The organism is Thalassolituus marinus, from assembly GCF_020320395.1.
Classification (GTDB): Bacteria; Pseudomonadota; Gammaproteobacteria; order Pseudomonadales; family Oceanobacteraceae; genus Venatoribacter; species Venatoribacter marinus.
This window is the reverse complement of sequence record NZ_JAEDAH010000096.1, coordinates 3,132-60,802: the sequence shown is the minus strand read 5'-3', so window position 1 is coordinate 60,802 and position 57,671 is coordinate 3,132. Positions and strand designations below refer to the sequence as shown.

The window sequence follows — 57,671 nt, the reverse complement described above, 5'->3', positions numbered from 1 at the left end:
GATTATCATCATGTCCGATATCACTGAACGTAAAGTGATTGAAGAACGTATTCACAAGCTGGCTTACTTCGATCCGCTGACAGGCTTGCCGAATCGCAGCCAGATGCACGAACGTCTGGATGTCATGCTGCAGAGCGCCAGTAAAAACGACGAAAGCGTCGCCCTGCTGTTTATCGACCTTGATCGCTTCAAACCCATCAACGACTCCATGGGGCACCCAACCGGTGACCAGGTGCTGAAACAGGTTGCCCAGCGACTGCGCAACTGCACCAAAAAGCAGGATCTGGTGTGCCGTATGGGCGGTGATGAATTCACCATCGCCATTGGTGATCAGCTGGATAACGACAAAGCCGCCGACACCGCCATTAAAGTTGCTGAACGTATCCTGCACGAACTGAATCGCCCTTACATCGTCGGTCAGAAAGAAATGTTCCTTAGTGGCAGTATCGGTATTGCCATTTATCCGTACGACGGCAGCAGTGTGATCGAACTGCTGAAAAACTCCGATATCGCCATGTATCACGCCAAGAGCCTGGGACGCGATAACGTGCAGTTCTTTAACAAGAAAATGAATGAAAAAGCAGTGGAACTGCTGGAGCTGGAAAACGACCTGCGCCAAGCGCTGAAGCGGGATCAGTTACTTCTCTACTTCCAGCCACAGTATCAGGCCCGCTCCGGCAAAGCCGTGGCCGCTGAAGCCCTGCTGCGCTGGCAACACCCTAAGAAGGGGCTTATTCCACCGGGTCGCTTTATTCCGATTATCGAAGACACCGGCCTGATCGTACCGATTGGCCAGTGGGTGCTGGAACAGTCGTGTGAGCAGTTTGCCCGCTGGCTGGACGAAGGCATCGAATTACAGCGCATCGCCGTTAACGTTTCTGCCCGTCAGTTCAAGCAGGCCGATTTCATCGACATCGTTACCCGAGCGATCACACGTTCAGGTATCCGTGCCGACCAGCTCGAACTGGAGCTGACCGAAAGCATACTGATCGACGATATCGAACACACTCTGGGTGTACTCAACAGCTTGCGTGAGCTGGGCGTTCGCACGGCCATTGATGACTTCGGTACCGGCTATTCATCGCTGAACTACCTCAAGCAGTTCCCGGTGGACACCCTGAAAATTGACCGCAGCTTTATTCAGAATCTGCCGGACAATAAAGACGATGCGCAGATTACCCGCACCATCATTGCCATGGCGCATAACCTGGGCATGGGTATTATCGCTGAGGGGGTTGAAACCGAAGATCAGCTCAACTTCCTGATCACAGCGCAATGCGAAGAAGTTCAGGGATTCCTGTTCAGCCGCCCCGTCCCCGTAGCGGATATTCACGACATTCTGAAAGACGGCTGACAGCCGGCAAAGCCCCGTTACAACCTGTCTCTTCTATCATGAGCAAAGTTCAGGCACTTGATGATCGCTTCTCAAGTGCCAGATCAAGGACTTTAGGGTAGAATGCCCGCCTAAATTTTTAAGCTAAAACTGGACTATTCAGTCAACTTTTTAACGAGGACGCCCTGATGTTTAGCCGTGATATGAACATAGCGGATTTTGACCCGGAACTGTGGTCAGCGATGAAAGCCGAAGATGCCCGTCAGGAGCATCACATCGAGCTGATCGCATCCGAGAACTACACCAGCCCGCGTGTTATGGAAGCTCAGGGTTCCCAGCTGACCAACAAGTACGCCGAAGGCTACCCGGGTAAGCGTTACTACGGTGGTTGTGAGCACGTTGACGTGATCGAGCAACTGGCCATCGACCGTGCTAAAGAACTGTTCGGTGCAGGCTACGCTAACGTACAGCCACACTCCGGTTCCCAGGCGAACGCAGCGGTTTACTTCGCACTGTGTCAGCCAGGCGACACCATTCTGGGCATGAGCCTGGCACACGGTGGTCACCTGACTCACGGTGCAGCAGTATCTTTCTCTGGTCGTGTATACAACGCCGTTCAGTACGGTCTGAACCCGGAAACCGGCGAAATCGACTACGAAGAAGTTGAGCGTCTGGCACGTGAACACAAGCCAAAAATGATCGTTGCTGGTTTCTCTGCCTACAGCCGTGTTGTTGACTGGCAGCGTTTCCGCACCATCGCTGACGAAGTTGGCGCTTACCTGTTAGTTGACATGGCACACGTTGCCGGTCTGATCGCCGCTGGCCAGTACCCGTCTCCGGTTGGTATTGCTGACGTTGTTACCACCACCACTCACAAAACCCTGCGTGGTCCACGTGGTGGTCTGATTCTGGCCAACGAAGACGAAGAGCTGAACAAGAAGCTGAACTTCGCAGTATTCCCTGAATCTCAGGGCGGCCCACTGATGCACGTTATCGCTGCGAAAGCGGTTTGCTTCAAAGAAGCCATGTCTGACGACTACAAAGCGTATCAGGCACAGGTTCTGGCTAACGCTCGCGCTATGGCAGAAACCTTCATCAGCCGTGGTATCAACGTGGTTTCCGGTGGCACCGACGACCACCTGTTCCTGGTTGATCTGATCGGTAAAGAGTACACAGGTAAAGACGCTGACGCTGCTCTGGGCCGCGCCAACATCACTGTGAACAAGAACTCTGTACCAAACGACCCACGTTCTCCTTTCGTAACCTCTGGTCTGCGTATCGGCTCTCCGGCCATCACCAGCCGTGGTTTCAAAGAAGCACAGGCGAAAGAACTGGCTGGCTGGATCTGCGACATCCTGGATGCGCTGGAAGCTGGTAACTCTGAAGCCGTTGAAGCAGAAGTACAGGCTAAAGTGGTTGCTCTGTGTGAACAGTTCCCTGTTTACAAGTAATCCGGTAAGCCACTGCTGCTGATAAAGCAGCGGCAACAGAAAGCCCCGTCATGATTCGTCATTGCGGGGCTTTTTGATTGGCTGCTGACACCGTCATCAATCAGTCATCAAATTGTCATACCCTCAGCTGATAACGTAAGCGTTCAATTCACATGGGGGAATTGATATGAACAACCAATGGTCACCCATCAACGAACCAGAACTGACGGCCATGCTGGCCGACGCCTGTCAGCGTATGGACACCAGCAGCCAGGCACTGTGGCAGCTGATTCAGTTACCCAAACCCGAACTATGGCAACAGCACCCCTGGGGAGATGAAGGCTGCGGTTTCTGGGTACTGGCGGTCATGGGGCGTCAGTGCATTTACTACAACGATATCTGCCAGGGATTCTGCCGCGGGCATTTCAGTCAGTGGGGACTGATTGATGACTATCAGCAGGAACAACTGTCCCTGTCCGAGCGCCTGACACAGTTTCTGAAACAAATGCAGCCCCTTGCGGAAGCCTGATGGCAGATTAGAACCCCCTGAAATCATCATCCGCAGGTATTAACCGGGTGATTTTGTGCCACGGACTGGCGCTATTTTCCCTTTCCAGCCCCACCTTCCCACCTGTCTGAGCCGGTTACGCCGCTTTCGACGTTTTTTTTGCGCAAATCCACCCGCTCAGGTTGTCCGCCTCTTACCTCCCATCACGTCGGAAACGGGGCTTAAATACTCGTCGGATAAATACAATAACGATGCAGGAGACAACGCTATGACTCAGGCAAGCACAGCAGATTCTACCCCTGTCCGTCAGACAGCAGGGGCAAAAGCCAACATTCCACCACGCCGCATGGACTTCGAGTTCGCCGATGACACCAAGCGTTACTGGTACCGTGACAGTCCGTTCCTGACCACCTTCTGGACCACGCTGTCGACTCTGTTCCCGGAAGGTGAAACCTTCTTCGTGGACTCAGTCCGTAACTACCGTAAAGACATTTCCGACCCGCTGCTGAAAGCACAGGTTTCAGGCTTTATCGGCCAGGAAGCGATGCACAGCAAAGAGCACAAAGCCTTCAACGATCTGGCAGAGAAACATGGCTTCCCGGCCGACAATCTCGACCGCGATCTCGGCTACCTGCTGCGCTTTGCCCGTAAAGTACTGCCGAAGAAGCTCCAGCTGGCGGTGACCGTAGCACTGGAACACTACACCGCCATTCTGGCGGAGCAGCTGCTGCGCGATCCATCGCACCAATCCAACATTCAGGACCCTGAAGCGCTGAAGCTGTGGATGTGGCACGCACTGGAAGAGAACGAACACAAAATCGTGGCGTACGATGTATACAACCTGATCGGTGGTGGTTACTTCACCCGCGTTCTGACCATGATTATCGTCACCTTCTTCTTCTTTGCTGTCGTTGGTATTGGCCATACGCGCATGCTGTGGGCAGACCGCAAACTGTTCGATGTATGGGGTAACCTGAAAGGTTTCTGGTACCTGTGGAGCCCGAAAGGCCTGTTCCCGAAACTGCTGCCACAGTATCTGGATTTCTTCCGTCCGGGCTTCCACCCGAACGACCACGACACCGTTCAGCTGCTGGACGACTGGCGTGAAAAGCTGCTCGGTAAGGGCGGCATGCTGGCTGATCAGATCAAAAACCCGCAACGGGCCTGATCATTTGTGCGGGGTACTGTGCCAATGCAGTACCCCTTCAAAGATACATTGTTCACTTAGCGAGCCAGATTCATACTCTCTTGCTATAACTCATAGACTCGTCACATCTCCCTCCTATACTTGACCAGATACGTCGCTACCGTCCATGGAGGACAATATGTCCAAGTCACGCTTTACCCTTGCAACCCTTCCTCTGGCACTCACCCTGGCAGCCTGTAGTGGCGGCGGTGGTGGCGGTGGCGGCTCTGATGACGAAGACGATGGCAGTGTCGTCAGCGGCGAACCAGCAGCAACGGTTGAAGTAGAGCGGGTCAGCCTGACGGGGCTTGCCATTAAAGGCCTGGCCCGTGGTGCAAAAATTGAACTGTTTGCCCTGGATACCACCAGCGGTACCTTCCAGACCACCGCTCTGGCCAGCGGCAGTACAGACGCTAACGGCCAGTACACGTTCGACTTTGAAGACCGCACACCGCCCTCCGGCGTGGTAAAAGTCGTCCTCAGTTATCAGGATGGTGCCGAACTGCAGTGCGATAACACCAACAGCGGCGATGATGCCACCGCCTGCTACAGCCCCGCAGGCTACGTTCCGCTGGGCGATTACTACTCAATGCCAACAGGCTTCCGTCTGGTATCCATTGCTGACTTCGACAGCAGCGCCGTCGATATCAATGGGGCACGTATTATTAACCTGACGTCACTGAGCAGCCTGGCCAGCAGCCTGCTGGATGAAGACAGTGACAGCAGTCTGACCTATGCCGAAAAAGTACTGAAAGCGAGTGCCCAGATCAAAGCGATTCTGGGTATGAATGCCGACACCGACCTGACCAGCGACACACCCGAAAATCTGGCGGAAGAAGATGATGTCGGCGACCAGGAATACGGTGCGCTGAATGCCGCCTTTATCCGCATCGCAAAAGATACCAATGTCTCAGTAGACACAGTGATCGGCAACTTTATCGACGCCATCACCTCCACCGGTCAAGTTGGTCAGATTGTGTGGAAATCGTCGGATACCAATGATAAGAACACGCTGGCAGTATTGATTGACGCCGCGCGTAACCTGGACACAGGTGCCGACTTCTCTGGCATTCAGACCGAGATTGATGCTGCAACACCGGGCGACTACACAGATAAAGTACCGCCGGTAGTCACACTGGGCAGCAACCAGACTGTTGCCCCCGGCACCAGCGTCACGCTGACCGCCAGCGAAGTGCAGGGCATTACCGGTAAAACCACCATTACCTACAACTGGCTGACCAATGCACCGGGAGCCAGCCTGACCTCCACCACCAACACCCAGACCTTTACCGCCCCACCAACCGAAGGCAACTACCGCGTTGGCGTAAAAGTCACCGATTCAGACACAGGTCTGGAAAGCTCCACCGCGATTACCCTGACGGTCAAAGCACCAGCCGTCATCGGTTCGGCTCTGGATGGTGACTATCACCTTGTTTACAGCGCTCGTCGTCTGGAAAAACAAACCGACGGCTCAACCGCTTACCTGCTGCGCGGTGAAATGGAAGACGGTGGCACCTTTAAAATCGGCACCGGCAGCGAGGGTACGATTCTTTATGAAGCTCCCGGTTTCAGTGCCCTGAACCACTTGTTCGAAAATAATATTTCTGACAGTAACAGCGGTATTTATAGTGAGCTGGAAACCTACACCGGCGAAGGGTTCCAGAGCAAAATCGCCCTCAAGTCCGACGGCACCGCCAGCGTAGACATTCCTAAAGACACCGAGTTAGACAGCGCCGAAGGCATCTACAGCGTCAGTGAAGGGTTCACCCTGCGTCTGGTTCCGGTAGCAAAAGACAACAGTCTTTACCTCGGTTTCGGCGTTGACGACGGTCGTGAATATGGCCTGCTAAACGGTCAGCCGGACACCACCAACCTGCTCTTCGACGACCGTGAAATTATGAATATCATGCTGGCCCGCAAAAACGGCCTGTCGGGCACTGACATCGTGAAAAATGCCGAGTACGTTGGCTTTGAGCTGGAGTTTGGCACCGGTGGCACCAGCAATATCGAAACCTCGGTCTACGATGTTCGCCTGTCCTTCGACGCTAGCGGCGCATTATCATCGTTTGAACCCTACTCGGTGGAATTCAACGGTCAGGTACCGTCATCCATGAATCTGTTACCGCAGCCGGGCGATACCAACGCAGAACCCGGTGACTACAACTTCATTGATGGCCGCTTCACCTACGACGATGTTCCGACCATCGACAGTGCGGGTTCTCATGGCTCGGTATTACTGGCTACTGACCAATCAGCGCTGATGGTGCAGAGTGTTTACTGGAACAACAACCTCAGCAACAATGCCACCAATACCGCCTTTGACTCAACCATTGACCCCTTCTGGCGCTCAACCAGCTTAGGCGTGTTTGTCAAAACACCGGGCTCTGCCATTAACCTGGATGGCAAAACCTTCGCCATTGGCGCGCAGGGCTTCTACAGCGTGCTTGATTCCCAGAGCGCGTCCTCGTTTGGGATGCGTGGGGAATACGGCACGGCTACCTTCTCAGGCTCGACCCTGACCCTCACCCTGACCGGTAAGCAGGTCGCACTGACGCCAGACAGCAGCGGCACCCTGACCTTTGCCAAACCGGCAACCGCCAGTACCCGTACGGTGACCATTGCCGTGGAGCAGATGACCACAGGCTCAGACGGCTGTGCCACCATCGTTACTTCCTCACTGGAGAGCGATACCCCACCGTATAACGGCACATATGCCTGTACCGATGGCAAAACGCTGGTGATGCGTCATTTCAGCACCACCACGGATGGCGGCAACACCCGTAAATATCTGGGCATGATGGTCGGCACCAACGTCGCACAATAAGCCCCCTCTTGCACCAGCGCGTTCAGCGCTGGTGCTTCCCTCCCGAATCCCTTAAAATGTGCGACCTTATTCTCTTACCAGAGTCGCTCTTTACCAGTTATGCATTGCCCTTTCTGCGCCCACCCGGAAACCAAAGTTATTGATTCACGCCTGGTAGCCGATGGCGAGCAGATCCGACGTCGACGGGAATGCATCAGCTGTGGAGAACGCTTTACCACCTTCGAAACTGCCGAACTGGTGATGCCACGCATCATCAAAACCGACGGCACCCGCGAACCCTTCAACGAAGACAAACTGCGCTCAGGCATTCAGCGTGCACTGGAAAAACGCCCGGTCAGTGTTGAAGACATAGAAGCCGCCCTTACCCGCATCAAGCAACAACTGCGTGCCGCTGGCGAACGCGAGATCCCAAGCCGTATGCTGGGCGAATGCGTGATGTCGGAACTGCGTCAGCTCGATCAGGTGGCCTATGTGCGTTTTGCGTCTGTGTATCGCAGTTTCCAGGATCTGGATGAATTCCGCGCCGAGATTGAGCGCATCTCCACCCCCCTGAAGTCTGCTGCAGTGGCCGATGGCACGGGAGAAGAAGGGTGAACCACGAATACTACATGGCCCGGGCACTGCAGTTAGCAGCGCTGGGGCTGTATTCCACCAGCCCGAACCCACGGGTAGGCTGTGTGATTGTGCGCGACGGCGAAATCGTTGGCGAAGGCTGGCACCAGAAAGCCGGTGAGCCCCACGCCGAAGTACACGCGCTGCGCATGGCCGGCGACAAAGCCCGCAGTGCCACGGCTTACGTCACGCTGGAACCCTGCAGCCACCATGGCCGTACCCCGCCGTGCGCCGAAGGCTTAATCAACGCCGGCGTTGCCCGGGTTGTTGGTGCCTGCTCCGACCCCAACCCTCTGGTTGCCGGTCGTGGCTACAACATGCTGCGCGATGCGGGTATCGAAGTGATTACCCCATGCCTCGAAGCTCAGGCGATTGAGATCAACCGCGGCTTTATGCAGCGTATGAGCAGCGGTCTGCCGCTGGTGCGCATTAAGCTGGCGCAGAGTCTGGATGGCCGCACCGCCATGGCCAGCGGTGAAAGCCAGTGGATTACCGGCCCTCAGGCACGGGCCGATGTGCAGCGTTTGCGCGCTCGCAGTTGCGCGATTATTACCGGTGCCGATTCGGTACTGATCGATAACCCATCAATGACCGTACGCCCGGCAGAAACCGGCATCGAGCAGGAACAGCGCCTGTGGCGTCAGCCATTGCGGGTGATCATTGACGGGCAGCAACGGCTGAGCGGCAACGAAGCGATATTCTCTCAGGCCGGCGATATTCTGCTGGCACAGCTGGGTGACGAACGCCCGCTGCAACGCGCCGTAGAACTGGGCAGCCTGAGCCAATGGAGCAGTCCACAGGCAGAAGACACAGGACGTCATATCGATTTAACCGCCCTGCTGCAGCATCTGGCGCAGCTGGGTTGCAATGAAGTACTGGTTGAAAGCGGTGCACAACTGGCAGGCGCCTTTGTCGCCGCCGGACTGGCCGATGAACTGGTACTGTACTGCGCGCCGACATTGCTCGGGAGCAACGCCCGACCACTGCTATCCTTAGGTCTGGACAGCATGAACGAACAGATCCGCTGGCAGTGGAACGATGTGCGAATGGTTGGTAATGATTTGAAGATGGTATTGAGTCGGACGTCGGAGACTTAATGTCGGACGTCCGACGTCAGACGTCAGACGCAAAACAACGCTGAACAGAAACGCGGCTGCGGACGTTATCAGAGCCGTTGCAAAGCGAAAGAGAACGACATGTTTACAGGAATCATTGAAGCGGTGGGTACCGTCGCTTCAGTTAAAAATCAACAGGGCGATCTGGCACTGACCATTAACACGGGCAGCCTCGACCTGAGCGATGTGAAGCTGGGTGACAGTATCGCCACCAATGGCGTTTGTCTGACTGTGGTGGCGTTAACCGGTCAGGGCTTTGTCGCCGATGTATCGCGCGAATCGCTGGCGCACACGCGTATTGAACAGTGGAACAGCGGCACCCGGGTGAACCTGGAAAAAGCCATGCTGCCGACTACCCGTATGGGCGGTCATATTGTTACCGGCCATGTCGATGGCGTCGGTCGTGTAGCGCAACGCAGTGCCGATGCGCGCTCGGTGCGTTTTACCATCAGCGCACCGGAAACACTGCGTAAATACATCGCCGCCAAAGGCTCGGTTACGGTGGATGGCGTCAGCCTCACCGCCAATGCCCTGAGCGATGGTGGTTTTGAACTGAATATCGTGCCGCACACGGCACAGGAAACGACCCTGAATGCACTGAAAGTCGGTGACGAAGTGCATCTGGAAGTCGATATTATCGCCCGCTATCTCGAGCAATTACTGCGCGGTAGCGACGACAAACAAGCAACCTCTGGCAGCAGCATCAGCCAGGCGTTTTTAATGCAAAACGGATTCTGGAAATAAGCAGGCTTAGTTATGGCGCTGAATAAAATCGAAGACATTATTGCTGACATCCGTGACGGCAAAATGGTCATCCTGATGGATGATGAAGATCGTGAAAATGAAGGCGATATCATTGTTGCTGCCGAAAAAGTAACACCAGAAATCATTAACTTTATGGCGACTGAAGCGCGCGGACTGATTTGTCTGACGCTGACCGGCGAACGCTGCGATTACCTCGGCCTGCCAGCCATGGTGGCCGGTAATGGCGCCAAGTTCTCCACGCCGTTTACCGTGTCGATTGAAGCTGCCGAAGGTGTGACCACCGGTATTTCTGCCGCTGACCGCGCCACCACGATTCGTGCTGCGGTTAACCCGATGGGTAAACCAGAAGACATCGTACAGCCGGGGCATATTTTCCCGCTGCGTGCGCGTCCAGGTGGCGTACTGAGCCGTGCCGGTCATACCGAAGCCGGTTGTGATCTGGCGCGTCTGGCCGGACTGATTCCATCCTCGGCAATTGTTGAAGTGATGAATGCCGATGGCACCATGGCGCGTCGCCCGGATCTGGAAATTTTTGCCGAAAAACACGGCATTAAAATTGGCACCATCGCGGATCTGATTCACTACCGCATGGCCAATGAAAAAACCGTAGAAGAGCTGTCGACCGAAACCGTCAGCACTGAATACGGCGAGTTTGTACTGCACACCTTCCGCGATTCCATTCTGAACGAAACCCACCTGGCACTGACCATGGGTAACCTGACAGAAAATGAACCGGCGCTGGTGCGCGTACAGACCAATAACCTGCTGCGTGATGTGCTGGGTATGCGTAACGGCAACAACGACAGCTGGTCTACAGGTGCTGCTCTGAAACGCATTGCCGACGAAGGCAAAGGCGCACTGGTGCTGCTGTCTGCAGGTCAGGCGGAAAATGTTGAAGACAGCCTCGACGGTTTCTTCGGCCGCGCCAGGCCAGTACGCAGTCCGAATAAAGACAGTTCCGGAGCCTTCCTGACCATTGGTACAGGCTCACAGATTCTGCGCGAGCTGGGCATTAAACAAATGCGCCTGCTCAGCTCTGAAATGAAATACAGTGGTATTTCCGGCTTCGATCTGGAAATCACCGAATATCTGCCATTTAACGATTAATCTTGCCCGGGAAGCCGACATGAAACATATCGATACTATTGAAGGAAACCTGACGCCGAACGATGGCAAATACGCTATCGTCGTTGGCCGCTGGAATTCATTTGTTGTAGAAAGCCTGCTCGAAGGTGCGGTGGATTCCCTGCTGCGTCACGGCGTTGAAGAAGACAACATCACCATCATCCGTGCACCGGGTGCCTTTGAAATTCCATTAGTGGTACAGCGCGCGGCAGCGTCTGAGCGTTACGACGCCGTTATCGCTCTGGGTGCGGTTATCCGTGGTGGTACGCCACACTTCGAATACGTGGCTGGCGAATGTGTTAAAGGCCTGTCGTCTGTGTCTCTGGAATTCAGCATTCCGGTTTCTTTCGGCGTACTGACCGTAGACACCATCGAACAAGCTATCGAACGCTCCGGCACCAAAGCAGGCAACAAAGGCGAAGAAGCCGCTATGTCTGCCTTCGAAATGGTTGCCCTGCTGAAAGCAATGGAGGCCTGATCGCATGTCACGCGCATCCGGCAATCAGAAAGCCAGCCCGGCCGCCCGTCGTAAGGCGCGCCGTTTTGCGGTACAGGCTCTGTACCAATGGCAACTGGCTGGTGCAGACCTGTCTCAGATCGAGGCAGAATTCCGCGCCGACAATGATATGAGCAAAGTGGATATGGAATACTTCCACGACATCCTGCACGGTGTTCCTCGCGACAAAACCCTGCTCGATGAAAAGGTCACGCCACTGCTCGACCGCCGCATGGATGAGATGACTCCGGTCGAACTGGCCATCGTACGTCTGGGCGCCTATGAAATGGTGCGTCGTATTGATGTGCCATACAAAGTGGTTATCAACGAAGCCATCGAGCTGACCAAAACCTTCGGTGCCACCGACGGTCACAAGTTTATCAACGGTGTACTGGATAAACTGGCTCAGCGCGAACGTACGGTTGAAATCCGCGGTCCACGCGGCTGACCATGAGTCAGACTCAGGGCGAGTTTGATCTTATCCGCCGCTGCTTTGCCAGCGGCTTCCCTCTGGGTTCTGACGTACTGCTCGGCGTGGGCGATGACTGCTCCGCCGTGCGACCTCCCGCCGGCTACGATCTGGTACAAAGCATTGATACTCAGGTCGCCGATGTTCACTTTCCGCATAACGCCCCGGCGCATTTAATTGCTGGCCGCGCGTTACGCTGTGCCGCCTCCGATCTGGCCGCCATGGGTGCTGCGCCACAGGGTTTTCATCTGGCACTGACACTGCCCGACAGCAACCCCGCCTGGCTTGATCAGTTTGCCCATGGCCTGCGCACCACCGCCCACGATCTGGGCTTACCCTTACTGGGTGGCGATACCACCCGCGGGCCGCTACTGATCATCACCATATCGGTTCAGGGCTGGGTGCCACAGGGGAAAATGCTGACGCGCCACACAGCAAAAGCGGGCGATGAACTCTGGGTCAGCAACACCATTGGCAGTGCGGCACTGGCCCTGCCAGATGTGCTGAAAAATCCCGCCAGCGAACTGGGGCTGGCAAAAGCCTACTACCACCCCACCATTCAGTTCACCCTGGGGCAGCGTCTTGTCGGTATCGCCAGCGCCTGCATGGATATATCCGACGGCTTACTGCAGGACGCCGGACATATCGCCCGCGCCTCTCAGCTAGCCATTGAAATAAACGCCGATCAGGTACCAACCCCGGTCAGCAGCGACCACCCGCACTGGCAAACCTGTTTATCCGGCGGAGATGATTACCAGCTGCTGTTCAGCGCTGCACCAGAGCGCCACAACGACATCCTGGCGCTGAATAGTCTGGCCGGGGTGAATTGCACCTGCATCGGCAGGCTAACAGCAGCAGACGCACAGCAAGGCGCAGGCGTCAGCGTGTTAAAAGACGGCCAGCCGTTCAGCCCGCAGGCCACAGGCTATCAGCACTTCTGAGACTGATATTCTTTCGGTGACACACCATATTGCTGAGCAAAACGGCGCGAGAAATGACTGAGGCTGACATAGCCAACGTCGTAACAGGTTTCCGTAATGCCGCGACCAAACCCCAGTAATTCACGCGCACGCTCCAGCCGGCGCTGCTGAATATATTCCTTCGGCCCACTGCCCATCACATGACGGAACTGTTCGTAGAACTTGCTACGCGACATACAGGCGATCTGACACAGCTGATCGATTTCCAGCGTGTCAGCCAGATGGTCATCGATATAACGTACTACCTCGGTTAAGCCATTCAGCGTCGGGTCCTGACGCGCGCAATGCAGCAGAAAATTACGCCCCTGCTGGCGCAGCATACGCGTCAGTAGTTCAGTGACACCGAGATTTAACACCAGATCGCGATCACTGTCCTGACTGAGAAAGCTGTCGACAATACGCACCAGCAATTGCTGTGTGGCTTCGGTATGAAAGGTGTGCAGCACATGGTCGTGCCGGGGATTCCACTCCCCCAGTTCTTTCGGTAACGGGTTTTTCTGATTCAGCTGATTGCACACTTCGCGCAGCTTATCGCGGCTGATACCCAGAGCCAGGCAACTGGTCGGGTCGGCGTAAGTAGCGTCGGGAAAATCAATATCCACGGTTTCGCCCGGCGCCATAACAAAGGATTCATGCGGTAAAAACACAGAATTAAAATGATTCTTTCCGTGCAGGACTTTTTTACCACTGATCATGCCGCAATAAAGAATTTCCTCGGCATCCAGACGAACCTTATCTGCCGCAGCGAAGGTATCGTAAATCGACAACTCAGCACCATGACTTTCATACACGGTACGGTTCTCGACCAGCTGCTGTGGCCCACCCGCCAGATGTGTTTTACGCCGGTTAAAAGCCGCTCTGCTGACCAATTGATTCGCTGCCATAACAACCTCCCACCGGGGTTATCCTGTTGTTTTTACTTATTATTTTCTGCTGCGCTTGCTTACTGCACTGCTGACATAAAACACTTCAGGACGCTCAGAAAAGCGATCCGGACAACCAGACAAGCGATGAATTATCAGATCACATAGCCTGAACCTTCTCAAGTCTGCGGCCCACGACCATAGTGGAACACGCGGCAACAATAATAAGGAGACACAGCATGATCTACGCAAACCCTGGTCAACCTGGTTCCGTTGTCAGTTTTAAACAGCAGTACCAGAACTTTATTGGCGGCGAATGGGTCGCTCCTGTTAACGGTCGCTACATGGAAAACATCAGCCCGGTAAACGGCAAGGTGTTCTGTGAAGTGCCACGCTCCGATGGTGCCGACATTGAACTGGCACTCGATGCCGCTCACGCAGCAGCAGAAAGCTGGGGCAAGACTTCAGTCACCGCACGCAGCAATATCCTGCTGAAAATCGCCGACCGCATTGAACAGAATCTGGAAGCACTGGCCGTTGCCGAAACCTGGGATAACGGTAAAGCCGTGCGCGAAACCCTGGCGGCGGATATTCCTCTGGCGGCTGACCACTTCCGCTACTTCGCTGGCTGCATTCGTGCACAGGAAGGCAGCATTGGTGAAATCGACGAAACTACCGTGGCCTATCATTTCCACGAACCGCTGGGTGTTGTCGGTCAGATTATTCCGTGGAACTTCCCACTGTTAATGGCAGCGTGGAAACTCGCTCCGGCCCTGGCCGCCGGTAACTGCATTATTCTGAAACCGGCCGAACAAACACCGGCATCCATTCTGGTGTTAATGGAGTTCATCGCCGACCTGCTGCCCGCCGGTGTACTCAACGTGGTGAATGGTGTCGGCGGCGAAGCTGGTCAGGCGCTGGCAACCTCGACCCGCATTGCCAAAATTGCCTTTACCGGTTCAACCCCGGTGGGTGCTCACATTATGAAATGCGCGGCAGAAAATATTATTCCCTCCACCGTAGAGCTGGGTGGTAAATCACCGAACATTTATTTCGATGATGTGATGTCCCACGAAGACAGCTTCCTGAGTAAAGCGGTAGAAGGCACGGTACTGGCATTCTTTAACCAGGGTGAAGTATGTACCTGCCCAAGCCGCCTGTTAATTCAGGAAAGCATGTACGACGCCTTTATGGAAAAAGTCATCGAGCGTATCGGTCAGATTAAACGCGGCAACCCACTGGATACCGAAACCATGGTCGGCGCACAGGCATCACAGGAACAGTTCGATAAAATCATGGGCTACCTGAAAATCGGCCGCGAAGAAGGTGCAGAAGTACTGACCGGTGGCGACGCCGAATCGCTGGAAGGCGATCTGGGTACGGGTTATTACATTCAGCCAACACTGCTGAAAGGTAATAACAACATGCGCGTATTCCAGGAAGAAATCTTCGGCCCTGTCGTTGCAGTAACCACCTTTAAAGACGAAGCCGAAGCACTGGCCATTGCCAACGACACCGAGTTTGGTCTGGGTGCGGGTGTATGGTCTCGTGATATGAACCGCGCTTACCGCATGGGCCGTGGTATTCAGGCTGGCCGTGTATGGACCAACTGCTACCACGCCTACCCAGCGCACGCCGCGTTCGGTGGCTACAAAAAATCGGGTGTTGGTCGCGAGACCCACAAGATGATGCTGGATCATTATCAGCAGACCAAAAACCTGCTGGTTAGCTACAGCACTGATCCACTGGGCTTCTTCTGATTTTCAGAAGGCCTCCGATCCTGACCGATCGGGAAATTCTTCATACTGCCTGCTGATACTTCAGCACCGCCCGCTTAATGCGGGCGTTTTTTACCTTAGAAATACGATAATGGTGGCGTCACATTTACCACTTGATTATGTATGCTCCGGCCACATCCCATCCATCATTACCGGGTAAGTGATTGGCTTGTAATGGGTAAATTCAATGTCGCGAACATGGGTGAAATCGCTCCATAACAGCCTGGCTCCCTTCATCCACTGAGTTGGCTTAACCCGTTTTTCTATCTTCTCGATTTCTTCGGCTGTAGCTTCACGAATGTGTCCAACCTTGCCGTAAAGTCTGACACCCGGTGGGGCCACAAAGCGGCCTTTTAACAGAGACCTCAGCCAAAATAATCGACCTGCATTGACGGCCATAATGCAAACATTCGGGTTCTGATCGATGTTTTTACCCAAAACCTCGGCGTAGTGATCAAAAAAGTACCCACTCTGATCATCACGAAGGAACACAGTGCCAACGGGAGTGATGTGAGGTGTGCCGTCAGGGTTTACCGTGGCGATAGAGCAGTAAACGCTGGAAGCCTGCCCTTGTTCCAAAACTGACCTTACCTTCTTCCAATCGTCCTTGATATTCATAGTTTCTCCATTTGTTCTTAGCGCCCGAATTTGGGGCCGACTGAAAGGAGGTCCCAAGCAACGAAGCAGCTGATTAACATGCGCTTGTTAAAAGTCTCCATCGCTTCCTCCACTAGTATCGATACCGGAGCCATTCCCCCCCTCGTCAGTACTATGACGTGCTGGAGCAAATACACCAGCTAAGAAAATGTAACTTAGCAATGGCATAGCAAGTTTCTTTTTCTGCTGAGCAAAGTCATCTCCAAGCGCGACAACAGTAATGGCCGGGCCAATTAAAGGGATAAGCCAAGCCAATAAATAGATTGCGCGCTCTGAGCAACATCAAGCTAGTCGGACCAAGATACATGGTACGTGACGAAGTTTGCCGAACAGACCATCAGACTAGCCAAGATGATCAGCAAGGTAAGTCCAAAATAACTCATAGTCATCTTTAACTTTCAACGCCCAGCAAAGGGGCCGCACGATGTGGTGGTAACTTGTGATAAAGTTTGCGCAGCAAACCACAAGTTGCCGGAACGTAGCGGGGTCCCTTGCTGCTGATTGTTATGCCCTGCCTGGTGTAAATAGCGAGCGTAACTTGGGCCCCCTAAGTGCGTTCATAAAACGGTTCGACTGAATTTAACATGTAGTCGCCAATTCCTTTCTCGCCTCTTTTAATAACGGTAAAGTCAACAAGCTCTCCCTTTGGAGCAGTATCCGCAGCTACTGAACCAGCTTGTTTCATTGCCTCAGTAAGGTCCTGATCACCTTCAAAGCCAACTACAAGCGTTGGCTTTTCACCTATCGATGGGTCTTGCATTAAGCACAAATATGCAGCCTTTACTGCAGAATGCTTTGCCAGAAGTTCAGTAAGTGCAGACACCATTTCCGAGGGGTAATTGGCTGGCTGACCTAGGAGTACCTTAGTTTCTTTCTGAACCACCCTCGTTTGCGAGACATGATTCATACCAGTATCCAGCAATGCTTCAATTTCATGTGGGAAGAATTCCTTTCCATGAGGTGACGCTGGGTTCAGAACTAAAAATGAACCAAGCGTCATCTCAAAGAAATCTCTAGCTGGCAAAGCCACATACTTCGATTCTTCCTTCAAGGCGAGCTGAAGTGCTCCAAGGCTGGTAAAAAACGGGGTGGTTGGCGTTCCGTCGTTCTTTTCCCAGTTAACTATCGACAACTTGGCACCAGCAGGAATTATTCCAGATCCTTCACCTTCTGAGTCCGTAAATCCGATCACGTACACATTAGAAGCCATTAATGCTTCGTAGAATTCAGGACGACTTGCCGGATTATCAGCGGCAAGTATTAACTTTCGTTCTAATTCATTTACTGGCTCGATCACGAGCTTCTCCTTAAGGCATAACGCCGCCTTAATCGGTGAGTAACAGTTTGCTAAAATGTGAGGCGAAGCGAAACCGAGCAAACTGTTCAGAATCCGACTTTAAGGCCTCGTTATTTTTATCTATTTTCTAAGTGAATCTAATACCATTTGGCATGCAGTAAAATTAGATCTCTCTGCCTGCATTACCTCTGATTGATGACCAGAGCCTGAAGGGTTACTTGCTTGGAGATCAAAGCTTGCACGAAACTCTTTATACAATGACTCTACGAGATTTATACAATCATCTTTATTTAAAGAGTAAATTATACTTAAAGCATCTTTAGATTTTTCTTCCGCTGTCGCTTGCCAACCACAGCCTAATATAGATCGAATCCTTCTAATATCATTGTCAGTTAACTGGTTCATATACTCTCCTTGGTGACCTATAAACATAACAGTTTTATTAGTGTGCGTGCTCATTAACTCGTGGAGACTCATTCCAGAAACCCCACGCAACCCATTGACCAGACAAAGAAATTTCTCACAATTTTAAAATCCCTTCCAGAAAAACGCGCACGCCTGTTAACCCGTTTTTCCTGCGCCTGTAAACTTGTAAACCCTGCTTCCAATCCACTGATTGTTAACGGGTTTATCTCGCTATGGCCTGGCAAAACGCGCACGCACGAATGCAAATCGTGCCAGTTTTTGGGCAAATCGAAAAATATACTGCCTGAGTAATCAGTACGCCTTCGCTTTCCCACATACTGGTTCAGTACCTGGTGGGCACGCTAACTGGATCACGCATACAGCTGGCTAAAGGCTATTAATAACAGAAAACTCAACGTTTCAGTCTAGGCGTAAAGTACCAGATTTATGCTAATGCTGTTTCGTGTGGTCATTGGCGCTGAAAGAGCCCTGGCTCCAGAGCTCTGTTCATGATTTCAGCCCGAGGTCTCCGCAGATGCAGGCATCTTTAACGAGGTAGCCGTTATCCGGGTTCGCTCTGTGCAGGATAATGCAGGTCGGTTATTTCCTGGCAATCATCGTCGTCGAGTACATAACAGGCGATGAGTTCATTAGCCTTCTCGCTGGCGAAACGGTTCCAGTGGTGATTACTGCGCTGCACAACAAACAGAGGCTGTGGCGATTGTGCCTGTAAAAGGTTTGTCTGGTGATCCCTAAGCGGCTGGCAGAGGTAGTAGTTGCAGACGTCCGAGCGTCGGTTGCGCGGCAGTGTACAACCGGTTTTTCCCTGATTAATGCATCCCCCTGCTATCGCGTAGTCGGGAATGTGGCGGATGTAGTCTTCCAGCAGTATTTCCGGTGATAAACCATCGTCAGCATCCAGCTGACGCCGCAGCATAACGGCCGACACATAGCCGTGATTGCCCCCTTCCATACAACACCCACCCCGGCACAGCGCACACAGAGTATCGCTGCGGTTAGCAATACATGGGTTGCCAGCAAGAAACGCGTCCTGCGCCACACGCCGGTCAATCAGTGTGTAATGCTGGTCCTGCGTCAGGTGGCTCACATCCTCACACGCTACCGCTTCCGCCATGACCGTCTGCAGGTGCAGGATATACGACGCCCGGCGCTGCTCATCCACGGCGCTGCAGCGCTGAGTTACCGGTGGCAACATCACCATATCAACCACGTCATCGCGGCCAGTGGCGGCCTGAAATGCTTCCAGCACAGCCTGATTATCGGCCTCTTCTTCGCGACTCACGCGCTCAATCAGCGCTTTTCGCTGTGCTTCCGCAGCTCGCCGCTGGCGAATGAGAGATGTCTGAAGCGCCAGATGTGGCGCATACACAGCCGGTGTCATGGTCAGTCGCTGCTCATGTAACCGCCGGCACTGAATATCTCTACACAATGCAGGCTGTGCGCTGCGACCAACGGCGACGACCTCAGCTTCACAAATAATGCACTGGTGCCCTGTCGTTCCCTGACTGAAAGTCATGTCCTTCCTCCGTGCTGCTCTTTCCCTGTTACGCCACACTGGTGCTTAAACGCTTACACCAACATCCACACCAACGCTGCCACCCAGCAACGGTAATCAGTAGTGATACCGGCACGATATGATCGTTAATGCATTATCATCCACTGCATAAACCAGCCGGTTAGTGTCATCAATTCTACGCGACCAGAAACCTGACAGATTTTATTTAAGCGGCTCTGGCTTGCCGATACCGTCAAAAGGCAAGCGTTTACTATCAACAATTAATTTATTGATACGCTTTAACGTTTTCTTGTCCTGCCCCTGCCAGAAAACACAGTCACTCCATGCTTCGTCGGTCCGGCAGAGTAAGCGACTACTCATCCACAATATCCCGTTGTATCACCTTGCCGCTTTTATACTGTGCGATTGATTTATTCAGATGCTCGGCATTCGCAGGTGACTTCAGCAGGTGAACGGTTTCCATCAGGCTGTTGTAATAGTCCGGCGACATGACCACGGCATCTTCGGCATCACGACGCGTAATCACGGTTATGTCGGCGTCATTAACCACAGCATCCAGAACGGCCTTCAATCCGTTGCGTGCTTCTGTAAAAGATACGACTCTAATAGCTCATCACCTGTACAAGTAATGGTACAACTACAGCTCGAACCACTAAGCTGCACAATATACCGTACATAAGATACCGGTTTCTTCTCAGAAGCGAGCCTGCCCCCCACAGTTCTACCAATCACCGCCCTGCTCTGCTACCCAGCGTTGCCTGTACGCAACAAAGCATTCCCACCGCAGTGGCTGTTCGCAACCGATCGCTGTGGCACTCTGTGGGCAGTTAACCGGACCGATCTGATATGACAACCACACTGAACGACATCCCTTTTTCTGTACTGGAGCTGGCTTCCGTTCCCACGGGCTTCAGCATAAGCGAGACCCTGAACAGCATGCTGGAATACGCTGAGGCCGCCGACCGCCTGAAACTGCAGCGCTTCTGGCTGGCCGAGCATCACAATATGGAAGGCATCGCCAGCAGTGCCACGGCAGTACTCATTGGTCAGGTAGCCGCGCGTACGCATAACATTCGTGTCGGCTCAGGTGGCATTATGCTGCCGAACCATGCGCCGCTGATTGTCGCCGAGCAGTTCGGCACGCTGGATGCGTTGTATCCGGGGCGCATTGATCTGGGGCTGGGCCGCGCCCCCGGCACAGACCCGATTACCAGCCGCGCTCTACGCCGTGACGATATGCGCGCTGAACGTTTCCCTGATGAAGTAGCCGAATTACAAACACTGCTTGGCCCACACGCCGCAGACAAACGGGTAAAAGCTTACCCCGGCGCTAACAGTGCGGTGGATATCTGGCTGCTGGGGTCCAGCTTGTTCAGCGCCCAGCTCGCTGCCCAGCGCGGTCTGCCTTACGCCTTTGCCGGCCACTTCGCACCGCGCCTGGCACGGGAAGCGCTGGCACTGTATCGCCATCAGTTCACCCCGTCCGACACACTGCAGCAGCCCCATGCCATGCTTTGTCTGCCACTGGTACTGGCCGACAGCGATGACGAAGCCCGCTTTCTGTCGACCAGCTCGCAGCAACGGGTACTGGCATTAATGCAGGGCCAGCCGTTGTATTTACCACCACCGATTGACGATATGCAGGCAATCTGGGAAGACGAATCCCTCGCTCACCTGCAGGCTCATGTGCAGGATTTTCTGACCTTGTCGGTCATCGGCAGCCCGGCCAGCGCACAGTCGAAACTCAATATGATTGTGCAGCAGATGCCGGTGGAAGAGCTGATGTTTACCAACGATATTTTTGATCGCAGCAAACGTATTCATGCACTGGAGTTACTGGCTGGTTTGAAAAAAATAGAGGGGTAAAAATCAAACGACAAATAAACGTTTTTTATTGCTGTGAGTCGGCAAACGTTTAATTCAACGGTGAAGAATGGATTTAAGCAGTAGAAAACAGCGTAATGTATTCTGGCAGTTAACCAGCACCGCGAATCACTTCAAACTCCGGGCTTAACCGCACGATGCCGTTAAATTCATCGGCGTTAATGCTTTCCATTGCACCGCAATCGCAGGCCCAGCGCATGGCCTGCTGATAAACAGCGTCATCAACCAGTGGTGGCAGGCCCTGAATATCGCGTTGTTTGTCTACAGGGTATGGCCCCTGATAGTGAAAACGATATGCCGCGCGGGCAAAGGCCAGTGGCGTGACATCAACCCAGTGTTCAGCCTCACCCTGCGTCATGCCGGTTGCCACCAGTGCCGCTGCCTGTTGTTCAAACGTCTGCGCGCTGGTCAGCGCGTTGGCCACTGTTAACAGCAGATTCAGGTTGTTTGCCGTCATTCTGTTTATTCCGCCTCAGCTGAGTTCACCGCACAAAGAGACTTCCATTAACCGTCGGGCTTCGCGAATCACTTGCTCGCGCTCTCCCGGGCGGCTGAGCAGGGTGTGCAATTTGGTCAGGGTTGCTTCCAGCGTCATATCACCGGCCGATACCAGACCACAATCACGCAATGCATGGCCACCGGCATAGCCGCCCATATTAACGCCGCCGTGAGTGCACTGGGTGTGATTCACGACCACCACCCCACGCTTATGGGCATCGGCCAGTGCGTTAAGCAAAGTCAGCTGCTGCGGTGCATTACCGGCACCAAAGGTTTGTATAATCAAACCGTCCAGCGGCTGCGAAATAATATACTGCGCCAGTCCCATATCCATTCCCGGATACAGTGTCAGCACCGCGACGGCTTTATCCTGCAGCGGCTGAAATTCCGGCAGGCGGGAGTGCAGCTCGGCAATGGCAGGTTCGATCATTTCGATATTAATGCCGGCCTTCAACAGCGGCGCACAATTTGGTGAAGCAAAGGCGCCAAAGCCTGTGGCATGAACTTTACTGGCGCGATTACCACGCAACAGGGTGTGATTAAAAAACAGCCCCACTTCAGCCAGCGGATGAAACGCTGCAATATACAGTGCATTCAGCAGATTCTCGTGACCATCGGAGCGCATTTCTGCCAGCGGAATCTGCGAGCCGGTAACAATCACCGGCTTACCTAAATCCTGCAACATAAACGACAGCGCAGAGGCGGTATAGGCCATGGTGTCGGTACCATGCAGCACGACAAAGCCATCGTATTTTTCGTAGTTGGCGAGAATATCGGCAGCGATATCGGTCCAGTGCTGTGGGCTCATATCGGAGGAATCGAGCAATGGCTGATATTCATGCAGAGTAAATTGCGGCATTTCCGCGCGGTTAAATTCCTGCAATGAATTCAGTTTCTGTTGCAGAAACCCGGCCTGCGGCTGATAACCGCGTTCGGTTTTCGCCATACCAATGGTGCCGCCGGTATAGGCAATATAAATATGTTTGCGCGCACTCGGAGTCGACACAATATTCTCCAGCAAAATCGGTTGCGCAAGCGCTGAACTTTTTTGCCATTACCTTTTGGTCAGTAACTTCAAAGTGGCTCAGGTCTGCTGTTAAGCTCTGGTTACTTTATAGGGTGCCGTACAGGAAAAGACAATGGAACTGTTAATCGCTGGCCTGACACTGTTTATCAGCGGGCATTCAATTCGCCTGATTGCTCCGCAATGGCGTCTACAGCAGATTCAAAAGCTGGGCGATAAACGCTGGAAACTGCTGTTCTCGATGATTGCCGCCACGGGCCTGGCGCTGATGATTATTGGTTACAACAGCGCCCGCAAGCATCCTCACTGGCTATGGCTGCCACCACTGTGGACTCGTCATCTGGCCGCCCTGCTGACCTTACCCGCCACTGTGCTGATAATCGCCAGCCAGATTCCCGGCAACCGTCTGCAAAGTACACTGCGCCATCCAATGTATGCAGGCCTTGCACTGTGGGCAATGGCTCATCTGCTGGCGAACGGCGGTGTGCATGACCTGATATTTTTTGGCGCTCTGCTGCTGTGGTCTGTGTCTGGTTTGTGGATCTCGGTTCAGCGCGATCGCCGCCTGAATAACCCGGCGCCAGCCTACCTCGGTCTGCAACGCGATTTACTGACACTCGGCGCTGGTCTTGCTGGCTGGATTGTTCTGACGTTGTGGCTGCATGCCTTGCTGATTGGTGTTGCGCCTCTGGCTTAACCTTTGCGCGCCGGCGGCAAGCGGCACTGCCTGGTAACAGCCTCAGGCGGAATCCCGCCTGAACGAAACGCTATACCTGTTCGGGCAGGCCACATATAATGTCCCTTTACATAATAACAACCATATCCAAGGGACTTTACATGTTTAAGGGAAGAAGCATCCTTCTGCTTTCTACTGCTGTATTACTGGCAGCCTGCCAGGGTAACTCACAATCCGAATCCGGCTCGACAAATACCGATATTAACTCACTGCCAGCCGGCACCCTCTGCCCGACCGGCAGTACGCTGACACTGAGCGGTGTGGAAATCGACGTTGATCGCTTTGATGTTAATAACAGCGGCTGTCTGGAGCCAGGTGAACTCGATAACGTCAATGACTACGTTTCCGAAGAAAATGCCTACCGCATCAGCCTGCTGGAAAAGAAAGTAACCGGTACCAACAACACATCCGAGCTGAGCTCAGTTCTCGCCATGTCGGTCATTGGTAACGCCGCCGTGTCTGATGGCAAAGCGCAGATCCACTCTAATATCAGCGATGGCCAGGTCATGATTCGTGTTGATACTCACCTCACCGGTCCATCAACAGAATTCCTGACGGTTGTATTTGATGATCAAAGCTACAGCAGCCAGGCCAATACTGAGCCAGAACACGGTTATGCTTTTTCGAAACCGCCGATCTCGGGCTACGCTACGTTTGCACTGGTTTGCGATTACAACAATGATTTCAGCCTCAGCTGTACCGATGTTCTGATCTACCAGACCGGCCATCCTGAAACCGGTGTATACACCCGCAAGCTGACAGAGACCTTTGATCTGAATCTGACCTTCGATTCAGCTCAGCTGCCACAAAGCGGTCTTATCACCGCCAGCTTCTGCGCTGCCGCAGCCGATGCAGACAGTGATGCAAGATGCTTCCGCAACTACGCCGAAGTGCCGGTATCGTTTAACTGATACCCCTCCTGAGCGGCACTGACCATTCATTACTGGTCAGTGCCGCAGCAGATGCATATCCTGATACTTTCCGTGTATCGAATATCACCTTATGTCTCTGTCCATTCCCTTCTCCAACGCCTACGCCCAGTTGCCCGAGCAATGCTTTGCGCGGGTGCTGCCAACGCCGGTAAAAAATCCACTGCTGTTTGCCTTTAACCAACCACTGGCTGACCAGTTAGGGATTAATTACAGCGCTGCTACCGAGCAGGAACTGGCCGGGGTATTTGCCGGCAACGAGATTCCTGCAGGCGCCCTGCCGCTGGCGATGGCTTATTGCGGCCACCAGTTTGGTCAGCTCAATCCGCAACTGGGTGATGGTCGAGCGATTCTGCTTGGTGATCTTGAAGATACAAACGGCCAGCGCTGCGACATTCAGCTGAAAGGCAGTGGCCGCACGCCGTTTTCACGCAGCGGTGATGGCCGCTCGCCACTGGGGCCTGCCCTGCGCGAATACATTCTGTGTGAAGCCATGCAGGCGCTGGGCGTACCGACCACCCGTGCTCTGGCGCTGGTAGCCAGTGGTGAATACGTTATCCGCGATGGACGCGAACCCGGTGCAGTGTTTACCCGCGTGGCCAGCAGCCATATCCGTGTCGGTACGTTTCAGTTCTTTGCCCTGCGCCGTGACCACGACGCCCTGCAGGCATTGGCGCAGCATGTAATAGCCCGCCACTACCCGCACATTGATGCCAGCGCCGACGATGCCGTGCTGCAACTGTTTAAGGCCATTTGTCAGCGTCAGGCAGAATTGATTGCGCAGTGGATGTCGCTGGGCTTTATTCACGGCGTGATGAATACCGACAACATGACCATCAGTGGCGAAACCATCGACTATGGCCCGTGCGCTTTTATGGAAGCCTTTAATCCGGCCATGGTGTTCAGCTCCATCGACCGTCAGGGACGCTATGCCTACCAGAACCAGCCCGCTATCGGTCAGTGGAATCTGGCTCGCCTGGCCGAGGCCCTGCTGCCATTATTTCCCGGCGACGAACAACAGGCCGTTGAGGATGCCACCGCTGTTCTGCACGACTACAGCGATCAACACCAGCGCGCCTGGGAACAACGCATGAACCGTAAACTGGGCCTGAACGATGTACAGCCTGGTGACCGTGAACGCATTGAAGCCTTGCTGAATATTCTTGAGCAGGGGCGCATGGACTACACCGGTTTCTTCCGCCAGTTAAGCCATATCAGCCGCGCCGATGCCGAGCGTGCGCCCTTGTTTGCATTGCTGCAGCACAGCGACTGCCGCAACACCGCCGCAGTCAACGAAGCCCTGCACGAGTGGCTGTCTGAATGGCAGGCCGAGCTGGCGCAGCGTAATAACCATGCCGGTGAATTAATGCAGGCGACTAATCCCGCAGTTATTCCCCGCAACCACAAAGTACAGGAAGCTATTATGGCTGCCGAGGAAGGCGACTTTGCCCCCTTCCAAACCTTGCTGGAAAAAGTGACTGATCCATTTGTGGAAAACGCTGAAGACCTCAGTTACCAGTGTCCGGCAGAGCCGCACGAAAAAGTGCTGCGTACTTTTTGTGGTACCTGATCTTTGTCTGACACCTCATCGTTATACAGCGCACTGACACCAGGCAAGGACAGCAACCTCCGCGCTGCTACACTGGGCGCAAATAAACAGGAAACCGCAACGGCATGGATCTGACGTCATTTACCAACGGCCACACGGAAGCCGCTCTGAATATGCTGATTGCGCTGTTACTGGGCGCATTAATCGGCCTGCAGCGCGGCTGGGTATCACGCGATCAGCAAGCGGGCACGCGCATCGCGGGCATCCGTACCCACACCCTGACGGCGCTCACCGGCTGTATCAGCTATTTACTGGCACAGTCGTTATCGCCCTGGTTTCTGCCAGCCATGCTGCTGGTAATCGCAGCGGTAGCTATCAGCGGTTATCGCGCAGCGGCGGCCGCCAGCCATAATGTCAGTATTACCGGCGTCATTGGCTTACTGCTGACCTTCTGCTTCGGTGCCATGACGGCGGCAGGCGAAGCCGTGATGGCGGCAATGGCTGCGGTTATTACCACCATGATTCTGGATAATAAAACGGAAATTCATGGCGCTCTGCGCAAATTGCGCGAGCACGAACTGGATGCTGGTTTAAAGCTGTTACTGATTTCCGTGGTCATGCTGCCGCTGTTGCCGAATCAGGGCATGGGCCCGGGCAATGCGATTAACCCCTATGAAATCTGGTGGATGGTGGTGCTGATCGCCTCGATTTCTTTTATTGGTTATTTTTCTGTGCGCATCGCTGGCGCGCGCAAAGGCCTGCTGTTTACCAGTCTGTTCGCCGGATTAAGTTCGTCCACCGCGTTAACCCTGCATTTCTCACGTTTAAGCCGTTCAGCGCCTCACCATGCGCCGTTACTGGCGGCTGGTATTCTGCTCGCCTGCGGCACCATGTTCCCCCGTATTCTGCTGTATTGCCTGCTGATTAATGCCGAACTGGTAACCCTGCTGTGGCTGCCGGTGGTGCTGATGACCGCATCTCTGTATATCCCTGCGTTTATCATGAGCCGGCGTAATCGCCATGCCGATGTCGAGCACCCGGAACTGGCGAAAAACCCGCTGGAATTACAGTCGGCTATTTTACTTGGTGGTTTACTGGTGGTGATTCTGCTGCTGGCGCAATGGCTGCAGCAAAGCTTTGGTGACAACGGTATTTATCTGCTCGCCGCATTGTCGGGAATTACCGATGTTGATGCCATTACCCTCAGCCTGTCACGCATGTCGGTAAGCGGTGAATTACCTCTGGCTACCGCCGCCATCGGTATTCTGATTGCCATTACCGTGAACAACGTTTTCAAATCCTCGCTGGCGCTGTTCATTGGCCAGCGAGGCACAGGCATCCGTGTGGCGCTGGCGATGGCAATATCACTGCTGATTGGTTTTATCAGCTTGTGGGGCGTTATCGCTTAGTACGGATGACCTTTCGGCTGAGACGAAACCGTCATTCGGATATTTGCGCTTTTTCTGTACGCTCTGCCTGCTACTCTGCTAACCATGACAACAACACGGAGCAGACCATGGGGCTGTTGATCAAAGGCCAGTGGCACGACCAGTGGTACGACACTGAGGGCAACGACGGCGCCTTCGTGCGCGAAGATGCACAACTGCGTAACTGGATTACCGCCAGCGGCGAAGCAGGCCCGGGTGGTAAAGCCGGTTTTAAAGCGGAAACTGGCCGTTATCATCTGTACGTATCCTATGCCTGCCCGTGGGCTCACCGCACACTGATTTTCCGTGAGCTGAAAAAACTCAGCGAACACATATCGGTGTCCGTTGTTTCACCGGACATGTTCGAGCATGGCTGGACCTTTGATCAGAATGCCGGCAGCAGTGGTGATGATCTTTACGGCCTGCAGTATCTGCATCAGATCTATACCCGCAATAAAGCCGACTACAGTGGCCGCGTGACGGTACCCGTGCTGTGGGATAAACAGCAGCAGTGCATCGTCAGTAATGAGTCGTCTGAAATTATCCGTATGTTTAATTCGGCATTTAATGATCTGACCGGCGACCAGCAGGATTTTTATCCAGCGGAGTTACAAGCCGATATTGATGCCATTAACGAGCGTATTTATCACAACGTAAATAATGGTGTGTATAAAGCTGGTTTCGCCACTTCACAGGATAAATACGAACAGGCTTTTGAGCAGTTATTTATCACTCTGGATGAACTGGAACAGCGCCTGACGGAACAGCGCTGGCTGGTAGCAGACAGCCATGGCAACAGCCGCTTAACCGAAGCCGACTGGCGTTTATTCACTACCCTGGTGCGCTTTGATGCGGTGTACGTCGGCCACTTTAAATGCAATCGTCAGCGCATTGCTGATTACCCGGCACTGTCCGGCTATCTGGCCGATCTCTATCATCAGCCGGGCGTAGCCGACACGGTGTTCTTTGATCATATAAAGCGCCACTATTACGCCAGCCACAAGCACATTAACCCAACCGGAATTGTCCCCGCTGGCCCGCAACTGACGTTCCAGCAGCAGACAGGTCGCGCATCCCTGGCGTGAATGACACATTGGCCCGTTTTGCCATTCGGGCCTTTGTATTATTTATGTAACCAAGTTGTTACATCAGTTTGTCGACTTTCAGGGCAATTCACGCCGATTAATAACTTAATTTCACGAGTATGAAGCCTTTGCGGAAATACCTGATGTCGCCTCAGGCAATACAGGGCAAGGTGAGCCAAACACCTGTATTTAAAGAGTTTTTTGTCAGGAAATAGCCCGGCCGCTCAGGTCTTTTCCTGAGTAATTCCCTCTACTAAGGTTCTGAACACCTGACGACCGGTGGACAGAACACGATGAAAATACTGCTTACTTCAGCCTTATTAGTAGGGGCCATTGTTCTGGTGGCAGAACTGCTGCCCAATCAGGCAGCCGTGGAAATTGCCCCTGTCGCCAGCTACAACCGCACAGCCCCCCCGCTATTGCCGCCGCCAGCCCAGCCGTTGTTCAGACTCAGGCCTCCTCAGCGCCGACTGCACAGTTGAATGCCGCCATGCGCGAGGGTATTCGCGATGTAGCTGCTGCCTATGAGCAGGCTGCGCTTTATCCGCCATACTCCGTGCCACTGACAGAACATCATAATGAATTACTGGCTCCTAATGCCGGGGCAGTTACCGAACGCAGTCTTGAAGCCAGCGGTTTACCCGGAACGTTAACCGTAAGCCTGTCGGCTTACCGTTATCAACCGGATGAAACCATTGACGCCCTGGTGAATTTAAGCGGAGATGACGCGCTGTTCGCGCAAGTCGGACGCATTGAATTAAGCGTACGCGACGCGCACAACCAATTAATTAAAGCCCTCACTGCCAATGCCAGCCTTGAACGTCAACGCTGGCAATACAGCAGCCGTTTTCAATCAGAAGATGACTGGCCACAGGAACTGAATCTGGTGGCCGAAGTATTTCTTACTGACAATGAATCCCTGCGCCAGAGCGCACCGTTCCGTATCTTCCAGTCAGTGGCCACCATCAGCGGCATTGGCGATACCTACATCGACAACAATGAGCTGGTGATTCCGGTAACCATCAGCAACGCTCAGTCGGGCTTTTATAAGCTTGGTGCAGGCCTGCTTTACGCCGATAAAAAACCGCTCGCTTACCTGCAGGGCAAAGCGCGGATTCAGGGCAGCGAGGGCACCATTTTACTGCGCGCCCACGGCTCAGTTCTGAGTACGCTTAGCAGCCCGCAGCCACTCTGGCTGAGTAGTTTCCAGTTACGCCGCATCCCGGAAAAGCCGGGACCTGAAGTCAGCTACGGTGACAGCAGTCAGCCTTTTATTGCTGTTCCCGCCGTTGATCCGGCAGATTTTTCCGCCATTCCTTATCAGAGCCCGCAGGTCGCACAACGCCTGCAGTTTCTGCAATCGCTGGGGCAGTCTGCTGCAGACAACTCCGGTACATAACCGCAACAAGGAGAACGACAATGCTTAGCATAAAAATAAAAACGGGTATCACGGCTCTGTTCATGATCACCGCGGCGGTCTTAAGCAGTCAGACCTACGCACAGATGGCAGGTAAAAATGTCATTCTGGTTCATGGGCTTCAGCCTGCTCAGCTGATGCGTGATACGGTAACCGAAGCAGAGGTCAGCAGTGACGGACAGAATTACTGGTCCGATTTCTGGGGCCAGTATGCCGACGATCGTCTCGACTGGAGTTCCAAGAGCCGCCTGGATGCCGATACGGCACAACGGCTTACGACAAAGTAATCGGCTGGGCCGCCAGTGGATTCTGTAATAACGGTTGTGTTCTGGTCACTCACTCTACCGGTGATCTGGTTACCCGTTATGTACTGGATCAGCAGGAAATCTGGACAGAAGCGGCAGGCTACGCGCCGCTGAATATTCTCGCTGTATTCGATTTTGCCGGTGCTGGCGGTGGCTCCGAGCTGGCTGATGTCGCTATTGATACCATCGGCTCATCGAACCTGCTCAGTGCTGCAGTGCGCGCCGCACTGAATGCCTGGCTGGGCTTTGAACTGACTACCGATAAACTGGGTGTACTGACCGACCTGCGTCCGGCGAATGCACGCCAGATTGCCACTGCACCGAACGATGTTCCGCGTCTGCGTTTCGTTGGTGGCGGCAGCGAATATCTGGGTGTGACCGGCGGCTTCCTGCCTGGTACCGATGACGGTGTGGTTGCGCTGCACTCGTCCTGTGGTGCAACCAGCAGTGCCGGTGTCGACAGTTGTGTGAATTACCGAGCGCTGGATGGCGAGCAAACGTCGGTCAGTGCGCCGTCTGCCCTGCTGTACAACCACTATCCGGTATTGATGGGTGATGACACTCATCATGGCGGTACCATTGGTACGCAGAGCGGCGTTACCCTGAGCTACGTTAACAGCAGCATGGATGTAGGCATTGATGTGGCCGTGGCCACCAGCACTTACACCACCGGTTGGTGGCTGTGGAAAAAAACCATGAACACCGTACCTGGCTCTGAAAATCAGACCATGTCGGCAGTACTGTTTAATTCGGTGAATTAAACAGCAACCTTCCCTTTCACTGCCCGGATGTTTGTTGTCGGGAAAATGTGAAAGGGAAGTTCCCCATCTTATACGTGCAGGCTATCGCGCAGTTTTTCCAGAGTTTTTCTGCCCAGCCCCTTAACTTTCTGCAGCTCTTCCATGGAACTGAACGGACGGGCTTCAACAATCGCTCTGGCGACTTTTTTCGACAAACCTTTAATCGCGCCCAACTCTTTTTCAGATGCCGTATTCACACACAATTTTGTGTTGTTCGCTGTGGCTTTGGACGCCGCCGTCGGTTTGCTTTTTTTCGTTGTTTCCAACTGAATAATATCTGCACCCGCTACCGCCTGAACCACCTTCAATCGCGGTTCTGCCGTGTTCAGGCCGTGGCTGAAGTTGCGGTAATCACGGGTTTCAAAGGCAACGCCATTCCATTCGCGTAACATCAGACACAGGTGACGGGCATTGCCCGCTGGTGCCTGATAAATCAGGTCGTAGTCGCAATCTGCCAGCCAGTGGTTACCCCACAACTCACCGATCTGTGTGGCAGCCAGGCATTCGCCCTGAAACAGGCCACCATGATAGGAGGTATCCAGCGCCCACAGTTCAATACTCAGGGTACCGCTGAGGTTATCGGCAGCACGATCACTGGCAATGCCGTCCAGCGCCAGGTGAATGCGCTGCTGATCGGTGAAATAGCTGATGGCACCAACAAAACGCAGTTCGGGCTGCTGGCTATGGTCGAAGCGAGGCTTAAGCATGGTCATTCCTTTGCGATTGCATAAAAGCCCCAGCCTGACACAGGCATATGACGGAAATACTGCAATTGCAGCTGACGTTCAGAACATTTCTCTGTGCTACTCCCAGCTTGTCGCAGTTAGCGCTAAACTACCTGACCAAGCAGTCAGCTTTGTGTGTTTTTTCCACAGGAACTCCCATGACCTATCCCAGAGACATGATCGGCTACGGCCAGAATCCACCGGTCGTCAATTGGCCGGGCAATGCCCGTATCGCCGTACAGTTCGTTATTAACTACGAGGAAGGCGGTGAGAACTGCGTTCTGCATGGCGATAAAGCCTCAGAAGCCTTCTTATCCGAGATTGTCGGTGCGCAGGCGCTGGAAGGCGTGCGCCATATGAATATGGAATCCATATACGAATACGGCGCCCGTGCCGGCTTCTGGCGACTGCACCGCATGTTCACCCAGCGTAATATGCCGGTCACCGTGTTTGGCGTTGCCACGGCCATGCAACGTAACCCGGATGTCGTTGCCGCCATGCTTGCAGCCGACTGGGAAATTGCCTCTCACGGCCTGAAGTGGATTGACTACCAGTATGTGCCGGAAGAAATTGAACGCGAACACATCCGCGAAGCACTGGCCATCCATAAAGAACTGACCGGCAGCTACCCGGAAGGCTGGTACACCGGCCGCATGAGCCCGAACACCCGCCGCCTGGTGTGTGAAGAAGCCGACCTGCTGTACGATGCCGACGCCTATGCCGACGACCTGCCTTACTGGGTTGAGGAAGGTGGTAAGGCGCACCTGATCGTGCCTTACACCCTCGACAGCAACGATATGCGCTTTGCCACCAATCAGGGGTTTAACAGCGGCGATCAGTTTTTCAGCTATCTGAAAGACAGTTTCGACGTGCTGTATGCCGAAGGTGCCGACAGTCCGAAAATGCTGAGCATCGGCCTGCACTGCCGCCTGGTTGGCCGCCCTGGTCGGGCTGCCTCACTGATGCGCTTCCTTGATTATATTCAGCAACACGAACAGGTGTGGGTCTGCCGCCGCGCCGATATTGCCCGCCACTGGCAGGCTAACCACCCGGCATGATCTCAGGCCCCGGTGCAGTACCGGGGCACTTTTTATAACTGCTGCAGATACGGCTGCCAGGCCGCTGGAAATAAATCATCCTGCAACACCACCTGCTCTTTGCCGGTATTCAGATTTAACTGAAATGCATGCAGCAGATGATGCTCTGCACCCAGCACGGCATAGTCCTCCGGCGTTAACGGTGCTTCTAATCGCTGCAGATAAAAACGGCCCTGCTGGCTGTAAATTTTATCGCCGATAATCGGCAAACCCAGATGCGCCAGCTGCGCACGAATCTGGTGTTTACGGCCGGATAATAATTCACAGGAAATCAGTGAAAAACCGTCCGCGGTTTTTTCACAGGTAAAACGGGTGCGAGCCAGTTTCGGCGCTTTAACGGTATCGCTTTCATCTTCGGCGACCACGTGCATCTGCGTGCGGATGGGACTGTCTTTTTTTTCTGCCAGATAACACTCGCACAGGGTTTCCTGCCAGTCGGGCGCACCCCACACCAGTGCGTGATAAATTTTACGCTCGATTAACCGGTCAATGCGTTTTTTCCATTTACGGTCAGCATGGTCATAGTTGGCGAGAATAATCAGGCCAGATGTTTCTGCGTCGAGACGATGCAGCAGATGCGCATGTTTGTGCTCGGTGGCACGACGAACCTGACTGATCAGGGTATCGAACAGATTGCGGGTGGTGCGTGATACCGGCAGACCAGCGGGTTTGTGCACCACCGTCAGCTCCGGGCTTTGCCACATCAGTTTCCACTGCGTATCTACCACCAGTTCACTGTGCTGAGTTAATCTCAGTTCGACCTGATCCGAGGGCGACAAATCGCCATCGGACTGAACCAGAACGCCGTTCACCGAGATAAGCCCTGCAGTTAACGCCTGATGAACGTCGTCCTCTGACCAGTGGTGATAGTTTTCCAGTACGGATGCCAGCAGCGTCGTTGGCTGGTATTGCGTCCATTGCAATAGGTAACCGGTTTTCATTCGTTCGTCAGTCATAACCAGGGCAACACCAGAACGCCGTAGCGGGCACATTTTCCCACCGCGACCAGAACAATAAACAGCGCCAGGCGCACACGCATAATACCGGCCAGCAGAGTCAGCGGATCACCAATCACCGGCACCCAGGCCAGCAGCAGACTCCACACACCGTAGCGCTGGAAAAATGCTTGTGCACGCTGCCAGCCAGTACCCTGCTGACGCTGTGCCAGACGCTCGCCCAGCCAGTAACCCAACGCATAATTAATCAGGCTGCCGGCGATATTACCGGCACTGGCCACCAGCCACAGCAGCGCCGGATCTCCGCCGTCATGCAGCAGCCACAGCAACAACCATTCAGAGCCCAGAGGCAACAGACTGGCCGCCAGCAGGGCAACCAGAAACAATCCCATTACTGAATACAGCCACGGTAATTCCGCCGCTGCTAACCACTCAGGCATAGCCAACGTTCGCAGGTAAACACAGCGCGATTAAACCACGTTATGCCACTGCGACCGCATACAAACCTGTGAACAACGCCATAACCCGGGCATTTTTTGGCTGAAAGCTACCTTACCAGCGCCGCGTTATCGCCACACAATGGGCACAGATACTCATCACGGAAACTATTATGCTGAACACGTTATGGCAGAGCATGACCGCAGAAGTCGGCGCCATTCCTCTGGAAGAACTGCGCCCGCGACTGGAAACCGCTGAATCCCGCTACCTCGATCTGCAGGGTATGCAGGTGCATTACCGCGATACCGGCGGTAGCGATAAACCCGTGCTGATTCTGCTGCACGGCATTTTTTCGTCATTACATACGTGGAACGACTGGAGCGAAATCCTGCGCGACGACTACCGCGTTATCAGCATCGACATGCCCAACTTCGGCCTGACCGGTGCTCACCCGAAGGGCATGTTCCGTTTTATTTACAGCGACTTTCTCAACGATTTCACCGATGCCCTGCACATTCGCGAATGCTACATGGCCGGTAATTCACTGGGCGGCTGGATGACCTGGGAATTTGCCGCGCGCTTCCCGCAGAAAGTGCGCAAGCTGGTGCTGATCGACAGTGCCGGTTTTTTCTTTGTACCGCCAGCTGGTCTGATCGGTATGGGCCTGCCTATGGCTGGCTGGATGATGTCGCATTCCTATCTGCCGCGCCGGGTTATGTACAGCAGTATCCGCTCGACCTACGCCCGTCCGGAACGCCTGAGCAAAGAAGTGCTGAACCGCTATTACGAACTGATGCTGCGTCCGGGTAACCGTGCAGCCGGCTCTGCGGTGCTGCGTTTTATCCGCAACCGTGCCGGCTTTGATAACAGCTTCCTGAGCGAAATACGTCAGCCGGTACTGGTTATGTGGGGCGCGCAGGACGGCTGGATTCCACCGGATCACGCCAAACGTTTTGGCCGCCGTATTCCACACGCCGAGGTCATTATGTACGACGACTGCGGCCATATGCCGATGGAAGAACTGCCACAGGCCTCTGCTGCCGACTGTCGTCGTTTTCTTCAGTCCTGAGCCTTTGCCGCAAACGCACGCAGGCCCGCAGCGGCCTGCTGCTGCACCTTTTTCTGCAGCCACGGCGTCCAACCCAGCAGTAAGCCTGGCAGACCCAGAGCCTGCCGGCTCCAGCGCCAGAAACTGAAATGATCACGGTGGCGATAAATCAGCCCATCGCGAAACTCAAATTCCGCATCAATAATGTTGTGCACCTGCCGTCCGGTCTGGCTGAACAGATACAAGGGTTCCCAGTGCGCACTCACCTGATCCCCCTGTTGCGTTACGCTGAAACTCAGCTGAAAGTTCTGCGCACGCTGGCACAGCATCTGCCACATCACACCGATGTCAGCCCCCTGCAGCGTAAAAGCCGGATCAGAGAAGCTCGCCTGCGGGTGATAACAGCTGGCCATGGTGGCGTAATCCAGTCGGGCAAAGGCCTGATAGAAGGTTTCGATTAATTGCTGGTGTGACGCCATGACCGGCTCCTGCTGTTAGTAGTGAAGGTACAACCAGTTTACGCCATTGCCTGCAAACCATAAGATGACACATAAGACCAACATAGTTTATGAATAGGTCACTTATGCCGCGCTGCCTGATACTTGCTGCTGAACACAGTCCGATGACATCGGTGATTGGTCCGCTGGAAATCCTGACACTGGCCCAGCGCCTGACAGGGCGACGGGACTGGCAGTTTGAAGTGGTCGCTGACGCTGCACTGGCAACGCAGGGCGGCTTAACACTGCAGGGCACCCGACCGTTCTGCGACAGCGACAGCCCTGACATACTGATCATTGCCGCGCTGGGCGACCCGCGTCGCAACCCGACGCCATTATCCACAGCCTCATTGCAACGTATCCGCCAGCTGGCCGAACAGGGCTGTCATCTGGTGAGCATCTGCAGCGGTGCCTGGGCGCTGGCGGAGAGTGGCTTACTCAATGGCCTGAATGCCACCAGCCACTGGTCCCTGAGCGACTGGCTGGCAGAGCATTTTCCAGCCGTGCACTGGCATACGGATGCCATGCTGATTCGGAATAACAGCATCTGGTGCGGCGGCGGAGGTAGTGCCTGGCAGGATGTCACGCTCAGTCTGGTGCAGCATTACTTTGGCGATGCTATCGCCCGTCACACAGCGCAACTGGTACTGATTGATCGTGACCGGGATGATCAGCGCCGCTATCGCGGTTTTATTCCTGCTCGTCAGCATCAGGATCACCTGATTCATCAGGTGCAGGACTGGCTCGACCGGCATGCCTGCGAGCCTTTCGTGGTGGCCGATCTGGCCGCTCAGGTGCATCTCAGCGAGCGTCAGTTTAAACGGCGTTTCAGCGCGGCGGTAAAGTTGCCCCCGCGCGAGTATGTGCAGTCGTTACGGATGGAGCAGGCAAAGCACCTGCTGACCACCAGCCAGCAACAGGTCGATTCGATTGCCCGCCAGTGCGGCTATGACGACGTGCGTTTCTTCCGTCGCCTGTTCCGCCGCAGCAGTGGCCTGACGCCGCTGGCATACCGGGCGAAAGTCAGCAGCGCCGGTTAATCAGCCGGAGGTGGCGTATTTCGACTTCCACCAGCGAATGGTCAGCGGCACAGAACAGTTGAGCATGAAGCACGCCAGCATCAGGGTGTAGAAGGCTTCAATCGACATAATCTGATGCTGCACATAAGCGATATCCATCACCACAAACGCCAGCTCAGCCCGCCCCAGCATACCGAAACCGATCATCCAGCTTTCCGGCCAGTCAAAACCGCCGGTGTATTTCGCTGCCAGTGCTGCCGACAGCACCTGACCGACAAATAAAGCGATAAACAGAATGATGGCCTCTTCCATCACCGAGACCAGAATCTCGCCGTGGAAAATAAGCTCGGTACCGAGGGATACGAAAAACACCGGACCAATCCAGGAGAAGGCGACGTTATCAATAATCTCACGTGCGTGTTTGTGAAAGTCGACTTCCGATTCCTGATGAAAATCGAAGTACTCACGGGAAATAATCAGGCCCGCCATGTAAGCCCCCACCGCCGGGTGAAAGCCGAATTCATGGGCCAGCAGACCGACCGTTACCGCGATCAGTAGCAGCGCCAGAATGGTGTATTCACCGCGACCCATCGACAGCACGTCGCGCAGACCGAAGTTACCGATCACCGGAATATTTTTAAGGAAACCGGCCTTGGCCGGAAACAGCCAGCCACCAATAGCGGTAACGATGACGAAGAAGGCTACTGCCTTGCCAAGAATCAGCAGAATGCCATCGACACTGACGCTGGCACTGCCGGTGGCCAGCGGCACCATAATCGCCACCAGCGCCAGCGAGCCGATATCATCAAGCACCGCCGAGGTCATAATGCCGGTCGCCGCCGGGCGATTACTCAACCCCTCACTCTTCAGCGAAACCATGGTCAGCGACACCGCCGTAGCAGTCATGGCCAGACCGCACATCAGCGCCAGGTTATGGTTATCCCAGTACACCATGGCCAGCGAGTAAGCGACCAGAAAAGGGGCTATGGCGCCGAACAGGGCAATGCCCCAGCTGCGTTTGATACTGCGCAGGAAATTGCCGGTTTCTTCTTCGAAGCCCAGCGCAAACATAATGACGATGATACCCAGCTCGGCGAAATCGGTGATAAACACCGGCATCTCCTCTGGCAGAATGCCGAGGTTAACCAGCACAGCACCGCAGAACAGATACCAGAGCACCGGCGTCAGCCGGGTTTTATGAGCAAAATATGACGCGACAAAGACGCTGACCCAGATAATGGCAAGAATCGAAAGATCGTGCATAACCGTCCACAGATAACGGGCATTCCACCGCGGAAAACCTACCCTTAAAGATTAACTGCAGAGCAGCAACAGGCTGATGACGCGCATCATGGTTGCAGGCCATGTCGTTGATAATTATGCAGAAAATGACAAAGCGGACAGTCGCCGTCAGCGTCCGCGCGCAGCCAGCATGCCATCCATCGGCTGCAGATAATCCCCCGGATGCCAGTGCCGCAGCCAGGCCAGCGACGGGGTGAAATCCGGTGCCGGGGCAGCGGCCTGACGCGTTGGCGAAATCCCCGGCGCAGCCACCAGCGTACTCTGCCCTGCCGGAATCTGCAGGGCACGTAACGGCTCGCTGACGTAACGGTGCGACAGAATGTTATCCACCACCCACCACTCGGCCTGCAGACGCTGATGATTAATATCCAGCAGCACATAGCCACGGTAGTGGAAATCAACAAAGTTCAGGTGCGGCAGCAGGGATTCCAGCGTGGCGGCCGCCAGTCCGGCCTGGGTGCGGTTCTCAATACCCGAAGAAGTCACCGCCGGCGTTACCAGCTCAACCCCCAGCGCCGGCTGTGGCTGTTCGGCAAACGGATCGTCGTGCAGGGTCATCGCCCAGCTGGAGTGAATATCACCGGTGAGTACCACAAAGTTATCCACTGCAGCGTTACGCACGCTGTCGAAAAGTCGCCTGCGCGCTGCCGGATAGCCATCCCACTGATCGTAATTGAACGGGGTATCGTTGGTACCCAGCTGGCCGACCATCACCTGCTGCCCCATCAGCTTCCAGCACACGCCTTCCTGCTGGGCTGCCGCCAGTGAATCCGCCAACCAGTTTTCCTGTTCGAAGCCGAGCAGCGTGCGATCTTCGCGGTTGCGTTCTGCATCGCTGTTTGCCTGTGCATCACGGCCAGCCAGACGGGTATCGAGAAGATTCAGATCGAGCAGATCACCAAAACGGAAATTACGGTAAATACCACCTTGCTGTTCGCGAATCGGCATCCATTCCATATACGCCTGCACAGCACCGCTGAGGCGCACCGACCATTCGCCTTCTTCGCCTTCCGTGTGATTGTCGGCACCACCGGGCCAGGCGTTATTGGCCACTTCGTGATCGTCCCAGATCACCATAAATGCGTGCTGACGATGCACCGCCTGCAAATCGTTATCGGTTTTGTACTGCGCATGACGACGGCGGTAATCCGCCAGGGTCAGGGTCTCATGGGCCGGCTCGTGCACACGCCCGCTGACCAGACTCTGTTCGATGTTGCCGTACTCGTAGATGTAATCGCCCAGATGCAGCACCACATCCAGGTCGCTGCGATTCGCCAGCTCGCGGTAAACGTTAAAGCAGCCGCGGGCATAGTTAGAGCAACTGGTGAAAGCCATGCGCAGATGCTCCACATGCCCTTGTGGCAGAGTACGGCTGCGGCCGACATCCGATACCTGGTCCAGTGCTTCAAACACGTAGTAATAGCTGGTCGCCGGCGACAACCCCTGCACATCCACCTTGACGGTAAAGTCGCGCGAGGAATCGGTATAACCCTCGCCTTCACTCACCACCTGTTGCAGCTGAGGGTCCAGCGCGATGCGCCAGCGGTAGGGCAAACTGAGAAATGACTGGCCTGCCGGCGGGGTAATCCGGGTCCACAGAATCACCGCATCGGTTAACGGGTCACCGGAAGCGACACCATGCTGAAACGGGTAGCGACGACTGCGCGGTAACGCCACATTCTGACGATCAGCAGCCATAACTGGCGTCGTTGCCGCCACGCTGGCTAAGGCGGCACTGGCCTGGCAGCTGCGGCGCAGAAAACTCCGTCGACTGAGGGACATAGTCACTTCCGGCAAAGAGTGTACGCCGGATATTTAAGGACGCTTACGTGACAGGCCGATGGCGCTTTGCTGACGGTCCGATGGCAGAGCCGTGGCAGATTGGTTGCAGTCTGATGACCAACAGATGACAGCCTGTGGGATGCCGCCCGGCGACTCAGTAACGATCCACAGTGGCTCGCGCGCTGTGCGATCAACGACAAATTGCCGCGGCTGGGCATTGTGATCAGTGTGCAGCAACAACAATGGCAACCGGCGCATGCCTTCACTCAGGCTATCCGGCACGCCGAGCGTTATGGCACTCCGTCGATAACCCCATTCGCCAAAGCCCTGTCAGCCCATATGCAGGGCGAAGGTCTGCTGGGCAAAGCAACCCATCTGGTCGTCGACCGGGTGGTGAAGCACGATCTGAAAAACCTTTACTGACGCTGCGACAACCTGTCGCAGCGACAATCCGCGCATCAGCACCTATTCTGACACTGTGAGCTATGAGGGTGGCTCACTCGACAGAGTACTCTGTGGTGGATGATCAGACTGCCACAGCTGAAAAGCACAGTGCCCATCCACTGTGCTTTTTTTTTGCCTGCCTGAACCCCTCTGCTGTCGCACAGACACCTGCCAGCCCCGGCCAGCTTCCTCTATACTGGCCTGATAATAACAATATGATTATCTATGCACGCCGTATCCCATGCCCTGTCCAGCATCCGCCAATGGCCCCTGGATAAACAACTGACCCTGCTGTTTCCTGCCATCGTTACTCTGGTAACCCTGCTATCCGGTGTTATTCAGCAGTGGCAACCCGCACAGAACAAAGCGGCCCTGACGGGCGCTGCCCTGTTTCTGCTGATGCTGCTGACTGCCAGAGCAGCTTTGCAGCAACAGCGCCTGCCACCCCGCTGGCAGTGGTTGCTGCGTGAATTCTGGCCGGTACCAGCCATGCTGCTGGGCTACCTCACCATGCGCGTGTTTCGTCTCGAACTGCTGCTCGACAATCTGCAGCTACCACTGCGCGATCAATGGATGCTGGCCTTCGATACCCGCGTGTTCGGCCAGGCACTGCCATTGTGGCTGGAACCTCTGGTAAGCCCACTGATGACCCTGTGGATGGAATCTTCCTATCTGCACTTCTACTACGCACTGCCCATCGGCTCACTGCTGTGGCTGTTCTGGCGCGAACAATACGCCGACTTTATCCGCCTGCGTCAGGCTGTGATTTACACGCTGTGCAGCGGCTTCGTGCTGTACTTCTTTATCCCGGTTAAAGGCCCCGGTGACGCCATGCCGGAGCTGTTCAGTGTCAGCCTCGGGGCTCGCGATACCGTGATGTACGATGCGGTCAACAGCTTCCGTTATGCCTATGACTGCTTCCCCAGCCTGCATACCGCCATTCCCTGGGTAACCCTGCTGACCTGCTGGCGCCTGTATTCACCGTCAGCTCGTCCGCTGGTGCTGTTTATGACGCTGAGCATCACCCTCTCGACCCTGTATCTGCGTTATCACTATGGCGCTGATGTTCTTGCTGGCCTGGTGCTGGCAGCGCTGATCGCCACCGTGGTAAACGGCCTTAACAGCGCAACCCCGCAGCGGTCAACCGCTGTCGCGTGAATTGTGCATAAGTAATCATTGTCAACCCTGATGTTTTCCACGGTTCCTGTGGATAATTCTGTGAACAATCTTTTGAGAACTCATTTTGGGCCCGTAACCACGGGCCCGCTGACAAAACGTGCATTTTTTGTGCAGTGCAGTATTTTTGAAAAAAATCCTTATTTTTCAATGAAGAAGCCGCACCATTGCTGGATCACAGCTGATCCTGTCAGGCAATAGGGAAATTTAAAAAATCTCAGATTTTTTACTTCAAACAGGCGTATGAAATGGGGACAAGATGCGCCAGTCAGAAAAATACCTGTGGATAAATCTCTGGATAATCTGGCGATAAGGTGCGCATTCCCGCGTCGTTACTGGGTTTCCGCCTGCCCACTAAATCCTTCAACCGTATAAACGCAGCGCCTCGGCCAGCGCAATACAATCGGTTCCGGTAATGAGCTCATCGGCGCTGGCCAGCGGCGACCAGAAAACCCGTTCGGCTTCCTGCGCACAGAGATCGCCCTGCCACTCATGAACCAGGTAGTAATGCAGTAGCTGAGTCTCCGTCGTGCGGTGAATCAGCGAGCAAATGTAGCTCGCCCGGGTTACTGTCAGCGCAAGTTCTTCTGCGACTTCCCGCAGTAACGTCTGCCACTGACTTTCGCCTGCTTCCATATGACCACCGGGAATCATGATCAACCCCGGATCAACGGCCTTATCGGCGCGCCGTTGTTCCAGCAGAACCTGCCCTTCGCACAACAGGATAAATGACACACAAGGTGCAAATTCCCCGACGCCTGCCAGCGCAGCGTCATGCATAGTGTTGTCCGCCATAAAAAATGATGCCCTGCCGTTATATACAGCGGCCCGCCGTGCGACAAGCTGCCATATCTGAAGCGCCCGCACTTTTTGCTATCGTCCGCGCCAATTCAATCTTAGCTGAGAGACTTTTGCGCATGCATCACCGGATCGCACTGCTGTCATTCCTTCTGCCCTTCACTGCCGTTGCCGCCAACCAGGATATCCAGCTGGATACTCAGGTCACCGAAGCCAGTAGCGCCAGCGTGATTAATACAGGCCCGGTTAACCTGATCAGTGCCGAACAGCTGGAGAGCGTGAACATCATCAATGCCGAAGATGCGGTTCGCGACCAACCTGGTGTGATTGTGCGCAAGCGTTACATCGGTGACCCCAACGCGACACTGGGTATGCGTGGCAGCAATATGTTCCAGACCGCACGCACTCTGGTCTTTGCTGATGGTATGCCCCTGCATTATCTGCTGCAGACGCGCTACTCAGGCGCGCCGCGCTGGTCACAGAATCTGACGCTGACCTGGCACCAGACGGCAGCGCTTAATATTTCCGCCAGCGTCCGTCACGCCAGCAACAGTTACAACGAACTGGATAACAGCGATCATGAATCCGCGGTGTTTGGTGCCATTGATGCGTATACCTTTATTGATGCGAAAGCACGCTGGCAGATCAACCGTAACAGCTGGGCTTCCCTTGGCGTCGATAATCTGAATAATGCCAGCGCTTATGTGCATCACCCCTACCCGCAGCGCACGCTGTTTATTGAAGGCAGCTACCGCTTCTGAGGTCTGAACTGTGACGGCTCAACACACGTTATACCGCCGCATCTGGCGCTGGCATTTTTACGCAGGATTATTTGTTATCCCGTTTATGCTGGTACTGGCTCTGTCTGGCATGGCACTGCTGCTCAAACCGCAGCTGGAATCGCTGCAGTTCGGTGACTGGCTTACGGTGCCGGAAATGGCACAGCAACAGTCACCGGATGTCTTGCTGAAGCAGGTAAAACGCGCGTTTCCCAATGCCGGGCCACACCAGTTTATAGCGGCGAAAAATGCCGGCGAAACGTCACGCTTTGTGGTTAAACAACAGCAGCAATCCATACTGGTATTTATCGACCCGTATCGCGCAGTTGTTGTTGGCAGTATTCCGCTGGCCGATACCTGGTACGCCATCGCCGACGATATCCACGGCACCCTGCTGTTGGGTAAAAGCGGTGATGCCCTGCTGGAGGCTGCTGCTGGCTTATGTCTGTTTCTGCTGATGTCAGGTTTGTATCTGCACTGGCCCCGTAGCCGTAATGCCAGCCTGTGGAAACTGCCATTGCGCCAGTATCACAAGCGCTTCAGCTGGCGTCAGTTGCACGGCGCACTGGGCATCTGGCTGAGTGTGGTGCTGGTATTTTTTGCCTTAAGCGGCCTGGCCTGGACCGGAGTCTGGGGACAGAAACTGGTGCAACCCTGGAGCAGTTTTCCGGCAGAAAAGTCAGCGCGCTTCTGGAATAATTATCAGGCGGAAACGACGCAAGCAGCGACGCCGACAACTCATATCCACGGCAACCTTAACAGCGACAATCTGGAAGAAGTCCCCTGGGCAGTGGAACAACTGCCAGTGCCGCTCAGTCAGCCGCATCATGCTCATCTACCATTGTTGTCTCTGGCCGACATCATGGCGCAGGGAAAAGCTTTGGGCCTCGACTATTTCCGTGTCAGTTTTCCGCGGGGCGAGCGAGGCGTGTACAGTCTGATTTCTTCCACCACCTCGGGCGATATCAGCAATCCGCTAAACGACCGCACTGTGCATATTGATCCGCACAGCGGTGATATTCTGGCTGACATTGGCTGGGCCGATTACAACCTGCTGGCCAAAACCATGGCCGCGGGCATCGCCCTGCACAAAGGCGAAGTGTCGGCCATTAATTTATGGGGCAATATGCTGGCCTGTGCGCTGCTTATTCTGCTCAGCATCGCTGGTGCCGTGCTCTGGTTCAAACGCCGCAGCGTGCGCCGTCCGCAACTGTCACTGCCGCCGCACAGCAACCACAGTGGCCATGGCTGGCGCCTGCTGCTGACCCTGAGTGCGGTATTGTTCCCGCTCAGTGGTGTCGTGCTACTGCTGATTGCGTTGCTCGACAGTCTGCTGAATCGCCGTCAGTCGAGCTGAGCGCGGGACGATTGCCTGTTGGGGTGGTACCATAACCAGCGGCTCGCACTGAGCCGCTTTTCATCGCGACCGGGCAGGCATCATGGCGAACATTGCCAGTAAAGAAAAAATCGCTCAGCGCCGCTACGATATTCTGCAGGCGGCCATCGAAGTATTTTCCAGCAAGGGATATCACAGCGCCGGCGTTGCTGATATTGCCAATGCGCTGGGCATAGGTCATGGCACCATCTACCGCTATTACAAAAACAAACGCGATATTTTTAATGCCATCCTGGCTGAACTTTTAGCGCAGATGGCTGATGTGGTACAGCAGGAACCGCCATCCACCGACAGCCTCGACGATTATCGCCAGCAGCTGGAACGCATTGCTGCACACATGATGCGTATTTTTCAGCAGGACCCGCGACTCGCGCGCATCGCATTTTACGAAGCAATGAGCATCGATGAAGAAGCCAGAGCCTCAGTCGATCATTTTATTGCGGTATTCGCACAGTTTACTGCGCACTATATGAAAAATGGCGTCGATAAAGGTTTTCTGCGAGCGAATATGAATCAGTCGATGGCGGCACAATTAATTACCGCCATGATTATGGAAGCCGTGAAAAAAATCGCCACCGGCAAAGATAACGAAGCGGATATTCAGCAATGGAAATCTGAAATTATTCACTTCGTTATTGGTGGCCTGTCAGCCGGCTGATCAGGCCTCTGCAATCGCCCTGGCAACCGTCGCCGGCGCCGTCATCTGTGCCGTATCAAAAATCGTCTGACGACGCCCCGGATCGAGCAGGTTCCAGCCAAAGGCATGCAGATCATCCTCGTTCGGCTCAATACGAATAACGCGCTTTCCTGCTGCTCTCAGCATCGCTTCTTCACGATCCACCAGCGCGGTCATACCCCGGCGAACATAACGTTCAACGGCGTTAATCATACCGCCGCTGCGACCCGGCTGACGGGAAGCCATCGGCACCAGCATAATCACTTCGTCGATATCTTCATTAACCAGCAGGTCGGCGGACACCGGCGAAACGATACCGCCATCCAGATACGTACTGCCCTGAACAGCAACCGGCGGACAACAGCCCGGCACGGCATACGAGGCACACACAGCACGCGAAAGCGGAATCTGTTGTGTATCTTCCACCTGGCGTCCGAATGCTCGGCGCTCACCGCTGGCGGCATCCACCGCCATTAACCAGAGCTTTTTGTCTGGCCACTGATCGGCCGACGCCGACCGAATCAGACGCTCGAAACCTGACATATCAGTACGCCCTCGTGGCAATAAACCACACACACCGGTTAACGGACGAACCTCCCGATTCAGGGCTTTTTTAACCAGTGCGCTGCTGGTGAGCCGCCACTGCGGCCAGGGTGGAAATTTGCCACCGGAATCGGTTTCGTGATTCCACACACAGTCGGCGTCCGCTTCATTACGTTGTGCTGCCAGTAAGCGATCAAGCGATACACCGCTGGCCAGCAGTGCGGCTATGACGGCCCCGACGGACGTACCGACGATCAGACTGGCCTGCGCCGGGTCCCAGTTCAGCTGACGACGCACAGCGTCCAGCGCGGCAATGGTCCATGCACCACCAGCGACGGCACCACAGCCCAGTACCAGTGCTCGTTCAGGTTGCTTCATGCTTTCTCCTCCTCTGCCTTCTTACGACGAGTGGTGGTGCGACGCTTACGCGCGAGTTTCTCAGCCACAACGTCAGCCTGCTGAGCCTGCCAGTCAACTTTCGCCAGAGTCTGGTAAGACTCCGGATCAAAATGGCGCAGTAAAGCTTGCATGCGATTGGAGCTCCACGGAAAACCAATACTGTTGCGGCCATTTTTATCCAGGTAATAACTGGAGCAACCGCCGGTGTTCCACACGGTTTTCTGCAGTTCATCCTGCACCAGCTGGTTATAGTCATCCTGCTTCTGTGCGCACACTTCCACCGTTTGCAGCTGGTTACGCTGCATGACCTGCATAGCGCCCATGATGTAATTCAGCTGCGATTCAATGACTACAAATGCCGAGTTATTGCCGATAGCCAGATTCGGTCCGAGAATTAAAAAGAAATTCGGGAAATTATTTACACAGGTACCGCGATAAGCCTGCGGGCTGCCCTGCCAGATATCCTCCAGCGAGCGACCATCACGACCAAAGACCTGCGCTGCGATAGGTACATCCGACACATGAAAGCCGGTGCCAAGAATAATCACGTCGGCTTCAGCTTCACTACCATCCTGACCGACCACTTTATTGCCGCGAATCTGTTCAACACCGGTGGCGTGCAGATCAACATTCAGTTTCGCCATCGCAGGATAATAGTTATTGGATAACAGTACACGCTTACAACCCAGCGTGTAATCCGGTGTCAGTTTGGCCCGCAACTGTGGGTCTTTGATGCTTGAATTCAGGTGACGCTGAGCCAGTTTCTGCACCACTTTCAGTAAACCCGGGCGGCGGAAACCGATCCCGAAAACCTCAAGTCCGGCATACAGAATTTTGCGCCAGCTGTTCAGTGTCAGAGGAATGCGGAAGAACGCGCGCTCAATGGCAGGAATGCGGTGATCCGGTTTCGGCAGAATCCATTGCGGTGTGCGCTGAAACACACTCAGTTTATTTACCTGTGGCTGGATCTCGGGAATAAACTGAATCGCCGAGGCCCCCGTACCGATAACCGCCACTTTTTTATCGCGCAGATCGCACTCGTGATCCCAGCGTGAGCTGTGGAATACCTTGCCCGGAAATTCGCTCAGCCCGGGCAGGTTTGGCATGATGGGTTCATGCAGATAGCCCACCGCAGAAATCAGTTTATTCGCACTGATATCCCCTGCCGAGGTTTGCAGCTGCCATTGCTGCTGAGCGTCGTTCCAGCGGCTGGCCTGCACATCGACACCATAACGAATAAAGGGTTTTACACCCTGCTTATCTGCCGTGTTATGCACATAGTCGAGAATCTCTGCCTGACCTGCAAACGCCCGACTCCAGTCCGGCTTTTGCGCAAATGAATAGGAATACAGAGCAGATGGCACATCACAGGCACAACCCGGATAGGTGTTGTCGCGCCAGGTACCACCCAGTTCATCGTACTTTTCCAGCACAATAAAATCGGTAAAGCCCTGCTGCAGCAAGCGCACAGCAGCACCAATGCCGCTGACCCCTGCGCCGATAATCACAATATCCCAATGCTGTTTTTCCATGCCTGTTTCCTGATTTGTTGTTATGCACGGCAATACTGACAAGTCATTCCGTTTTGAACGAGATTATTTAAAACGGAATAGATCGTCAACTTTGAGCTGCACCGCAATACAGGCAGTCGTTACGGCTGAAATCCAGCAACCATGCAGGCTGCAAGCTACTCACAGGTGAAAATCCGACAGAGCGAGGGGCAAACGATCTGAGATATTGGCTGTTTAACACTCAGTCAGGTGGCACTTATGCCACGACATCTGAGCTGCACGGCCATTTTCGGGCGCCGCCGGCCCGGCAATACTGACGTTCATAACAACAACTGCAGGGTCAGGCATGGCTATCCGCAACCAGTACCGTTACGACAACGGCGAACACAGTGTCATTGGCACCCGCTTCGGTCGGTTTAATCTCGGCATTAATACCAGTTTTATTGTCTACCGCATCGGCGACACTCAGATCGACACAGGGCCAAGTAATCAGTGGCGCCATATTCGCAAAGTACTGCAGCGTGAATGGCAGACAAGGCCACTGCGCCAGCTGCTGATTACTCACCACCACGAAGACCACAGTGGCAACGCGGCGCGCATAGCTCGCATAACCGGCGTTCGTCCACTGGCCCCGGTACAGGGTCAGGATAAACTGGCGCGAGGTTATCGCACGCCGCTGCTGCAGAAGATAATCTGGGGGAGCCCGCATCCGGTCGCCACCGATAGCCTTCATGGGCAAATCACCCTCACCGACGGCAGCCCGGTAATCCCGGTGCATACACCAGGGCATGCGAAAGATCTGACCTGCTTTTTCCTGCCACGGCAGAAATACCTGTTCAGTGGCGATATGTACATTGCCCGTTCACTTAAACATTTTCGTGCCGATGAAAATCTGAGCGAACTGATCGCCAGCCTGAATCGTTTACTGACCCTGGATTTTGCGACCGTCTTCTGCCCGCACCGCGGCATTGTCGAAGATGGTTATCAGGCCATTCTCGATAAGCGCAACAACCTGGTGATGCTGTGCGAGAAGGCTCAGGCGATGCAACAGCAGGGAGCCAGTGAGGACGACATTCTGGTCAGCCTGCTCGGCCCGGAAGACATGATGGCGCGCATCACCAGTGGCAATCTGAGTAAACGCAACCTGATCCGTGAAGCCCTGCGTTATTCACCCGAATGACTGACTGGGCGTTCAGCACTATTGAGCTAAAGACCTGACTCCGTTATAAATCAGCCTTCAATCAACAAGGATGTTTGAATTATGTCTCCGACAGAACTGCCGGTGCCGAATACGGCTGCCACTTCCACACGCACAGCCACTGTAGAATTTTCTGGCCAGAAAGGTGAATACGCCAAACTGTGGCTGGTAAACCTGCTGCTGAGCATTATCACTCTGGGCATTTACAGTGCCTGGGCCAAGGTTCGTAATAACCAGTACCTGTATGGCCACACTCAGATCGAAGGTCATCGCTTCCAGTATCTTGCTCAACCCATGCAAATCCTGCGTGGTCGAATTATTGCCGTGCTGGTCTTTGTCGCCTATTCACTGGCTTCATCGTTCAATCCGGCTCTGGCGGCCGTGATGATGCTGGCACTGATTGCATTGTTCCCATGGCTGATTATTCAGGGCCTGAAATTCACCCTGCGTAAAAGCGCTTATCGCGGTGTACGTTTTTCTTTTGAAGCAAGTTACTGGGCGATTGTCGGTTACTTCTTCCTGCTGCCTTTACTGGGCATGGTGACCTTTGGCCTGGCAATGCCATGGGTGGCGCAGAAAACCCAGAAATACCTTTATGAAAACGCCACCTACGGCGGTAAGCCATTCTCTGTTCCAACCTCAGCGGCTGAATACTACAAAGCCGTGCTGATGTGTTTAGGCGCAGTTGTACTGCTGATGGCTGCGATCTTCGTCATTGTCTTTACCTTCAGCATGACTTCCGTTCTGATCGGCGATGCCAGTAACCCACTGACCCAGAAAGGCATGGCTGGCGCGGGTATGGTTATTGGTGCTGCGGTGTACTTCTTTGCCATTTATCTGCTCAGCGCGATTTATCAGGGCGTTATTCGTAATCACCTGTTCAACTGCCTGCACATTAACGGTGTATTTCATGCCCATTCCGCCATTCGCATTCTGCCGTTTGCAGTACTGATGATGAGTAATGCGCTGCTGCTGATCTGCACTCTGGGTCTGGCTTTTCCGGTTACCGTCGTGCGTAAACAGCGCTTCCTCGCTGCCGCGACATCCTTCACGCTGGAACCTGGCATCGACCATCTGGTGAACACTGTACCGGAAACACATTCCGCCTTCGGTGAAGAAGCTGCTGGCCTGTTTGATGCCGACCTGTCACTGACCTGATATGGCATCCAATCCGGTTATTCGCGGCCTGTATCAGGCCGCAAACAGCTCTGCTTCCTGCCCGGCTCTGGTCACAACCCTGAATGGTAATATTCTGGTTAATCACAGTGACGAGCAGGGCGAAATTCTGTTCGCGCCAGCAGGCGATTATCAGTTCGGTGATGCAGTACCCGGCCTGCCGGTAGAGCTGATTTTCGCCGACGGCAGCCGTTTTATTCCGGACGATAGTCGTCTGCGCTGGCAACAGCTTGGCCATAAGCCGGGCATGATCGAATGGCTGGAACGTCACTGGAGCGCAGTGCTCGCCGCCACGCTGTTAGTTCCTGCGTTTATGTGGCTGATGATTACTCAGGTGATACCGGCAGGCAGCAATGCCGTTGCCGGATTACTGCCCGATGCGGTCGCACAGCAGCTGGGCAGCCAGAGTCTGGCCATTATCGACCGCACCTACATGAACCCCAGTGAGCTGAGCGACACCGAGCAGCAGGCGATCAGCCAGCGCTGGCAGCACCTGCTCACTACGCTGAATATTCCACCAGAGAATTACCGGCTGGAATTTCGCAGCTGGTCTGGTGGCCCCAACGCCATGGCATTACCGGACGGCACAGTTATTGTCACTGACTCTATCGCCCGCCTGATGGCACAGCAACCTGAACAACTGGATGCGGTATTGCTGCACGAAATCGGCCACGTAGAGCATAAACACAGCCTGAAAATCCTGTCGCAAACCACCGCCATGTCCCTGATGTTCACCATGATGTTTGGTGATGTCGAAGGCCTGGGTGAGGTATTACTGGGTGCGGGTACCAGCTTTGCTCAGGCGTCTTTTTCACGCGATATGGAAAGTGACGCCGACCAGTTTGCCTTTAAGGAACTGCAGACGATTGGTCGAACACCACAGGATTTTGCCGATGCCATGAAAACACTGGCGCAGCATTATCAACCGGATGCAGAACTGGCAGCGGGCGAAGAGAAAAGTCTGTTTGATTATCTGCGCTCACACCCGGCAACAGCAGAACGAATTGCTGCCGCCGAGGCACTGGCAAAAGAAATGCTTCAATAAGCTTTTACTGCGCCGCAATTACCGCCATGGTCAGGCGCGAAATACAGCTGAGTTTTTCTTCGCTGTTATAGATACGAATTTCCCACACCTGCGAACTGCGACCTCGGTGCACGATTTTTGCGATGCCAGTCAGCGTACCTGAACGTACACCACGCAGATGGTTGGCGTTAATTTCCTGTCCCACCGCGTATTCTTTGCTGTTATCCAGACACAGATTGGCCGCCATGCTGCCCAGAGTTTCGGCAAACAGCACGTTAGCTCCGCCGTGCACCAGACCGACCGGCTGAAAGGTACGCTGATCGGCAGGCATGGTGCCTTTCACCCAATCGTCACCGGTTTCGGTAATCACGATACCCAGGTTACTGCACGCCGTATTTTCCATCTGACGGTTCATATCGGCGATATCAGGGGTAGCAAACCAGATGTTGCTCATAGATGGCTCTCATACGGAAATGGCCTGATGTTTTACCATTTACACGCTGAGAAATCAGCGTTGCACTGTTAGCATTTGTGCAACGCTGTATTGCTCGAGACCTCAGACGTCAGACGTCCGACGACTGTCCCTCACGCACTCTTCGCGCTCTGACCAGCCTTCTTCGACTGGAAACGCACGGCGGCGGTGAAGATCTTCTGATAGGTAGCAGGCAGAATACGCACCAGCAGGTCGAACATACGCGCATCCGGACCAATCAGAATACGGCGGCTGTTTTTGCGCACACCAGCGAGGATAGTTTTTGCAGCTTTATCCGGCGTGGTAATAAACAGCTTTTCGAATTCCTGGGTCGCTTCTTCATTCGAGGCACCAGTGACATCCTTACAGGAGGTATCCATACGCGCCGACTTGGCGATATTGGTTTTAATACCACCCGGGTGCACGCAGCTGCAGCTGACGCAGGATTGTGAAATTTCCAGATCCTGACGCAGAGATTCAGTCAGTCCGCGCACAGCGAATTTACTGGCATTATAACCGCTCATTAATGGCTGGGATGCCAGACCGAAAATACTGGAGGTATTGATGATATGACCTTCACCGGATTTCTCCAGATACGGTAAAAAGGCTTTAGTACCGTACAGAACACCGTTGAAGTTAATGTTCATGATCCACTCATAATCTTCCAGGCTCAGGCCACCAACCGTACCCGACAGAGCAACACCGGCGTTGTTGAAAATCATGTTGATTTTGCCGTGGTCAGCTGCGGTCTGATCAGCCCAGGCATAAACGGCTGCGCGATCGGATACGTCCAGTTTGGTGCTGGTTACTTTAACCGGGTAGTTAGCCAGCATGTCACAGGTTTCCTGCAGACCAGCTTCGTTAACGTCACTCAGGGACAGGTTGCAACCGTGTTGAGCCAGATTCAGTGCCAGTGCACGACCGATGCCAGAACCGGCACCGGTAACGGCAGCGACTTTATTGGTAAATGATTTCATGAGTACTCCGCGCGTGGCGATTTATTATTATCAGGACCGGTAAATACCGCTCGATCATGCCAGATAGTCTCGCACGGAAAAGTGCTTTAGACCGGGTCAGGGCTGGCCATTATCGCCACCAGACCCCCCCTGTTTGTGGCGGTATTTATCCTGTTACCAGCATCAGCATTACATCGGTACACGCGGTTAAACACACGTCGGCAGCGCGCATCAGGTCGCCGGCGGCGAGTGAACTCTGCACGGTGTTTTCGCTGGTTTTAAGCTCGCCGCGCACAACGTAAATCAGACACTGGCCGGCACAGAGATACGACTCACTGGCCGGCAAAACCACTACGTCCACCCGGGTGTCTGAGGCAAATAAAGGTCCGCCGTAAACACAACCTCCCTGGGCCACATCGATAATGCGGTATTCGGCTTGCGGTGCATGGGGCTGAGGTTTTATCCACAACTGCAGCAGCGGTTGTGGCTCGGCGTTCGGATTGCTCTCGTTATGACGAAAACCTTGTTCGCCATCACGCTGCAATTGCACCTGATTGGCCTCCACCCGCACTCCCCCACCGAGAGAGCCCTGATGCAGCATACTGCCGCGCGGAATCAGGCTGATGATGTCCATCCCCGCGTGGTGATGCAGCCCCGTCTCGCCATAGGGCAGAAACCAGGCATTGGCCAGGTACACACAACCAGCAAAGCGATCGAAACACTCATCGGCAACGCCGAAACCAAAGGTCTGACGGTCACTTAGCATCACCCGCTCGCGAATGCTGGCAAAACCGGTAATGTCGACGTCGCTGGCGCGCAGAATTCTCATCTCTGACAGGCTATCCGCAGGAAACAAACAGCCATCATGGTCACATATCGTTGACCTGAGTGAAACAGTCCTTATGGCTGATCTGAGAACAATTCTCAAACAGGCACATTAGTCCGCACAGAATGCCCCGCCGCCATTGCTGCACTCCCCATTCTGAGGGACAATAGCGCCCCTTTTTTAACCGCTGTCGCAGACTCGGGGCGACAGCAGCAGCGAATCAGATTCAGGAGTCATTACATGACATCTCGTACCGAACTGGCCAACGCCATCCGCGCACTGAGCATGGACGCCGTTCAGAAAGCCAAATCCGGCCACCCTGGTGCCCCAATGGGCATGGCAGACATCGCAGAAGTCCTGTGGAACGACTACCTCAAGCACAACCCATCCAACCCTGAATGGGCAGACCGCGACCGTTTCATTCTGTCTAACGGCCACGGCTCTATGCTGATCTACTCTCTGCTGCACCTGAGCGGTTACGACCTGAGCATCGACGACCTGAAAAACTTCCGTCAGCTGCACTCCAAGACTCCGGGTCACCCTGAATACGGTTACGCACCAGGCATCGAAACCACCACTGGTCCACTGGGTCAGGGCATCGCCAATGGTGTTGGTATGGCACTGGCAGAGAAAGTTCTGGCAGGTCAGTTCAACCGCGACGGCCACAACATCGTTGACCACAACACCTACGTGTTCATGGGCGACGGCTGCATGATGGAAGGTATTTCCCACGAAGCCTGCTCTCTGGCCGGTACTCTGGGTCTGGGCAAACTGATTGCCTTTTACGATGACAACGGCATCTCCATCGATGGTGAAGTGGAAGGCTGGTTCACCGACGACACCGTTAAGCGTTTCGAATCTTACGGCTGGCAGGTCATTCCACGCGTTAACGGCCACGATGCCGAAGAGATCAAACAAGCGATCGAGACCGCCCGCGCTAACAGCGAGCAGCCTACCCTGATCTGCTGCAAAACCATCATCGGTTTTGGTTCGCCAAACAAAGAAGGTAAGGAAGAGTGTCACGGCGCACCACTGGGTGACGACGAAATCGCTCTGACTCGTGAGCGTCTGGGCTGGAAACACGGTGCCTTCGAAATTCCTGAAAATGTCTACGCAGGCTGGAGCGCAAAAGAGAAAGGCGCAGCAGCAGAATCTGCTTGGGATCAGAAATTCGCAGCCTACGCTGCGGCCTACCCGGAACTGGCGGCAGAATACAAGCGTCGTATCGCTGGTGAACTGCCAGCTGACTTCGCTGCACAGGCTCAGGCATACATCGACGAGTGTCAGGCCAAAGGTGAAGTCGTTGCGTCACGTAAAGCTTCCCAGAATACCCTAAATGCGTTCGGCCCTATGCTGCCAGAATTCCTCGGCGGTTCTGCCGACCTGGCTGGCTCTAACCTGACTCTGTGGAAAGGTTGTCAGGGCGTAAGCGAAACTGACGCTTCCGGTAACTACATTTTCTACGGCGTACGTGAATTCGCCATGAGCGCCATGATGAACGGTATTGCCCTGCACAAAGGTTTCGTACCTTACGGCGCAACCTTCCTGATGTTTATGGAATACGCTCGCAACGCCGTACGTATGGCGGCGCTGATGAAGCAGCGCTCTATCTTCGTATACACCCACGACTCTATCGGTCTGGGCGAAGATGGCCCGACGCACCAGCCGGTTGAACAGGTGGCTAACCTGCGCAACACCCCGAATCTGGAAACCTGGCGTCCATGTGACACCGTTGAGTCTGCTACTTCCTGGAAAGCAGCGATTGAGCGTAAAGACGGCCCTAGCGCGCTGATCTTCTCGCGTCAGAACCTGCCACACCAGACCCGTGATGCGGCGCAGGTTGCGGCTATCGCCAAAGGTGGTTACATCCTGAAAGACTGTGCAGGTACACCAGACGCCATCATCATCGCCACCGGTTCTGAAGTGAGCCTGGCGGTAGAAGCGGCTGAGCAACTGGCTGGTAAGAACGTTCGCGTTGTTTCCATGCCTTGTGCTGAAGTGTTCTGCAAGCAGGATGCGGCTTATATCGAATCAGTACTGCCAGCGTCTGTTTCTGCCCGCGTTGCGGTTGAAGCGCTGCACAAAGATTACTGGTACAAGTTTGTTGGTCTGAACGGCAAGATCATTGGCATGGACACCTTCGGTGAATCTGCACCGGCTGGTGAACTGTTCAAAGAATTCGGTATTACTACCGACGCCGTTGTTGCAGCGGTTAACAGCCTGATTTAATTCCTGCTGTTTCTGCAAGACCTGATTGCCGGAGCCTGCTTTTCTGCTTAGCTCCGGCAATTTTATTTGTGGCTTCAGTTTTTATTGATGCCCTTAGTTTTTACTTACGCCCTTAGTTTTTTCCTGACCAACGAATACCCGGAATCATCATGCTTAAAAAACATCAGCTCGAACTGTTAAGTCCTGCCCGTGATGTTGGCATCGCCAAAGAAGCGATTCTGCATGGTGCCGATGCTGTTTATATCGGTGGTCCGGGTTTTGGTGCGCGCCACAATGCGGCCAACAGTGTGCAGGATATTGCCGGGCTGGTTGAGTTTGCCCGCCTGTTTCACGCTAAGGTATTCGTTACCCTCAACACCATTCTGCACGACGACGAAGTCGAGCCTGCACGCCAGCTGATTCACCAGCTGTACGACGCCGGCGTTGATGCGTTAATCGTGCAGGACATGGGGGTTATGGAAATGGATATTCCACCGATCGAGCTGCACGCATCGACTCAGTGTGATATTCGCCGCCTGGAAAAAGCGCAGTTCTTATCCCAGGCCGGTTTCTCACAGATCGTTCTCGCCCGCGAACTGAACCTGGCACAGATTAAAGAGATTGCCGACAGCGTCGATGCTGCCGTTGAATTTTTTATTCACGGTGCGTTATGTGTCGCCTTCTCCGGCCAGTGTAATATTTCCCATGCCCAGACCGGACGCAGCGCCAACCGCGGTGACTGCTCACAGGCGTGCCGTTTACCATACACCTTAAAAGACGAAAACGGTGGTGTGGTTGCCTACGATAAGCACCTGCTGTCGATGAAAGACAACAACCAGACCGCCAATATGCGCGATCTGGTGGATGCTGGCGTACGTTCGTTTAAAATCGAAGGTCGTTATAAAGACGTCAGCTACGTTAAAAACATTACCGCCCACTACCGTCAGTTACTGGATGAGATTCTGCTCGATCGCCCGGAACTGGCTCGCGCTTCCAGCGGTTATACCGAGCACTTCTTTGCCCCCAACCCGGATAAAACTTTCCATCGCGGCAGCACCGATTATTTCGTCAGCAAACGAAAAATTGATATCGGTGCGTTCGATTCACCGAAATTCGTTGGCCTTCCCGTCGGTGAATTAATTGGTGTGGGAAAAAATGAATTAACCGTACAAACCGATACCGAACTGACCAACGGCGACGGTCTGAACGTGCTGGTTAAACGCGAAGTGGTCGGCTTCCGCGCCAACAATGTTTATCCGCTGGCCGACTTTGATCTGGAAGATGATAACGGCGAGATGAAACACGTCTGGCAGTATCGGGTTGCCCCGAACGAAATGCCGGAATCGTTAAAAACCCTGCGCCTACCAGCCAGGCTGAGCCGTAACCTCGACCACAACTGGCAACAAGCACTGCTGAAAAAATCGGCGGAGCGCCGTGTACTGGTGAACTGGGATATTCATACGTCTAAGGATGCACTGATGGCCACCGTGACCAGCCAGGAAGCAACCAGCGAAGAAAGTGTCAGCGTCACCGTAACATTAAATGGTCCGTTTGAGCCGGCGAACAATGCAGAGAAAGCGCAGCAGCAACTGCAGGACACTTTCAGCAAGCTGGGCAATACCATTTACCACGCCGACAATATTCAGATTGAAGGCGATGCCTGGTTTATACCCGGCTCACAATTAAAGAACCTGCGCCGCGATGCCATCGACGCTTTAACCGCCGCCCGTGTCGCCAAACACCCGCGCGGCTCGCGTAAAGCCGTCAGCGAGCCAGCACCGGTCTATCCGGATAGCCAGCTCAGCTTCCTCGACAACGTCTACAACGAGAAAGCACGCGCCTTCTACAAGCGCTTTGGCGTTGAATTAATCGAACCTGCCTACGAAGCCCACCAGGAAACCGGCGACGTACCCGTGATGATTACCAAGCACTGCCTGCGCTTCTCCTTCAACCTGTGCCCGAAACAGGCCAAAGGCGTAACCGGCGTATTCACCAAAGTGAAAGATATGCAGTTAATTAACGGCGACGAAGTACTGACCCTGAAATTCGACTGCAAACCCTGCGAAATGCATATCATCGGTAAGATGAAAAACCACATATTCAACAGCCCCCAGCCGGGCAGCGTTGAAAGCGGTGTTGGCTTCTTTGATCCGGAAAAACTGATTGCTGTGAGTAAGGACTGAACGGCCCG

The 57,671-nt window shown here is 54.3% G+C and carries 55 protein-coding genes and 1 pseudogene (1 of these 56 only partly in view); 35 read left to right on the top strand and 21 right to left on the bottom strand.

What is annotated here, in order from left to right:
• The 12 genes from I9W95_RS15355 to thiL form a co-directional block, all read left to right on the top strand.
• Positions 1 to 1,354: the 3' end of a sensor domain-containing protein gene (locus I9W95_RS15355; RefSeq protein WP_225676456.1), read on the top strand. 2,762 nt of this gene lie to the left of the window's left edge; 1,354 of the gene's 4,116 nt are visible here — the last part of the coding sequence; its start codon lies off the left edge, out of view; its stop codon occupies positions 1,352 to 1,354.
• Between the two features lie 167 nt (positions 1,355 to 1,521).
• Positions 1,522 to 2,784 (top strand): serine hydroxymethyltransferase, encoded by a 1,263-nt coding sequence (glyA, locus tag I9W95_RS15350; protein WP_225676454.1) that lies wholly within the window; start codon positions 1,522 to 1,524, stop codon positions 2,782 to 2,784.
• A 166-nt stretch (positions 2,785 to 2,950) separates the two neighbouring features.
• Complete coding sequence (locus I9W95_RS15345) at positions 2,951 to 3,292, top strand: hypothetical protein (RefSeq protein ID WP_225676452.1); 342 nt, start codon at positions 2,951 to 2,953, stop codon at positions 3,290 to 3,292.
• 247 nt (positions 3,293 to 3,539) lie between these two features.
• A complete protein-coding gene (locus I9W95_RS15340) occupies positions 3,540 to 4,439 on the top strand; it encodes a metal-dependent hydrolase (protein ID WP_225676450.1) in 900 nt (299 codons plus the stop codon).
• Between the two features lie 157 nt (positions 4,440 to 4,596).
• On the top strand, positions 4,597 to 7,281 hold the full coding sequence (locus I9W95_RS15335; protein ID WP_225676448.1) for a hypothetical protein: 2,685 nt from the start codon (positions 4,597 to 4,599) through the stop codon (positions 7,279 to 7,281).
• A gap of 99 nt (positions 7,282 to 7,380) precedes the next feature.
• Entirely contained in the window at positions 7,381 to 7,875 is a 495-nt protein-coding gene (nrdR, locus tag I9W95_RS15330) for a transcriptional regulator NrdR (RefSeq protein ID WP_225676446.1), read from the top strand.
• Positions 7,872 to 8,990, top strand: coding sequence for a bifunctional diaminohydroxyphosphoribosylaminopyrimidine deaminase/5-amino-6-(5-phosphoribosylamino)uracil reductase RibD (gene ribD, locus I9W95_RS15325; RefSeq protein WP_225676444.1), 1,119 nt, complete (start codon positions 7,872 to 7,874; stop codon positions 8,988 to 8,990). The genes nrdR and ribD overlap by 4 nt, the downstream gene beginning before the upstream one ends.
• A 99-nt stretch (positions 8,991 to 9,089) precedes the next feature.
• A complete protein-coding gene (locus tag I9W95_RS15320) occupies positions 9,090 to 9,752 on the top strand; it encodes a riboflavin synthase (protein WP_225676442.1) in 663 nt (220 codons plus the stop codon).
• A gap of 12 nt (positions 9,753 to 9,764) precedes the next feature.
• Positions 9,765 to 10,880 carry a 3,4-dihydroxy-2-butanone-4-phosphate synthase gene (ribB, locus tag I9W95_RS15315; protein ID WP_225676440.1) on the top strand — a complete coding sequence of 372 codons (1,116 nt, stop codon included), beginning with the start codon at positions 9,765 to 9,767 and terminating at the stop codon, positions 10,878 to 10,880.
• A 19-nt stretch (positions 10,881 to 10,899) separates the two neighbouring features.
• Positions 10,900 to 11,376 (top strand): 6,7-dimethyl-8-ribityllumazine synthase, encoded by a 477-nt coding sequence (ribH, locus tag I9W95_RS15310; RefSeq protein ID WP_225676438.1) that lies wholly within the window; start codon positions 10,900 to 10,902, stop codon positions 11,374 to 11,376.
• Between the two features lie 4 nt (positions 11,377 to 11,380).
• Complete coding sequence (nusB, locus tag I9W95_RS15305; protein ID WP_225676436.1) at positions 11,381 to 11,842, top strand: transcription antitermination factor NusB; 462 nt, start codon at positions 11,381 to 11,383, stop codon at positions 11,840 to 11,842.
• Between the two features lie 2 nt (positions 11,843 to 11,844).
• Positions 11,845 to 12,804 carry a thiamine-phosphate kinase gene (gene thiL / locus I9W95_RS15300; RefSeq protein ID WP_225676435.1) on the top strand — a complete coding sequence of 320 codons (960 nt, stop codon included), beginning with the start codon at positions 11,845 to 11,847 and terminating at the stop codon, positions 12,802 to 12,804.
• On the opposite strand, the gene I9W95_RS15295 is transcribed toward thiL, so the two are convergent.
• A complete protein-coding gene (locus tag I9W95_RS15295) occupies positions 12,792 to 13,727 on the bottom strand; it encodes a helix-turn-helix domain-containing protein (RefSeq protein ID WP_225676433.1) in 936 nt (311 codons plus the stop codon). The genes thiL and I9W95_RS15295 overlap by 13 nt on opposite strands.
• Positions 13,728 to 13,945: 218 nt before the next feature.
• Here I9W95_RS15295 and exaC point away from each other — a divergent pair, with 218 nt between their 5' ends.
• The gene (gene exaC, locus I9W95_RS15290) at positions 13,946 to 15,466 is read left to right on the top strand and encodes an acetaldehyde dehydrogenase ExaC (RefSeq protein WP_225676431.1); all 1,521 of its coding nucleotides are present in this window, start codon (positions 13,946 to 13,948) and stop codon (positions 15,464 to 15,466) included.
• A 135-nt stretch (positions 15,467 to 15,601) separates the two neighbouring features.
• Here the strand turns inward: exaC and I9W95_RS15285 are convergent, their stop codons facing one another.
• The 6 genes and pseudogenes from I9W95_RS15285 to I9W95_RS15260 form a co-directional block, all read right to left on the bottom strand.
• Positions 15,602 to 16,102, bottom strand: a complete 501-nt coding sequence (locus I9W95_RS15285) for a pyridoxamine 5'-phosphate oxidase family protein (RefSeq protein WP_225676429.1) — start codon at positions 16,100 to 16,102, stop codon at positions 15,602 to 15,604.
• A gap of 586 nt (positions 16,103 to 16,688) precedes the next feature.
• Positions 16,689 to 17,438: an enhanced serine sensitivity protein SseB C-terminal domain-containing protein gene (locus I9W95_RS15280; protein WP_225676427.1), complete on the bottom strand. Its 750-nt coding sequence runs from the start codon at positions 17,436 to 17,438 to the stop codon at positions 16,689 to 16,691.
• 120 nt (positions 17,439 to 17,558) lie between these two features.
• A complete protein-coding gene (locus I9W95_RS15275; RefSeq protein ID WP_225676424.1) occupies positions 17,559 to 17,843 on the bottom strand; it encodes a hypothetical protein in 285 nt (94 codons plus the stop codon).
• Positions 17,844 to 18,405: 562 nt separating this feature from the next.
• A complete protein-coding gene (locus I9W95_RS15270) occupies positions 18,406 to 19,380 on the bottom strand; it encodes a hypothetical protein (protein WP_225676421.1) in 975 nt (324 codons plus the stop codon).
• A gap of 96 nt (positions 19,381 to 19,476) precedes the next feature.
• Positions 19,477 to 19,740 (bottom strand): annotated as a pseudogene (locus I9W95_RS15265) (Txe/YoeB family addiction module toxin).
• Positions 19,733 to 19,987, bottom strand: coding sequence for a type II toxin-antitoxin system Phd/YefM family antitoxin (locus I9W95_RS15260; protein ID WP_225676468.1), 255 nt, complete (start codon positions 19,985 to 19,987; stop codon positions 19,733 to 19,735). Before I9W95_RS15260 ends, I9W95_RS15265 begins: the two are co-directional and overlap by 8 nt.
• Positions 19,988 to 20,226: 239 nt before the next feature.
• On the opposite strand from I9W95_RS15260, the gene I9W95_RS15255 reads away from it, so the two are divergent.
• Entirely contained in the window at positions 20,227 to 21,246 is a 1,020-nt protein-coding gene (locus I9W95_RS15255) for an LLM class flavin-dependent oxidoreductase (protein WP_225676419.1), read from the top strand.
• Between the two features lie 109 nt (positions 21,247 to 21,355).
• Here I9W95_RS15255 and I9W95_RS15250 read toward each other — a convergent pair whose 3' ends face one another.
• Both I9W95_RS15250 and ansA read right to left on the bottom strand, forming a co-directional pair.
• A complete protein-coding gene (locus I9W95_RS15250) occupies positions 21,356 to 21,721 on the bottom strand; it encodes a hypothetical protein (RefSeq protein WP_225676417.1) in 366 nt (121 codons plus the stop codon).
• A 15-nt stretch (positions 21,722 to 21,736) separates the two neighbouring features.
• Positions 21,737 to 22,768, bottom strand: coding sequence for an asparaginase (gene ansA, locus I9W95_RS15245; RefSeq protein WP_225676415.1), 1,032 nt, complete (start codon positions 22,766 to 22,768; stop codon positions 21,737 to 21,739).
• A 133-nt stretch (positions 22,769 to 22,901) separates the two neighbouring features.
• On the opposite strand from ansA, the gene I9W95_RS15240 reads away from it, so the two are divergent.
• From I9W95_RS15240 to I9W95_RS15205, 8 genes are all read left to right on the top strand, one after another.
• On the top strand, positions 22,902 to 23,483 hold the full coding sequence (locus I9W95_RS15240) for an NnrU family protein (RefSeq protein WP_225676413.1): 582 nt from the start codon (positions 22,902 to 22,904) through the stop codon (positions 23,481 to 23,483).
• Between the two features lie 140 nt (positions 23,484 to 23,623).
• The gene (locus I9W95_RS15235) at positions 23,624 to 24,433 is read left to right on the top strand and encodes a hypothetical protein (protein WP_225676411.1); all 810 of its coding nucleotides are present in this window, start codon (positions 23,624 to 23,626) and stop codon (positions 24,431 to 24,433) included.
• Between the two features lie 91 nt (positions 24,434 to 24,524).
• Positions 24,525 to 26,021, top strand: a complete 1,497-nt coding sequence (locus tag I9W95_RS15230; RefSeq protein ID WP_225676409.1) for a protein adenylyltransferase SelO — start codon at positions 24,525 to 24,527, stop codon at positions 26,019 to 26,021.
• A gap of 104 nt (positions 26,022 to 26,125) precedes the next feature.
• Positions 26,126 to 27,409 carry an MgtC/SapB family protein gene (locus I9W95_RS15225; protein WP_225676407.1) on the top strand — a complete coding sequence of 428 codons (1,284 nt, stop codon included), beginning with the start codon at positions 26,126 to 26,128 and terminating at the stop codon, positions 27,407 to 27,409.
• A gap of 107 nt (positions 27,410 to 27,516) precedes the next feature.
• Entirely contained in the window at positions 27,517 to 28,512 is a 996-nt protein-coding gene (locus tag I9W95_RS15220; protein WP_225676405.1) for a glutathione S-transferase family protein, read from the top strand.
• Between the two features lie 490 nt (positions 28,513 to 29,002).
• Complete coding sequence (locus I9W95_RS15215; protein WP_225676403.1) at positions 29,003 to 29,911, top strand: hypothetical protein; 909 nt, start codon at positions 29,003 to 29,005, stop codon at positions 29,909 to 29,911.
• Between the two features lie 20 nt (positions 29,912 to 29,931).
• Positions 29,932 to 30,216: a hypothetical protein gene (locus I9W95_RS15210; protein WP_225676401.1), complete on the top strand. Its 285-nt coding sequence runs from the start codon at positions 29,932 to 29,934 to the stop codon at positions 30,214 to 30,216.
• Between the two features lie 233 nt (positions 30,217 to 30,449).
• Positions 30,450 to 30,995, top strand: a complete 546-nt coding sequence (locus tag I9W95_RS15205) for a hypothetical protein (RefSeq protein WP_225676399.1) — start codon at positions 30,450 to 30,452, stop codon at positions 30,993 to 30,995.
• Positions 30,996 to 31,063: 68 nt separating this feature from the next.
• Here I9W95_RS15205 and I9W95_RS15200 read toward each other — a convergent pair whose 3' ends face one another.
• Entirely contained in the window at positions 31,064 to 31,741 is a 678-nt protein-coding gene (locus I9W95_RS15200; RefSeq protein WP_225676397.1) for a ComEA family DNA-binding protein, read from the bottom strand.
• A gap of 176 nt (positions 31,742 to 31,917) precedes the next feature.
• On the opposite strand from I9W95_RS15200, the gene puuE reads away from it, so the two are divergent.
• Positions 31,918 to 32,817 (top strand): allantoinase PuuE, encoded by a 900-nt coding sequence (gene puuE, locus I9W95_RS15195; protein WP_225676395.1) that lies wholly within the window; start codon positions 31,918 to 31,920, stop codon positions 32,815 to 32,817.
• Between the two features lie 32 nt (positions 32,818 to 32,849).
• Here the strand turns inward: puuE and I9W95_RS15190 are convergent, their stop codons facing one another.
• Entirely contained in the window at positions 32,850 to 33,812 is a 963-nt protein-coding gene (locus I9W95_RS15190) for an RluA family pseudouridine synthase (RefSeq protein WP_225676393.1), read from the bottom strand.
• Complete coding sequence (locus I9W95_RS15185; protein ID WP_225676390.1) at positions 33,809 to 34,252, bottom strand: YqaA family protein; 444 nt, start codon at positions 34,250 to 34,252, stop codon at positions 33,809 to 33,811. Before I9W95_RS15185 ends, I9W95_RS15190 begins: the two co-directional genes overlap by 4 nt.
• A gap of 170 nt (positions 34,253 to 34,422) precedes the next feature.
• On the opposite strand from I9W95_RS15185, the gene I9W95_RS15180 reads away from it, so the two are divergent.
• Positions 34,423 to 35,319, top strand: coding sequence for an alpha/beta fold hydrolase (locus I9W95_RS15180; RefSeq protein WP_225676388.1), 897 nt, complete (start codon positions 34,423 to 34,425; stop codon positions 35,317 to 35,319).
• Here I9W95_RS15180 and I9W95_RS15175 read toward each other — a convergent pair.
• Positions 35,310 to 35,777, bottom strand: coding sequence for a nuclear transport factor 2 family protein (locus tag I9W95_RS15175; protein WP_225676386.1), 468 nt, complete (start codon positions 35,775 to 35,777; stop codon positions 35,310 to 35,312). The genes I9W95_RS15180 and I9W95_RS15175 overlap by 10 nt on opposite strands.
• An 89-nt stretch (positions 35,778 to 35,866) precedes the next feature.
• Here I9W95_RS15175 and I9W95_RS15170 point away from each other — a divergent pair, with 89 nt between their 5' ends.
• Positions 35,867 to 36,835: a GlxA family transcriptional regulator gene (locus I9W95_RS15170; RefSeq protein ID WP_225676384.1), complete on the top strand. Its 969-nt coding sequence runs from the start codon at positions 35,867 to 35,869 to the stop codon at positions 36,833 to 36,835.
• Here the strand turns inward: I9W95_RS15170 and I9W95_RS15165 are convergent, their stop codons facing one another.
• Positions 36,836 to 38,077, bottom strand: a complete 1,242-nt coding sequence (locus I9W95_RS15165) for a cation:proton antiporter (RefSeq protein WP_225676382.1) — start codon at positions 38,075 to 38,077, stop codon at positions 36,836 to 36,838. It lies immediately after the preceding gene.
• Between the two features lie 147 nt (positions 38,078 to 38,224).
• Positions 38,225 to 39,898, bottom strand: coding sequence for an alkaline phosphatase D family protein (locus tag I9W95_RS15160; RefSeq protein WP_225676380.1), 1,674 nt, complete (start codon positions 39,896 to 39,898; stop codon positions 38,225 to 38,227).
• Between the two features lie 219 nt (positions 39,899 to 40,117).
• Between I9W95_RS15160 and I9W95_RS15155 the strand changes: the two genes are divergently transcribed.
• A complete protein-coding gene (locus I9W95_RS15155) occupies positions 40,118 to 40,321 on the top strand; it encodes a hypothetical protein (RefSeq protein WP_225676378.1) in 204 nt (67 codons plus the stop codon).
• A 246-nt stretch (positions 40,322 to 40,567) separates the two neighbouring features.
• Positions 40,568 to 41,500, top strand: coding sequence for a phosphatase PAP2 family protein (locus tag I9W95_RS15150; protein ID WP_225676376.1), 933 nt, complete (start codon positions 40,568 to 40,570; stop codon positions 41,498 to 41,500).
• 381 nt (positions 41,501 to 41,881) lie between these two features.
• On the opposite strand, the gene I9W95_RS15145 is transcribed toward I9W95_RS15150, so the two are convergent.
• A complete protein-coding gene (locus I9W95_RS15145; protein WP_225676374.1) occupies positions 41,882 to 42,313 on the bottom strand; it encodes an NUDIX hydrolase in 432 nt (143 codons plus the stop codon).
• 122 nt (positions 42,314 to 42,435) lie between these two features.
• Between I9W95_RS15145 and I9W95_RS15140 the strand changes: the two genes are divergently transcribed.
• The 3 genes from I9W95_RS15140 (at position 42,436) to I9W95_RS15130 (ending at position 45,149) form a co-directional block, all read left to right on the top strand.
• Positions 42,436 to 43,077, top strand: coding sequence for a TonB-dependent receptor domain-containing protein (locus I9W95_RS15140; RefSeq protein ID WP_225676372.1), 642 nt, complete (start codon positions 42,436 to 42,438; stop codon positions 43,075 to 43,077).
• Positions 43,078 to 43,087: 10 nt separating this feature from the next.
• Complete coding sequence (locus I9W95_RS15135; RefSeq protein ID WP_225676371.1) at positions 43,088 to 44,452, top strand: PepSY-associated TM helix domain-containing protein; 1,365 nt, start codon at positions 43,088 to 43,090, stop codon at positions 44,450 to 44,452.
• 82 nt (positions 44,453 to 44,534) lie between these two features.
• Positions 44,535 to 45,149: a TetR/AcrR family transcriptional regulator gene (locus I9W95_RS15130; protein ID WP_225676369.1), complete on the top strand. Its 615-nt coding sequence runs from the start codon at positions 44,535 to 44,537 to the stop codon at positions 45,147 to 45,149.
• Here I9W95_RS15130 and I9W95_RS15125 read toward each other — a convergent pair whose 3' ends face one another.
• The gene (locus tag I9W95_RS15125) at positions 45,150 to 46,088 is read right to left on the bottom strand and encodes a patatin-like phospholipase family protein (RefSeq protein WP_225676367.1); all 939 of its coding nucleotides are present in this window, start codon (positions 46,086 to 46,088) and stop codon (positions 45,150 to 45,152) included.
• Complete coding sequence (locus tag I9W95_RS15120; RefSeq protein ID WP_225676365.1) at positions 46,085 to 47,641, bottom strand: flavin-containing monooxygenase; 1,557 nt, start codon at positions 47,639 to 47,641, stop codon at positions 46,085 to 46,087. Before I9W95_RS15120 ends, I9W95_RS15125 begins: the two co-directional genes overlap by 4 nt.
• Before the next feature lie 325 nt (positions 47,642 to 47,966).
• Between I9W95_RS15120 and I9W95_RS15115 the strand changes: the two genes are divergently transcribed.
• From I9W95_RS15115 to I9W95_RS15105, 3 genes are all read left to right on the top strand, one after another.
• Positions 47,967 to 48,800: an MBL fold metallo-hydrolase gene (locus tag I9W95_RS15115; RefSeq protein WP_225676363.1), complete on the top strand. Its 834-nt coding sequence runs from the start codon at positions 47,967 to 47,969 to the stop codon at positions 48,798 to 48,800.
• Positions 48,801 to 48,881: 81 nt separating this feature from the next.
• Positions 48,882 to 49,976 carry a YjgN family protein gene (locus I9W95_RS15110; protein ID WP_225676361.1) on the top strand — a complete coding sequence of 365 codons (1,095 nt, stop codon included), beginning with the start codon at positions 48,882 to 48,884 and terminating at the stop codon, positions 49,974 to 49,976.
• A gap of 1 nt (position 49,977) precedes the next feature.
• Complete coding sequence (locus I9W95_RS15105; protein WP_225676359.1) at positions 49,978 to 51,039, top strand: M48 family metallopeptidase; 1,062 nt, start codon at positions 49,978 to 49,980, stop codon at positions 51,037 to 51,039.
• Positions 51,040 to 51,043: 4 nt separating this feature from the next.
• Here I9W95_RS15105 and I9W95_RS15100 read toward each other — a convergent pair whose 3' ends face one another.
• The 3 genes from I9W95_RS15100 to I9W95_RS15090 all read right to left on the bottom strand — a co-directional run bounded on the left by I9W95_RS15100 (position 51,044) and on the right by I9W95_RS15090 (position 53,275).
• Positions 51,044 to 51,472, bottom strand: coding sequence for a hotdog fold thioesterase (locus I9W95_RS15100; protein WP_225676357.1), 429 nt, complete (start codon positions 51,470 to 51,472; stop codon positions 51,044 to 51,046).
• A gap of 131 nt (positions 51,473 to 51,603) precedes the next feature.
• On the bottom strand, positions 51,604 to 52,467 hold the full coding sequence (locus I9W95_RS15095) for an SDR family NAD(P)-dependent oxidoreductase (protein WP_225676355.1): 864 nt from the start codon (positions 52,465 to 52,467) through the stop codon (positions 51,604 to 51,606).
• 145 nt (positions 52,468 to 52,612) lie between these two features.
• Positions 52,613 to 53,275 carry a pirin family protein gene (locus I9W95_RS15090; RefSeq protein WP_225676353.1) on the bottom strand — a complete coding sequence of 221 codons (663 nt, stop codon included), beginning with the start codon at positions 53,273 to 53,275 and terminating at the stop codon, positions 52,613 to 52,615.
• 237 nt (positions 53,276 to 53,512) lie between these two features.
• On the opposite strand from I9W95_RS15090, the gene tkt reads away from it, so the two are divergent.
• Both tkt and I9W95_RS15080 read left to right on the top strand, forming a co-directional pair.
• The gene (gene tkt / locus I9W95_RS15085) at positions 53,513 to 55,501 is read left to right on the top strand and encodes a transketolase (RefSeq protein WP_225676351.1); all 1,989 of its coding nucleotides are present in this window, start codon (positions 53,513 to 53,515) and stop codon (positions 55,499 to 55,501) included.
• 149 nt (positions 55,502 to 55,650) lie between these two features.
• Positions 55,651 to 57,663: a peptidase U32 family protein gene (locus I9W95_RS15080; protein ID WP_263866232.1), complete on the top strand. Its 2,013-nt coding sequence runs from the start codon at positions 55,651 to 55,653 to the stop codon at positions 57,661 to 57,663.
• Positions 57,664 to 57,671 lie beyond the last annotated feature (8 nt).

Excerpts from the sequence above, each read along its gene's own strand:
- I9W95_RS15180 (WP_225676388.1), top strand. The coding sequence starts at position 34,423 with ATGCTGAACACGTTATGGCAGAGCATGACCGCAGAAGTCGGCGCCATT.
- puuE (WP_225676395.1), top strand. The coding sequence starts at position 31,918 with ATGACCTATCCCAGAGACATGATCGGCTACGGCCAGAATCCACCGGTC.
- I9W95_RS15120 (WP_225676365.1), bottom strand. The coding sequence starts at position 47,641 with ATGGAAAAACAGCATTGGGATATTGTGATTATCGGCGCAGGGGTCAGC.
- I9W95_RS15095 (WP_225676355.1), bottom strand. The coding sequence starts at position 52,467 with ATGAAATCATTTACCAATAAAGTCGCTGCCGTTACCGGTGCCGGTTCT.
- I9W95_RS15270 (WP_225676421.1), bottom strand. The coding sequence starts at position 19,380 with ATGACTTTCAGTCAGGGAACGACAGGGCACCAGTGCATTATTTGTGAA.
- tkt (WP_225676351.1), top strand. The coding sequence starts at position 53,513 with ATGACATCTCGTACCGAACTGGCCAACGCCATCCGCGCACTGAGCATG.
- exaC (WP_225676431.1), top strand. The coding sequence starts at position 13,946 with ATGATCTACGCAAACCCTGGTCAACCTGGTTCCGTTGTCAGTTTTAAA.
- I9W95_RS15200 (WP_225676397.1), bottom strand. The coding sequence starts at position 31,741 with ATGCTTAAGCCTCGCTTCGACCATAGCCAGCAGCCCGAACTGCGTTTT.
- I9W95_RS15165 (WP_225676382.1), bottom strand. The coding sequence starts at position 38,077 with ATGCACGATCTTTCGATTCTTGCCATTATCTGGGTCAGCGTCTTTGTC.
- I9W95_RS15235 (WP_225676411.1), top strand. The coding sequence starts at position 23,624 with ATGTTTAAGGGAAGAAGCATCCTTCTGCTTTCTACTGCTGTATTACTG.
- I9W95_RS15160 (WP_225676380.1), bottom strand. The coding sequence starts at position 39,898 with ATGTCCCTCAGTCGACGGAGTTTTCTGCGCCGCAGCTGCCAGGCCAGT.
- I9W95_RS15110 (WP_225676361.1), top strand. The coding sequence starts at position 48,882 with ATGTCTCCGACAGAACTGCCGGTGCCGAATACGGCTGCCACTTCCACA.
- I9W95_RS15230 (WP_225676409.1), top strand. The coding sequence starts at position 24,525 with ATGTCTCTGTCCATTCCCTTCTCCAACGCCTACGCCCAGTTGCCCGAG.
- I9W95_RS15105 (WP_225676359.1), top strand. The coding sequence starts at position 49,978 with ATGGCATCCAATCCGGTTATTCGCGGCCTGTATCAGGCCGCAAACAGC.
- I9W95_RS15140 (WP_225676372.1), top strand. The coding sequence starts at position 42,436 with ATGCATCACCGGATCGCACTGCTGTCATTCCTTCTGCCCTTCACTGCC.
- I9W95_RS15345 (WP_225676452.1), top strand. The coding sequence starts at position 2,951 with ATGAACAACCAATGGTCACCCATCAACGAACCAGAACTGACGGCCATG.
- I9W95_RS15285 (WP_225676429.1), bottom strand. The coding sequence starts at position 16,102 with ATGAATATCAAGGACGATTGGAAGAAGGTAAGGTCAGTTTTGGAACAA.
- I9W95_RS15210 (WP_225676401.1), top strand. The coding sequence starts at position 29,932 with ATGCTTAGCATAAAAATAAAAACGGGTATCACGGCTCTGTTCATGATC.
- I9W95_RS15255 (WP_225676419.1), top strand. The coding sequence starts at position 20,227 with ATGACAACCACACTGAACGACATCCCTTTTTCTGTACTGGAGCTGGCT.
- I9W95_RS15340 (WP_225676450.1), top strand. The coding sequence starts at position 3,540 with ATGACTCAGGCAAGCACAGCAGATTCTACCCCTGTCCGTCAGACAGCA.
- I9W95_RS15185 (WP_225676390.1), bottom strand. The coding sequence starts at position 34,252 with ATGCCTGAGTGGTTAGCAGCGGCGGAATTACCGTGGCTGTATTCAGTA.
- ribH (WP_225676438.1), top strand. The coding sequence starts at position 10,900 with ATGAAACATATCGATACTATTGAAGGAAACCTGACGCCGAACGATGGC.
- I9W95_RS15080 (WP_263866232.1), top strand. The coding sequence starts at position 55,651 with ATGCTTAAAAAACATCAGCTCGAACTGTTAAGTCCTGCCCGTGATGTT.
- I9W95_RS15320 (WP_225676442.1), top strand. The coding sequence starts at position 9,090 with ATGTTTACAGGAATCATTGAAGCGGTGGGTACCGTCGCTTCAGTTAAA.
- nrdR (WP_225676446.1), top strand. The coding sequence starts at position 7,381 with ATGCATTGCCCTTTCTGCGCCCACCCGGAAACCAAAGTTATTGATTCA.
- nusB (WP_225676436.1), top strand. The coding sequence starts at position 11,381 with ATGTCACGCGCATCCGGCAATCAGAAAGCCAGCCCGGCCGCCCGTCGT.
- I9W95_RS15335 (WP_225676448.1), top strand. The coding sequence starts at position 4,597 with ATGTCCAAGTCACGCTTTACCCTTGCAACCCTTCCTCTGGCACTCACC.
- I9W95_RS15115 (WP_225676363.1), top strand. The coding sequence starts at position 47,967 with ATGGCTATCCGCAACCAGTACCGTTACGACAACGGCGAACACAGTGTC.
- I9W95_RS15250 (WP_225676417.1), bottom strand. The coding sequence starts at position 21,721 with ATGACGGCAAACAACCTGAATCTGCTGTTAACAGTGGCCAACGCGCTG.
- I9W95_RS15130 (WP_225676369.1), top strand. The coding sequence starts at position 44,535 with ATGGCGAACATTGCCAGTAAAGAAAAAATCGCTCAGCGCCGCTACGAT.
- thiL (WP_225676435.1), top strand. The coding sequence starts at position 11,845 with ATGAGTCAGACTCAGGGCGAGTTTGATCTTATCCGCCGCTGCTTTGCC.
- glyA (WP_225676454.1), top strand. The coding sequence starts at position 1,522 with ATGTTTAGCCGTGATATGAACATAGCGGATTTTGACCCGGAACTGTGG.
- I9W95_RS15215 (WP_225676403.1), top strand. The coding sequence starts at position 29,003 with ATGCGCGAGGGTATTCGCGATGTAGCTGCTGCCTATGAGCAGGCTGCG.
- I9W95_RS15220 (WP_225676405.1), top strand. The coding sequence starts at position 27,517 with ATGGGGCTGTTGATCAAAGGCCAGTGGCACGACCAGTGGTACGACACT.
- I9W95_RS15090 (WP_225676353.1), bottom strand. The coding sequence starts at position 53,275 with ATGAGAATTCTGCGCGCCAGCGACGTCGACATTACCGGTTTTGCCAGC.
- I9W95_RS15125 (WP_225676367.1), bottom strand. The coding sequence starts at position 46,088 with ATGAAGCAACCTGAACGAGCACTGGTACTGGGCTGTGGTGCCGTCGCT.
- I9W95_RS15170 (WP_225676384.1), top strand. The coding sequence starts at position 35,867 with ATGAATAGGTCACTTATGCCGCGCTGCCTGATACTTGCTGCTGAACAC.
- I9W95_RS15175 (WP_225676386.1), bottom strand. The coding sequence starts at position 35,777 with ATGGCGTCACACCAGCAATTAATCGAAACCTTCTATCAGGCCTTTGCC.
- I9W95_RS15100 (WP_225676357.1), bottom strand. The coding sequence starts at position 51,472 with ATGAGCAACATCTGGTTTGCTACCCCTGATATCGCCGATATGAACCGT.
- I9W95_RS15190 (WP_225676393.1), bottom strand. The coding sequence starts at position 33,812 with ATGACTGACGAACGAATGAAAACCGGTTACCTATTGCAATGGACGCAA.
- ribB (WP_225676440.1), top strand. The coding sequence starts at position 9,765 with ATGGCGCTGAATAAAATCGAAGACATTATTGCTGACATCCGTGACGGC.
- I9W95_RS15145 (WP_225676374.1), bottom strand. The coding sequence starts at position 42,313 with ATGGCGGACAACACTATGCATGACGCTGCGCTGGCAGGCGTCGGGGAA.
- I9W95_RS15150 (WP_225676376.1), top strand. The coding sequence starts at position 40,568 with ATGCACGCCGTATCCCATGCCCTGTCCAGCATCCGCCAATGGCCCCTG.
- I9W95_RS15225 (WP_225676407.1), top strand. The coding sequence starts at position 26,126 with ATGGATCTGACGTCATTTACCAACGGCCACACGGAAGCCGCTCTGAAT.
- I9W95_RS15295 (WP_225676433.1), bottom strand. The coding sequence starts at position 13,727 with ATGGCAGCGAATCAATTGGTCAGCAGAGCGGCTTTTAACCGGCGTAAA.
- I9W95_RS15240 (WP_225676413.1), top strand. The coding sequence starts at position 22,902 with ATGGAACTGTTAATCGCTGGCCTGACACTGTTTATCAGCGGGCATTCA.
- I9W95_RS15275 (WP_225676424.1), bottom strand. The coding sequence starts at position 17,843 with ATGAACCAGTTAACTGACAATGATATTAGAAGGATTCGATCTATATTA.